Raw genomic sequence first — 56,340 nt, 5'->3', positions numbered from 1 at the left:
GGCCGATCAGCATGCGGCGGATTTCGCTGGTGCCGGCGCCGATCTCGTAGAGCTTGGCGTCACGCAGCAGGCGGCCGGCCGGGTACTCGTTGGTGTAGCCGTTGCCGCCGAGCAGCTGGATGGTGTCCAGCGCCATCCTGGTGGCCATCTCGGCGGTGTAGAGGATCACCGCGGCGGCGTCCTTGCGTGATTCCTCGCCACGGTCACAGGCGCGGGCGACGTTGTACAGGTAGGACTTGGAGGCGTTCATGCCGGCGTACATGTCGGCCAGCTTGCCCTGCACCAGCTGGAATTCGCCGATCGACTGCTTGAACTGCTGGCGCTCGTGCACGTAGGGCAGCACCACGTCCATGCAGGCGCTCATGATCCCGGTCGGCCCGCCGGAGAGCACGGTACGTTCGTAGTCCAGGCCGCTCATCAGCACGCGCACGCCACCGCCCTCGGCACCGAGCACGTTCTCCTCCGGCACTTCGCAGTCCTCGAACAGCAGCTCGCAGGTGTTGGAACCGCGCATGCCCAGCTTGTCGAGTTTCTGGTGACGGGAGAAGCCCTTGAAGTCGCGCTCGACGATGAACGCGGTCATGCCGCGCGAGCCGGCGTTGACGTCGGTCTTGGCGTAGATCACGTAAGTGTGGGCATCCGGACCGTTGGTGATCCACATCTTGTTGCCGTTGAGCACGTAGCGGTCGCCGCGCTTCTCGGCGCGCAGTTTCATCGACACCACGTCGGAGCCGGCATTGGGCTCGCTCATGGCCAGGGCGCCGACATGTTCGCCGGAGCACAGGCCAGGCAAGTACTTGAGCTTCTGCTCGTGGCTGCCGTTCTTGTGGATCTGGTTGACGCACAGGTTGGAGTGCGCGCCGTAGGACAGGCCGACGGAGGCCGATGCGCGGCTGATCTCTTCCATCGCCACGACGTGGGCCAGGTAACCCATGTTGGTGCCGCCGTACTGCTCGTCGACGGTCATGCCGAGCAGGCCCATGTCGCCGAACTTGCGCCACATGTCCATGGGGAACTCGTTGTCGCGGTCGATCTGTGCGGCGCGCGGGGCCAGCTCCACCTGGGCGAAGTGGTGCACGGCATCGCGCAGCATGTCGATGGTCTCGCCGAGGCCGAAATTCAGGGTTGGGTAGCTCATGGTTCCACCTGTGTCTTGTATTTGTTGAAAGGGGATCAGCTGTTCGTCTCGGCGAGTGCCGCCAGACAGCGTTCCTCCGCGGTATCCAGTTCGAGCTGCATCTGCTGGATGTCGAGCAGCTGCTGCTCGAGCTGGGCGCGGCGGGCGGCGATCTTGTTCATGAAGGTTTCCAGCTGCTTGCGGTTGCCGCCGCTGGGGTCGTAGAGGTCGATCAGTTCCTTGCACTCGGCCAGCGAGAAACCGATGCGCTTGCCCCGCAGGATCAGCTTCAGGGCGACCAGGTCCTTGGGCGAGTAGATGCGCTCCTGGCCACGCCGCTCGGGACTGAGCATGCCTTGCTCTTCATAAAAGCGGATGGCGCGGGTGGTGACGTCCAGCTCGCGGGCCAGATCGGAGATCGAAAAAGTCGTGGGCATGGGGTTTTCTCGTTTACCTTTACGTTAACGTAAGCTTGTGCGAATCTTCCTGTCAACACCCCCGAGGGGCCCGAGAGTGGCATCACTTGTGCTTGCCAGGGCAGGCACCCTTTACGGGCTCGAGTCCTGGGTGTAGACCTTTACCGGTGCACGAGGCTGCCGAGTTGGAGCGAGATATGGCGCAGAGCTTCCAGACAGACCCACTCAAGGATTCACGACAGGCTCGCCTGCGCCTGGTCGCCGACGGCCAGCTTCCGCCAGGCGTACTGCGCGAAGAGATCGACGCGTCGTGGCGGCGCAGCCTGGGCCATGGGCTCGATTGCCTGGAGGGCGAGCGCAGCGATTTCTTCCACGACCTGCGCTTGCTGCTCGACGACAATCGCATGCTCATCGATGCCGCGACTCCGGAGATGGAGTACCTGGTGACGCAGCAGGGGCGCGGTGGCCTGGTGATACTGGGTGATGCCCAGGCCAATGTCCTGGCCATCGAAGGCCCTGACGACTACCTCAAGCAACCGGGGCTGCGTGACCTGCGTCCCGGCAGTTGCTGGAGCGAAACCCTGTGTGGCACCAACGCCATCGGCACGGCCGTCGTCGAGGGCCGGCCGACGCTGATCAACTGCGGCGAGCATTACCTCGATCGCCTGAGCCCTTTCTCCTGCACCTCGGTGCCGTTGCGTGACCCCCAGGGACGGATCGTCGGCGTTCTTGACGTGACCCGCGAAGGCATCATGGCGCAACCCCAGGACAGCCTGACCATGCTGATGCTGGCGGCTGGCAACATCGAAAGCCGGCTGTTCGGCCTGTGCTATCCGGACCATCTGGTACTGGCCTTCCACAGCCGCCCGCAATACCTCGGCAGCGCCTGGCATGGACTGTTGGCACTGAGCCTGGATGGCGAGGTCCTCGCTGCCAACGAGCGGGCGTGCGAGTTGCTCCAGCTGTCGCGTGAGACGCTCACCGGGCGTCGCGCCAGCGAGCTGATCGGCGAGCGCTCGCCGCAGTTCATCGCGCGCCTGCTCCAGGGTGGCATCAGCAGCGTGCAGACCGCCAAGGGCGAGTTCTTCTTTCGCACGTTGCAGGTTCCCCGACCTGCCAGCCCGGGTACGGGAGTACCGCCGCGTACCCGCCCGGGTGCCGTTGCCCGAGCGCTGGAAGACCTGGCCGGGCAGGACACCCGTTACGCACGAGCCTTGCGCATGGCGCGCCAGGGCCTGGCCAGCGACTTGCCCGTGCTGTTGCTGGGCGAGACCGGTACCGGCAAGGAGGTGGTGGCCCGTGCCCTGCACCAGTCGGGGCGGCGGGCGGACAAACCCTTCGTCGCGGTGAACTGCGCCGCGATCCCCGAGGGGCTGATCGAATCCGAACTGTTCGGTTACCGCGAGGGCGCCTTCACCGGCTCGCGCCGTGGCGGCATGGTCGGGCGCCTGATGCAGGCCCAGGGCGGCACGCTGTTTCTCGATGAGATCGGTGACATGCCGCTGGCCTTGCAGGCGCGTCTGCTGCGCGTCCTGCAGGAACGCAAGGTCGCGCCGCTGGGCGCAGCCGAAGAACAGGACATCGACGTGGCGCTGATCTGCGCGACCCACCATGACCTCAAACGCCTGGTGCTGGAAAAACACTTCCGCGAAGACCTCTACTACCGTATCAACGGTGTCAGCCTGCGCCTGCCGGCCCTGCGCGAGCGAAGCGACCTGGAACAGATGGTGGCGAGCGTGCTGCACAGGCATGGAGCCGCTCATGTGACCCTGGACAGGCCGCTGGCCGAGCTGCTCGGCAGCTACGACTGGCCGGGCAACATCCGCCAGCTGGAAATGGTCCTGCGCGCGGCGCTGGCGATGCGCGAGGAGGGCGAAACGGTCATCGGCCTGGATCACCTCACGGACAGCCTGCTTGATGAACTGACCGGCAGTTGCCGGCAGAGTGGCAGCATCCGCGAGAACGAGATGGAGCTGATCCGCACCAGCCTGGAGCGCCACCAGGGCAATGTCTCCGCCGCGGCCGATGCCCTGGGCATCAGCCGGGCGACCCTGTATCGCAAGCTCAAGCAGATGGGCAAATGATGGCTCACCCCCTTGCTGCGGGTGCTGTAGCGGGGCGGCCATGTCCAGATTGCTGACCCGGCTGGTCGATACCCACGACCCCGAACTGTTGCGCCGATCGCTGGCCTGGCTGTTCGGCTTCGTCAGGCCGCACCGGCGTGCCATCGCGGCCTTGCTCGGGCTGTCGCTGTGCGCCTCGCTGCTGGTGCTGGCGCAGCCGTGGCTGACCAAGAGCCTGATCGACGACGGCTTGCTGGCCAGGGATTTCCCGCGCCTGCTGCAGGTGGCGCTGGCCATGGTAGCGGTCGGCATCCTCGGTACCCTGTTGTCCGGTATCAATCGTTACCTGCATACAGGTTTGTCCGGGCGCATCCTGTTCGCTCTGCGCGATGACCTGTATCGCCACCTGCAGCAGCTGTCGCCGGCCTTCTACGGGCGCAAGCGGCTGGGCGACATCCTTTCGCGGCTCGATGGCGACGTGGCGGAAATCCAGCGTTTTGCCGTGGACTCGCTGTTCTCCGCCGTCTCCAGCGTCATCGGCCTGCTCGGCGCGGTGGCGTTGATGCTGGTCCTGTCCTGGCAGCTGTCGTTGCTGCTGGCGCTGCTGATCCCCCTCGAGGTTCTCTGGTTGCGCTGGATGCGGCGCAAGGTCGAGCGCGAGGTGCGCAGCCTGCGCGAGCGCTCGGCGGATGTCTCGTCGTTCCTGGTCGAGACCCTGCCGGCGATGAAGTTCATCCAGGCCAGCGCTGCCCAGCAGCGTGAGTCCGCGCGCCTGGAGGGGCTGGGCCAGGGCTACATGCGCCAGTTGCTCAAGGTGCAGGTGACGGAGTTCTTCACCCACGCGTTGCCCGGCACCCTGACCTCGTTGTCACGCGCCTGCGCCTTTCTGATCGGTGGCTACTGGGTCATCCAGGGCACCTGGCAGGTGGGCGCGCTGATTGCGTTCTCCACCTACCTGGGGATGGCCGTCGGGCCGGTGCAGAGCCTGCTGGGCCTGTATGTGGCCTTGCAGCGCATGACCGTCAGCCTCGGCCGGGTCATGGAACTGCAGCAGGAGCCGGTCAGCGTGCGCCAGCCCGCTGCGCCGTCACCCCTTGCCGAGGGGGGCGGGGAACTGCGCCTGGAGGACGTGCACTTCAGCCATGAGCAGCGCAGCGGTGCAGTGTTGAGGGGCGTCGACCTGGTGATCCCGGCGGGGCTCAAGGTGGCGATCAGCGGCGCGTCCGGGGTGGGCAAGTCGACCCTGATCGATCTGCTGCAGCGTTTCTATGATCCTGACCAGGGCCGGGTGCTGCTCGATGGTATCGACCTGCGCGAGTTGGACCTGTTCGCCCTGCGCCGCAGTATCGCGGTGGTCAGCCAGGATATCGTGCTGTTTCGCGGCACCCTGGCAGAAAACCTTTCCTACAGCGCACCGAGCGCCAGCCGCGAAGCGCTGCAACGGGTCGCCCGGCTGGCGCGCCTGGACGAGCTGATCGCCAGCCTGCCACAGGGCCTGGACAGTCCGCTGGGCGAGCGTGGCCAGCAGCTCTCCGGCGGCCAGCGGCAGCGCATCGCCATTGCCCGTGCGCTGCTGCAGGAGCCGCGCATCCTGGTGCTCGACGAGGCCACCTCGGCGGTGGACGAGGCCACCGAGCGCGAGGTGATCGCCGCCATCGATCAGCTCTTCGCCGGGCGCACGCGCATCCTGATCAGCCACCGGCCATCGACGCTGCGCGAGGCCGACCTCAGCCTGTGTCTGCAGCAGGGCCGGTTGCAGCGCCTGGAACCGGCATGAGCATGGACAGCACGCTGCGCATCGGCTTCGTCGACAGTGGATTCGCCCCGCACCAGGCCACCCGCGTCAGCCATGCCCGGCGCTTCTGGCTGCAGCACGAGGTGCTGGAGCAGGGCGAGCCCCTGCCCGATGCCCTGGGGCATGGCACTGCGGTGCTCGATGCGCTGTCCTCACCGGCAGAGCGGGCTTGCATCTATAGCGCTCAGGTGTTCGCCGGGCATTGGCAGACCAGTCCGCTGCAGATCGCGGCGGCCCTGTACTGGCTGCTGGAGCAGGACGTGCGCCTGATCAACCTGAGCCTGGGTCTGCGCAGTGACCGCCCGGTGCTGCGCGAGACCTGTGCCGAACTGCAGGCCGCCGGCGTGATCCTCTGCGCCGCCAGCCCGGCGCAGGGCAAGCCGGTCTACCCGGCCAGCTATCCCGGGGTCATCCGTATCAGTGGCGACGCCCGTTGTCAGGCCGGACAGTGGTCCTGGCTGAACAGCGCCCAGGCCGATTTCGGCGCCCAGGTCCGCGGTCCTTCGGGACTGGCCGGTGCCAGCCTGGCCTGCGCGGCGCTCAGCGGGCAGATCGCCGGCTACCTGGCGCAGCATCGCCGCGCCGATCGGCAGGCGGTGTACGACTGGCTGCGCCATGAGGCGGCGCATGTCGGCCCGGAGCGGCGCCGGTGAACGCGCCACGGATCGCGGTGCTCGGCGCAGGGCCCGCCGGCTGCGCGGTGGCGCTGGGCTTGCAGCGCCTGGGCTACCGGGTCTGGGTGATCAGCGAGTGGCGTCGTTTCGCTGCGGTGGAAGGGGTGTCCGCACGGGTACTGGAGGGGTTGCGTCAGGTCGGCCTGCACCAGGCGCTGGCCAGTGCGGCGCCGCCGACGCCGCGTCGGGTAAGCTGGAGCGGTGTGGACCAGCTGCTCAACGACGAGCGCCTGCTGGATCGCCGGCTGTTCGACGCGGCCCTGCGCCGCGACCTGGCGGACGCCGGTGTCGAGCTGCTGCAGGGGCGGATACGCCAGCTCGGGCAACAGGGCGAGCAGCAACGGATCGTGCTGGAGGATGGCCGGTCGCTGCTGGCGGACTTCCTGGTGGAAGCCCGGGGACGTCAGGCACCGCTGGGCGAAGGGCGCCTGCGTGGGCCGGAGACCCTCAGTCTGCTCAGCAGCTGGCAGGCTGAGCCGGGCCGTGCAGGCTCGGCCGTCGAGAGCCTGGCAGATGGCTGGTCCTGGATGGCGGCGCTGGCCGATGGCCGTTGCTACTGGCAGATCACCCTGGACGCCGCTGCCGCCGAACTGCCCCCGCGCGACGAACTGCCAGCCTATTGTGCGGCGCGGCGCCAGGCATCGGCGCTGGTCCAGGCCTTGTTCGGCGATTCGGCCAACGCCGCTGCGCCGGTGCATGCGCGCAGCAGCACGGCGATTCTGCCCCGGCAGGTGGTGGGACCGGGCTGGATTCGCGTTGGCGATGCGGCGATGGCGGTCGATCCGTTATCGGGCAACGGCGTGTTCCAGTCGCTGTCCTCGGCGTTGCAGGCCCCGGCGGTGATCAACACCCTGCTGCAGCACCCCGAACGCACGCAACTGGCCTGCCGCTTTCACCAGCAGCGCATCGAGCATCTGTTCATGCGTTTCGCCCGGACCGGGCGTGACTTCTATACGGCGGAGCCGCGCTGGGCCGATGCTGCGTTCTGGCGCGCGCGGCGTGGCTGGCCGGACGCACAGCCACTGCATGTCGACGCCGATATCGCCCGGCTGCAGGTGGCGAGCATGCCGGTGCTCAACGATGGCCTGATCGATGAGGCCGAGGTGGTGCTGACGGCCGATCAGCCGCTGGGGATCTGGCACATCGACGGCGTGGCACTGGCGCCCATCGTGCGCAGCCTGCAGGAGGGGCGCCTGGAGGCTGCGCTGGCCGCTCTGGCACCCGCATCGCGGCGGGCTGTCCAGGGCTGGCTGCTGCAGCAGGGCTACCGGCCCTGATCGGGCCGGACCATGTCACAGCTTGATCAGCACCGACTTCAGCTCGGTGTAGTGGTCGATGGCGGCTGCGCCCATTTCCCGGCCAACGCCGGAGAGCTTGTAGCCGCCGAACGGAAGGGCCGGATCGAGCGCGCTGTGGCAGTTGACCCAGACCGAGCCGGACTGGATGCGCGGAATCATCCGGTGCACCGAGGCCAGGTCGTTGGACCAGATGCTGGCGCCGAGGCCGTAGGGGTTGTCGTTGGCCAGGCGCACGACCTCGTCGATGTCCTCGAACGGCATGGCGACCAGCACCGGGCCGAAGATCTCCTCCTGCACCAGGCGATGCTGCTGGTCGACGTCGACGATCACCGTCGGCTTGACGAAGTAGCCTGGGCCGAAGCCCTCGCCACCACAGGCGATGGTGGCACCCAGTTCGCGGCCGAGGTCGATGTAGCCGGTGACGCGCTCCTGCTGCCTGGCGGAGATAAGCGGGCCCATCTGCACGCTGGGGTCGAGGCCGTTGCCCAGTTTCATGCCGTTGGCGATGCCGGCGATGTCGGCAACCACATTGTCGAAGTGCTTGCGGTGCACGTACAGGCGCGAGCCGGCGCAGCACACCTGGCCCTGGTTGAAGAAGATCGCGCTGGCAGCGCCGGCCGCGGCCTCGGCGAGGTTGGCGTCGGGCATGACGATGGTCGGTGACTTGCCGCCCAGTTCCAGGGTCACGCGGGTCATGTTGTCCATGGCGGCCTTGCCGATCTGCTTGCCCACTTCGGTCGAACCGGTGAAGGTCAGCTTGTCCACACCCGGATGGCGGGTGAGGGCGACGCCGGCATTGAGGCCGGTGCCGGTGACCACGTTGAACACCCCGGCCGGGTAGCCGGCCTCCAGCACCAGCTCGGCCAGCTTGAGAGCGGTCAGCGGCGTTTCATCGGCAGGCTTGAGCACCAGGGTGCAGCCGGTGGCCAGTGCCGGGCCGAGCTTCCAGCAGGCCAGCAGCAAGGGGAAGTTCCAGGCGACGATGGCGCCCACCACGCCGACGGCTTCGCGGCGGATGAAACCATGGAAGTCCTCGCCCGGCATCAGCGGCAGCGAGGGCTCGACCGTGCTGCCTTCGATCTTGGTGGCCCAGCCGGCCATGTAGCGGAGGAAGTCGATGGCCAGTTGCACGTCCATGACCTGAGCCACGGCGGCGCTCTTGCCGTTATTCAGGCACTCCAGCTCGGCCAGCTGCTGCGCATCGCGCTCCATCAGCTCGGCCAGGCGCCACAGCAGGTTCTGGCGGTCGCGCGGGCGCATGCGGCTCCAGGCCGAGTCATCGAAAGCCTGGCGGGCGGCGCGGACGGCGCGGTCGACGTCGTCGGCACTGGCCGAGGGCACCTGACCGATGACCTCGCCGCTGGCCGGGTTGCGAAAGTCCAGGGTGGCCCCGCTGATGGCGTCGCACCATTCGGCGCCGATCAGCATCTGCAGCTTGCGGTTGAGGAAGGCGTGGGTCTGGGGCAGGACGGGCAGGTCGGCAAACATTGGGGGTACCTCTGCTTATTGGAGTCGCGATGACCTTTCGCAACCCTCGTGCCAATGCTCGATCTGCGAGGTAAGAGATTGATATGGACAGAAAAGATTCGGAGATTCGTGCTCTGTCGCAGCAGCCCGCTGTTGCAGATTGAGACGGCCTGAGACGGGCCTGGGACGGCCTCGGCGTCCCGCATCGGAGAAGCCTGGGTGCGTTCGTCTCAAGCTGGAACAGCCTGTCGCGAATTTAGACGCCGCAGGCTCGATCCCGTCGGCCAGAAAACCCTCGTTTTACCGCTAAGTCCTTGCTGCGAATGCATTTGTCCCTGTGTGGCACGCAATGTGTATTTGCTCTGGCCAGGCGCACCTGCTCGGGGTGCGGATCATAAGAACAACACCGTGGAGGTCTGACCTTGAAGACGACTCGACTCCGGCAGCATGCGGGCATCCTGGCTCTGGCCATGACCTCGCTGATGCTCGCCCAGGCCCAGGCAGCGCAGGAGGGGCAAGCCCTCCTCGAGTCCAAATGCGTGGGCTGCCATATTCCCGAAGGCGGCGACGCCATCAGTCGTATCAGTCACCAGCGCAAGACCCCCGAGGGCTGGCTGATGAGCATCGCGCGCATGCAGCTGATGCATGGCCTGAACATCGCCGATGACGAGCGCCGCACCCTGGTCAAGTACCTGGCCGACAAGCAGGGCCTGGCCCCGGATGAAACCGAGGGGGTGCGCTACGCCATGGAGCGTCGCCTGAACACGGTCGAGACGTTCGACGAGCAGTTGAGCCAGACCTGTGGCCGTTGCCACTCCGGGGCCCGCGTCGCCCTGCAGCGCCGGCCGGCCAAGGAGTGGGAGCATCTCGTCCACTTCCATCTGGGGCAGTGGCCGTCTCTCGAGTACCAGGCACAGGCCCGTGACCGCGACTGGCTCGATCTCGCCCTCGCGGAGATGGTGCCGGAGCTGGCCAAGCGCTACCCGCTGGATAGCCAGGCCTGGTCCGAATGGCAGAAGGCCAGACCCGAGGCCAAGGTGTTGCTGGGCCAATGGGCGTTCAGTGGGCACATGCTGGCCAAGGGTGATGTGCGGGGCGTAATGACGGTGAGCGCCGACACGGGTGACACCTTCAAGGTCGAGGTCAACGGCCAGTACGCCGATGGCACGCCCTTCGTCGGTGGCGGTTCGGCCATTCTCTACAACGGCTACGAATGGCGCGGCAACGTGAAGATCGGTGACACCCGCATGCGCCAGGTCTTCGCGGCCCTGAATGGCGAAATGAAAGGGCGCATGTTCGATGCCGAGCATGACGAGCGTGGTCTGGACTTCAGTGCCGCCCAGCAAGGCCAGGCCAGGTTGCTGGCCGTGCAGCCGGCGTATGTCAGGGCCGGTAGCGAAGTCGAGCTGACCCTGGTGGGCAGCGGCTTGCAGGGCCGCGCGCAGCTCGGTGCGGGCCTCGAGGTGGTGAAGGTGCTCGAGGCTACCCCGACGCAGGTGCGGTTGCGGGTCAAGGCCGCAGCCACGGCTGCGCCGGGCCGTCGCAGCGTCGTGCTGGGCGATCTCGGGGGCGTCGACCTGGCGGTGTACAAGGACATCGCCGAAGTGAAAGTGGTACCCGCGTTCTCCATCGCCCGTGTGGGCGAGAACGGTGGTTCGACGCCCAAGGTGCAGGGCCGCTTCGAGGCCGAGGCCTGGGGCAGGGATGACGAAGGTCAGCCCTACCGGATCGGCTACCTGCCGGCCAAGTGGTCGGTACAGCCCTTCGATGAGCGCGCCAGGGAAGACGAGGACGTGAAGTTCGCCGGGCAGATGCAGAAGGACGGCGTGTTCGTCCCTGGCGCTGCTGGTCCCAACCCGCAGCGCAAGATGATGACCAACAACGCCGGCAACCTGAAGGTGATCGCCGAGCTGGAGGAGGGTGGCCAGAAGGGTGAAGGCCAGCTGATCGTTACCGTACAGCGTTGGAACAACCCGCCGCTGCCCTGAGGGGCAACGGCCCGGGCGGGGTCACGCCCTGCCCGGATTCGCAACGACGATTGGGAAAACTTCCGGGAGGTCGCCATGGGCGCAATCTTGAATCTGGTCGAGCGCAACCTGCACGAAGTGCGAGTGGATGCCGACCGCATGCTGTTCCACATTCCGAGCAGTTCGCTGTTCGCCGCCGATGACGTGACGGGCGGCATCATCGACGCGCTGCGTCAGCAGAGCTGCTCGTCCGAAGACCTGGTGCGGCGTCTGGCCGACCGTTTCGCCGGGCAGGCCATCGATGAAACGCTGCGCGAGCTGATCGCGCTGGAAGTGGTCAGCGACGGCTCGCCACTGACGCCGGAAATCGGCATCGCCAGGGTCGAACGCACGGCGCTGAACACGGTGGTGCTGAACGTCAACACCGGCTGCAACCTGAGCTGCACCTATTGCTACAAGGAAGACCTGGACAAACCCTCGGCCGGCAAGAAGATGCAGGCGCAGACCGCCGAGGCCTCGGTGGAGATGCTGCTCAAGGAGTCGCCGGACGAGCAGCGCTACAGTGTGGTGTTCTTCGGCGGCGAGCCGCTCTCCAACCGGGCACTGATCGAGCACATGGTGGACTACTGCGAGCGGCGCTTCGCCGAAGCGGGCAAGCAGGTGGAGTTCATCATGACCACCAATGCCACGTTGCTCACCGAAGAGATCATCGACTACCTCAATGCCCACCGCTTCGGGTTGTCGATCAGCATCGACGGGCCGAAGACGGTGCACGATCGCAACCGCATCACCGTGGGCGGGCAGGGCACCTACGATGTGGTGCGGCGCAAGGTCGACCTGCTGCTGTCGCGCTATCGCAGCCGTCCGGTTGGGGCGCGGGTGACCCTGACGCGCGGCATTACCGATGTCGAGACCATCTGGAATCACCTGTTCAACGAACTGGGTTTCGCCGAAGTCGGCTTCGCGCCGGTCACCTCGGGAGACATGGCCGACTACAACCTGACCGCTGAGGAACTGGTCGAGGTCTTCGCCAACATGAAGGCCCTCGGCCGGCGCTACCTGGACGCGGCGCTGGAACACCGCAACATCGGCTTCTCCAACCTGCACCAGCTGATCACCGACATCCATGAAGGGCACAAGAAGGCGCTGCCCTGCGGCGCCGGCCTGAAGATGCTGGCGGTGGACCACAAGGGCGAGCTGAACCTCTGCCACCGTTTCACCGGTTCGAGCATGCCGACCTTCGGCAATGTGCACAGCGGCGTGAAGCAGGTCGAGCTAAACGACTTCCTGTCCCAGCGCCTGGATCGCTCGGGCACCGGCTGCGACAGCTGCCGCATTCGCAACCTGTGCTCCGGGGGCTGTTATCACGAGAGCTACGCCCGCTACGGCGACCCGACTCACCCGACCTATCACTACTGCGAGCTGATGCGCGACTGGGTGGACTTCGGCATCGAGGTCTACAGCCGCATCATGGCCGTCAACCCGGCCTTCATCAGCAGCTACATCTCTCCGCGGAAGGCGCACTGACATGAAACATCTGAAGCCGCTCAACAACAAAGCACAACTGCTCGAACAAGCTGCAGCCGAAGATCGTATCGAAGAGGTCGTGGCCATGAGCGCCGTCGCCGGCTGCACCGCCACCACCGATCCGGGCTGGGAGGTGGACGCCTTCGGCGGTGTGAGCTCCCTCTGTCAGCCGATGGAGGCCGACCTCTACGGATGCTCCGACCCTTGCTGGTGGCCGGCCCAGGTGCCCGACATGATGAGCACCTATCAGGACTGGAACGCCACTGCCCAGGATTCGTCGCAGGACTGGCGCAACCTCAACACCGTATTCCCGAAAGACAAATGACCGGCGCGCAGAACAAGAGGGGACAGCGTATGAAACTCCAAACCATCGCCAGCCTGGCGACCGTCGTCGCCGGGCTCGCCCTGGGCAGTCATGCCAATGCTGCGGCGCAGGCCGGCCCGGCGCTGAAGGTCGGTCAGGAATACCTGATCGCCACCAACTATCCGAACAACCTGCATGTGGTCGATCTGGCCAGCGACAGCCTGTACAAGACCTGCCAGCTACCCGATGCGTTCGGCCCCGGTACCGCGATGATGGCGCCGGACAACAGGACGGCGTACTTGCTCAACAACCACTACGGTGACCTCTACGGCATCGATCTGGACGATTGTCGCACGGTGTTCCACGCCCGGCTGTCGCGCAGTCCGGGGGAAAAGGTGCGCTCGATGTTCTCCTTCGCCCTCAGCCCGGATGGCAAGGAGCTGTACACCACGGTCAACCCGACGCAGATGATGAGCGATCACTATGTGGTCAAGCCGCCGCGTCTGGAGGTGTTCGATACCGCCGCCGGGCTCGATGCCCAGCCGCTGCGCAGCTTCCCGATGCCGCGCCAGGTGTACCTGATGCGCGCCGCCGATGACGGTTCGCTGTTCGTCGCCGGGCCGGACATCTACAAGATGGACGTGCACACCGGCCAGTACGAGGTGGCGGTGCCCCTGCGCAACTGGCAGCGGCCGCTCTACAGTGCACCGGACGTGCTGTACTTCTGGCCGCACCAGACCGCGATGCACGATTTCTCGATGCTCTACACGGCAGCCCGCTTCCAGGATGACACGCAGGACCTGGCGAGCGCCGACTACCGCTACGGCTATCTGAGCATCGACCTGAAGACCGGCAAGGCGGTCGTGGAGGATTTCGCCTCGTTGACCGAGCTGTACTTCACCGGCCTGCGCTCGCCCAAGGATGCCAACCAGATGTTCGGCGTACTCAACCGCCTGGCCAAGTACGACATCAAGGAACAGAAGCTGATCAAGGCTGCCAACCTGGAGCACACCTACTACTGCATCGCCTTCAACACCGAGGGTAGCAAGCTGTACCTGGCCGGCACCTTCAACGACATCGCGGTGTTCGACCCGGATACGCTGGAGAAGATCAAGAACATCAAGCTGCCAGGTGGCGATATGGCGATCACCACCACTCAGGTATTTACTCGATAAGGTTGCTCGCAGTGGCGAAGGTCGCATACCCATGCGACCTTCCGCTGTGATAATCGACAGGTTCCGCGGCCCGTGCCCCAATGGCTGGCCGCCTGTTCAGCGACGATCCCATTACAAAGACAAGAAGGGAAAGCCATGAATCACCCGAGTTACACCCGCGGGCGGCAGGACAAGGACTTGCTCGCCATGACCATCGGCGCGGCGTTCGACGCCACGGTCGCCCGGTTCCCCGAGCGTGAGGCGCTGGTCGTGCGCCATCAGGGCCTGCGTTACAGCTGGCGAGAGCTGGCCGAGGTGGTCGAACGCCATGCCCGCGCCTTGCTCGCCCTCGGCATCGAGAGCGGCGACCGCCTGGGAATCTGGGCACCGAACTGCGCCGAGTGGTGCATCACCCAGTTCGCCAGCGCCAAGATCGGCGCCATCCTGGTCAACATCAATCCCGCCTATCGCAGCAGCGAGCTGGAGTACGCGCTGAAGCAGTCCGGCTGCCGCTGGGTGATCTGCGCCGATGCCTTCAAGACCTCCGACTACCATGCGATGTTGCTCGGCCTGGTGCCGGAGCTGGCGGACGCCGAGCCGGGCCGGCTGCAGTGCGAGCGCCTGCCGGAACTGCGTGGCGTGGTCAGCCTGGCGGCCAATCCGCCGGCTGCGTTCCTGTCCTGGGTCAGCCTGCAGGCAAGCGCTGCTTCGGTCCCTGTCGAGGCGCTGGCCGAGCGCCAGGCCAGCCTGCAGTTCGATGACCCGATCAACATCCAGTACACCTCCGGCACCACCGGCTTCCCCAAGGGGGCCACGCTGAGTCACTACAACATCCTCAACAACGGCTACATGGTGGGCGAGAGCCTCGGCCTCACCGAGCACGACCGCCTGGTGATCCCGGTGCCGCTGTACCACTGCTTCGGCATGGTGATGGGCAACCTGGGCTGCGTGACCCATGGCTCGACCATGATCTACCCGAGCGATGCCTTCGATCCGCTGACCACCCTGCAGACCGTGGCCGAGGAAAAGGCCACTGCCCTGTATGGCGTGCCGACCATGTTCATCGCCGAACTGGACCATCCGCGACGCGGCGAATTCGACCTGTCCAGCCTGCGCACCGGCATCATGGCCGGCGCGACCTGTCCGATCGAGGTGATGCGCCGGGTCATCAGGGAAATGCACATGAGCGAGGTGCAGATCGCCTACGGCATGACCGAGACCAGCCCGGTATCGCTGCAGACGGGCCCCGAGGACGAGCTGGAGCTGCGCGTGACCACCGTCGGCCGCACCCAGCCCTTGCTGGAGAGCAAGATCGTCGACAGCGACGGCAGGATAGTGCCGCGCGGCACCATCGGCGAGCTGTGCACGCGTGGCTACAGCGTGATGCTCGGTTACTGGAGCAACCCGCAGGCCACGGCCGATGCCATCGACCCCGGGCGCTGGATGCACACCGGTGACCTGGCGTCGATGGACGACAATGGCTACGTCTGCATCGTCGGGCGCAGCAAGGACATGATCATCCGTGGTGGCGAGAACATCTATCCGCGTGAGCTCGAGGAGTTCTTCTTCACCCACCCGGCGGTGGCCGACGTGCAGGTGATCGGCATTCCCTGCGAGCGCTACGGCGAGGAGATCGTCGCCTGGGTCATGCTGCACCCCGGCCATGAACTCGGCGAAGAACAGCTGCGTGCCTGGGCCCGGGAGCGCATCGCGCACTTCAAGGTCCCGCGTCACTTCCACTTCGTGGACGGCTTCCCGATGACGGTCACCGGCAAGATCCAGAAATTCCGCATGCGCGAGATCAGCATCGAGCGCCTGGCCCAGGTACAGAGCGGCTGAGTGACGGTGGCGATTGCCAGCGTGGTGTTGCCCTGCGACAGTGGCGGCTCGTCAGGCGTTGCAGGGAAAGACATGACGGCCATCGTCGCCGAGAAAGGCACCATCTCCGTCCAACTGGTGGCCGAGGCACTGCTCGAGTGGCGCCGCCGCGGCCTGCCGGAGGCGCCGTTGCTGGCGCAAGCCGGCATCACACCGGGGCAGCTGCTGCGACCCTATGCGCGGGTCTCGGCATCGGCCTATGCCCAGCTGTGGCGGGCCATCGCCCTGGCCATGGACGACGAGTTCTTCGGCATGAATGCACGGCGCATGAAGTCTGGCAGCTTTGCCTTCATGGCCCGCACGGCGCTGCGCGAGGCCGACCTGGGCAGCGCGCTGGAGAGCATGCTGGGCTTTCTCGGCCTGATCTTCGATGGCCTGCGGCCGCGCCTGGAGCGTCAGGGCAGCCTGGCGCAGATCGTCCTCGACGACTCTGGCGGAGTGCCGGGGCGGGCATTCTCCAGCTTCACCCTGTGGCTGATGCTGCACGGCCTGGCCTGCTGGCTGGTGGGGCGGCGCATCGCCATTCTCAGCGTCGAGCTGCGCTGCGCCATGCCGGATTACTGCGGCGATTACCGAGTGATGTTCAGCGACAACCTGCGCTTCGGGCGCGCCAGCAATCGCCTGCTGTTCAACGCCGACTGCCTGGACTTGCCGCTGCGTCGCAGCGAGCGCGAGCTGCGCCGCTTTCTCGCCGGTGCACCGGGCAACATCCTGGTGCGCTATCGCGACCCGCAGAGCCTCGGCGCGCGCATCAAGGCCTACCTGCGCAGCCTCAACGCCGGGCGCTGGCCCGATCTCGACGCCCTGTCCGGGCACTTCTACATGGCGCCTTCGACCCTGCGCCGCAAGCTGGCCCAGGAAGGCCAGTCCTACCAGGGGCTCAAGGACCAGGTGCGTCGCGACCTGGCCATCGCGCGCCTGGACGAGGGCGCCAGCCACTTCGCCGAGCTGGCCTACGAGCTGGGGTTCGCCGACACCAGCGCCTTCTACAAGGCCTTCAAGAAGTGGACCGGCACCACTCCGGGACAGTACCGCGCCCTGGAGGGCGTGGACTGAGCGGCGCTGTCAAAAACGCTCGCTTCGATCGACCTGTTTCGACATTGCCGCCTCGCGGCCCCTGGCGCGACCATCGTGGCACTCCAACAACAAGAACACCGGAGGCTACCCGATGCGCGACTACTTCACCGCTGCCCGCGAGTTCGATTACGCCAGTGCCGCTTCCAGCACCCTGGCCGGCGACCTCGACGCCCTGAATGCCTGTGTCGAATGCTGCGACCGCCATGCCCAGCCAGGGCGCGTCGCGCTGCTCTGGGAGGGGCGCAACGGCGAGCGTGCCGAGTGGACCTTCGCCGCCCTCAAGGACGCCGCATCGCGTTTTGCCAACCTGCTCCAGGCCCGTGGCGTGGGCCCCGGCGATTGCGTTTCGGGCATGCTGCCGCGCACGCCGGAACTGCTGATCACCATCCTCGGGACCTGGCGCGCGGGCGCGGTGTACCAGCCGCTGTTCACCGCCTTCGGGCCCAAGGCTATCGAACACCGCGTGCGCAGCGCCGGCAGCAAGCTGGTCGTCACCGACCTGGCCAATCGCGCCAAGTTCGACGAGGTGCCGGACGCGCCGCCGGTGCTGACGGTGGGTGACGATTTCCAGGCCGAGCTGGAGCGCCAGCCGGAACACTTCGAAGCGGTCATGCGCAAGGCGTCCGATCCCTTCCTGCTGATGTTCACCTCCGGCACCACCGGCCTGGCGAAACCGCTGGCGGTGCCGCTGAAGGCCATCGTCGCCTTCGTCAGTTACATGCGCGAGGCGGTCGACCTGCGCGCCGAGGACCGCTTCTGGAACCTGGCCGACCCAGGCTGGGCCTACGGCCTTTACTACGCGGTGACCGGACCGTTGGCGATGGGCCATGCCACGCTCTTCTACGAAGGCGGTTTCAGCGTCGAAAGCACCTGCCGGATCATCCGCGACTACGGCATCAGCAACCTGGCCGGCTCGCCCACCGCCTACCGCCTGCTGCTGGCGGGCAAGGGTGAGGTGGAAGCTGCGATCAAGGGGCAGCTACGCGCCGTCAGCAGCGCTGGCGAGCCGCTGACCCCGGAGGTGATCCGCTGGTTCGCCGAGGGGCTCGGCTGCGTCATCCACGACCACTACGGGCAGACCGAGCTGGGCATGGTGCTGTGCAACCACCACGCGCTGCAGCACCCGGTGCGCCTGGGCGCCGCCGGGTTCGCCATGCCCGGCCACCGTGTCGTGGTGCTGGACGAGCAGCAGCGCGAACTGGCGGTCGGCCAGCCCGGCATCCTCGCCCTGGATATGCCGCGTTCGCCGCTGTTCTGGTTCCCCGGTTATCAGGGCCTGGAAACCCGCGCCTTCGTCGGCGACTACTATCTGAGTGGTGACACCGTCGAGCTCAATGCGGATGGCAGCATCAGTTTCGTCGGCCGCGCCGATGACGTGATCACCACCTCCGGTTACCGCGTCGGCCCCTTCGATGTGGAGAGCGCGCTGATCGAACACCCGGCGGTGATAGAGGCCGCCGTGGTCGGCAAGCCCGACCCGGAACGCACCGAGCTGGTCAAGGCCTTCGTCGTGCTGCATGCCGGCCATGCCGCCGACGCCGCGCTGGCCGAGGGGTTGCAGCAGTACGTGCGCCAGCGCCTGTCCGCCCATGCCTATCCGCGCGAGATCGAGTTCGTCGCGGAGCTACCCAAGACCCCGAGCGGCAAGATCCAGCGCTTCCTGTTGCGCAACCAGGAGATCGCCAAGGCCCAGGAGGCCGCCGCTCATTGATTCGAAGGAGTAAAGAACGTGCGTATCGAGAATTCCGTTTTCCTGGTGACCGGCGGCAGCTCCGGTCTGGGCCTGGCCACCGCCCGCGAACTGCTGGAGCAGGGCGGCAAGGTGGTGCTGGTGGACATCAACGCCGAGGCCGGCGCCGCGCGTGCCGAGGAACTGGGCAGCAACGCCCGCTTCGTGAAAGCGGACATCACCCGCGAGGAGGATGCCCGCGCTGCGGTGAATGCCGCTGCGGAAGCCTTCGGTGGCCTGCAGGGCCTGGTCAACTGCGCCGGGGTCGCGCCGGCGGAGAAGGTCATCGGCCGCAATGGCGTGCATGGTCTGGAGAGCTTCGCCCGCACGGTCAACGTCAACCTGGTCGGCAGCTTCAACATGCTGCGCCTGGCCGCCGAGTGCATGGCCCAGGGCCAGGCCAATGCCGATGGTGAGCGTGGCGTGATCATCAACACGGCCTCGGTCGCAGCGTTCGATGGGCAGATCGGCCAGGCTGCGTATGCGGCCTCGAAGGGCGGCGTGGTCGGCATGACCCTGCCGATTGCCCGCGAACTGGCTCGCCACGGCATCCGCGTGATGTGCATCGCGCCCGGCATCTTCGAGACCCCGATGATGGCCGGCATGCCCCAGGAGGTCCGTGATGCCCTCGGCGCCGCCGTGCCGTTCCCGCCGCGCCTTGGCCGGCCGGCAGAGTACGCGGCACTGGTGCGCCATATCGTCGAGAACGCCATGCTCAACGGCGAGGTGATTCGCCTCGACGGCGCCATACGCATGGCCGCGAAGTGAGGAGACCGTCATGAACAAGGATTCCATCGTCATCGTCAGTGCCGCCCGTACCGCCATGGGTGGCTTCCTGGGGGACTTCAGGGAGATGAGCGCGGCCCAGCTCGGCGCCGCTGCCAACCTCGCGGCTCTGGAGCGGGCCGGTATCGCCGGCGACACCGTCGACGAGGTGATCATGGGCTGCGTGCTGCAGGCCGGCCAGGGCCAGGCGCCGGCGCGTCAGGCCGCACTGGGGGCCGGGCTGCCACAGTCGGTGGTCTGCTCGACGGTGAACAAGATGTGCGGCTCGGGGATGAAGGCCGTGATGCTGGGCCACGACCTGCTGCGGGCTGGCAGCGCCGACGTGGTACTGGCCGGTGGCATGGAGAGCATGTCCAACGCGCCCTACCTGTTGGAGCGCGCGCGTGGCGGCTATCGCATGGGGCACGGCAAGGTGCTCGACCACATGTTCCTCGATGGCCTGGAGGATGCCTACGACAAGGGGCGTCTGATGGGCACCTTCGCCGAAGACTGCGCCCAGGCCTATGGCTTCACCCGTGAGCAGCAGGATGCCTTCGCCATCGCCTCGCTGACCCGTGCGCAGAAGGCCATGCGCGAGGGCTGCTTCGCCGCCGAGATCGTCCCGGTACAGGCCCGCTGCGGTCGCGAGTGGATGAGCGTCAGCGAGGACGAGCAGCCGCCCAAGGCGCGCATGGACAAGATTCCCGGCCTCAAGCCGGCGTTCCGCGAGGGCGGCACGGTGACGGCGGCCAACGCCAGCTCCATCTCCGATGGCGCCGCGGCGCTGCTGCTGATGCGCCTGGAAGAGGCGGAGAAGCGTGGCCTGCAACCGCTGGCGCGGATCGCCGGGCATGCGTCCTTCGCCCATGCGCCGAACCTGTTCACCACCGCGCCCGTCGGCTCGATCCAGCGCCTGCTGGCGCGCACGGGCTGGAACCTGGGTGAGGTGGACCTGTTCGAGGTCAACGAAGCCTTCGCCGTGGTGCCCATGGTGGCGATGCGCGACCTCGACATCCCCCACGACAAACTCAACGTCCACGGTGGCGCCTGCGCCCTGGGTCACCCCATCGGCGCTTCCGGTGCGCGCGTGCTGGTGACGTTACTCAATGCGCTGGGGCAATACGACCTCAAGCGCGGTGTGGCTTCCCTGTGCATCGGCGGCGGCGAGGCCACGGCGGTGGCGGTCGAGCGCCTGTAAGGAGAACGAGATGATTCCGAACGAAGATGAAATCCTCATCCGCGACATGGCCCGCCAGTTCTCCCAGGAGCGCCTGAAGCCCTTTGCCGCCGACTGGGACCGCGAGCATCGCTTCCCCGCGGAGGCCATCGCCGAGATGGGGCAGCTCGGCTTCATGGGCATGCTGGTGCCGCAGCAGTGGGGTGGCGCCGAGACCGGCCACCTGGCCTACGCCATGGCGCTGGAGGAAGTTGCCGCCGGTGACGGCGCCTGCTCGACCATCATGAGCGTGCACAACTCGGTGGGCTGCATGCCGATTCTCAAGTACGGCAGCGAGGAGCAGAAGCAGCGCTTTCTCCGTCCACTGGCCGAAGGCAGCATGCTCGGCGCCTTCGCCCTGACCGAGCCTCAGGCCGGGTCCGATGCCAGCGACCTGCGCACCCGCGCGCGGCGCGACGGCGATCATTACCTGCTCAGCGGCGCCAAGCAGTTCATCACCTCCGGCAACCAGGCCGGCATGGTCATCGTCTTCGCCGTCACCGATGCCCAGGCCGGCAAGCGGGGCATCAGCGCCTTCATCGTGCCGACCGACACCCCGGGGTTCTCGGTGGTGCGGGTGGAGGACAAGCTTGGCCAGCATGCCTCCGACACTTGCCAGATCCAGCTCGACGAAGTGCGCATTCCAGCGAGCCTGCGCCTGGGCGAGGAGGGCGAGGGCTACCGTATCGCCCTGGCCAATCTGGAAGGCGGGCGCATCGGTATCGCCGCGCAGTCGGTGGGCATGGCCCGTGCCGCATTCGAGGCGGCGCGGGACTACGCTCACGAGCGGGTGACCTTCGGCAAGCCGATCATCGAGCACCAGGCGGTGGCCTTCCGCCTCGCCGACATGGCCACGCAGATCGCCGTGGCGCGGCAGATGGTGCATCACGCCGCCAGCCTGCGCGAGGCGGGTCAGCCATGCCTGACCGAGGCGTCGATGGCCAAGCTGTTCGCCTCGGAAATGGCCGAGAAGGTCTGCTCGGCGGCGATCCAGACGCTGGGCGGCTATGGCTACCTGAAGGACTTCCCGGTCGAGCGCATCTACCGCGACGTGCGCGTCTGCCAGATCTACGAAGGCACCAGCGACGTGCAGCGAATGGTCATCGCGCGCAGCCTCTGACTGATGGTTTGTTCATTGTAGGAGCCGGCTTGCCGGCGATCATTACTTAAAAAGCATCGCCGGCAAGCCGGCTCCTACGAAGGCAGCGTTCAATCGAGCTGGTACTGCACCCCCGCGCCGACGTACCAGGCGCGCTCCGGGCCGGGCTCGTAGTAGCGACCGTTGCCGTCACCGACGATCACCGAGCCGATGTAGTCGCGGTCCAGCAGGTTGTCGATGCGCAGGACCTGGTTGAAGGTCAGTGCGCCGACCCTCTGCTCGAAGCGCGCCTGCCAGTTGAGCAGCGCGTAGCTCGGCGCGCTCCTGTCGCTGTTGCTGTCTTCGACGTACCGCTCGCTGCGGTACATCGCCTCGATGGCCGTGCTGACGCCTGACGCCGGTTGCCAGTTCAGCTCGCCATACAGGCTGTGCGCGGGAATGCCCGGCAGGTGGTTGCCCGCCTCGATCATCCGGCCGTTGCTGCTGAACGCCTGGCTGTAGGTGGCGTCGATCCGGGTATAGGCGAGGTGAGCGCGCAGGGCCTCGCTCAGACGGCTCTCCAGCGCCAGCTCGATGCCGCGCCGGCGGGTCTGCGCCGCGTTCTGGAAGCGCGAGCGACCACCGCTGGCCGACGCCACCAGTTCGTCGTCGGTATCGATCTGGAACAGCGCCAGTTGCAGGCGGGTGCCGGCGGCCAGGCGCGCCTTCAGGCCGACTTCGATCTGCTCGCTGGTGGCCGGTTTCAGGTCGAAGCCGAAACCGCCGTTGGCGCCGGAATAGGACAGCTCGTTGAGCGTCGGTGTCTCCAGTCCCTGGCCCCAGCTGGCATAGACACTCAGTGCCGGCAGCAGGGCGTAGCTGGCGCCCAGGCTCGGCGTCAGCTCGCGGTAGGTGACCGAGCCGCTGTCGTCGCCGTTGCCGAGGAAGCGGTCTTCCACCTCGAACTCGACCTGGTTGTGGCGCAGGCCCGCCTGCAGATCCAGCTTGCCCAGCTGCCAGGCGGCCTGGACGTAGGGCGACAGACTGGTCACCCGGTTGCGCTCGTCGCGGCGCAAGGCGCCTTTGACGCCGAGCGTGCTGCCGCTGAAGTTCTCGTAGCCCTGGCGCTCGTCGCGGGATTGGTCGTAGTCCAACCCGGCGGTGAGGGTGAGCAGACTGCCGCCCAGGTCGAAGGGCTGAATCCAGCGGTTGCCGATGCCGTGAAAGCGCCGCTCGAAGTCGATCACGCCGCCGGAGTGGGTGGGGTTGCCCTGTACCGCAGGCGGAATCGACTGGTACTGAATCACCCGGCGCGTACCGCTGTACAGCGTGCTCTGCCAGGTACCGGCGGCGAAGCCGCGCTCATAGTTGAGGGCCAGCTGGCGGTGGTCGACGCTCTTGCGCGTATCGAACAGCAGGGCACTGGGCGCTGCCGCGCGGCGGTCGCTCTGCACCTGCGCCCAGGTCAGGCCTTGCGGGTCCTGGGTGTCGTTCTGGTCCAGCTCGCTGACACTCAGGCTGAGCGTGCTGAGGTCGTCGGGGTGGAGGGTCAGTTTGGCGAAGGTCTTGTCGAGGATGGCGCCGCTGTGGTCGCGGTAGCCGTCGGTCTCGAAGTGCGAGCGGTTGATGATGAAACCGGCCTGTGCGTTGCCGCCTTCGGCACTCAGGCGCGTGCGGCGGGTGCCGTAGGCGGCCTGGGAGGTGTCGGCGGAGACCCTGGGCGCACCCTGGCCGTCACGCGAGAACAGCTGGATCACCCCGCCGGAGTTGCTGCCGTAGACACTGGCGAAGGGCCCGCGCAGGACCTCGATGCGCTCCAGGGTGTCGAGGTCGAAGGTGGCCGCCTGGCCCTGGCCATCGGGGTTGGACAGCGGCACGCCGTCGGCCAGCAGCTTGATGCCACGGATGCCGAACGCGGCGCGGGCGCCGAAGCCGCGCGAGGAAATCTGCAGGTCCTGCGCATGGTTCTGGCGGTTCTGCACCACCAGGCCGGGCACGCTGCCCAGTGCCTCCGAGAGATTGACGCCGGGCTTGCCCAGCGTGGCCTGCTCGGCGTCGATGCGGTTGACGGAGAAGGGCAGCCGCCAGCCGCTGGCCTGGTAGCGGCTACCGGTGACGACCAGGGGCTCGGCCTGGTAGCGGGTGTCTTCGGCCTGCGCGGCCAGTGGCAGGAACAGCGTGGGCAGCCACAGGCGAGGGCTTGGCCGGTGCATGAGCGAAAGGTCTCCCAGGAAGCAGGTGGATGATCTTGGCTTGGTCGATCAGTGGCGACCAGTGACAAGCCGCAGGCGGCGGCAGAAATGCTCTACGAAATGTTGCCGGGGAGGGTTGTCGGATGTTTTGGATAGCGCTAACATCCGGCGCAAACAATGAGCGGCCCACATCGATGGTGCCCTGGAGTTTCCATGCAACAGCAGCCTTCCGTACGGCCTGCCCACACCGCCCTGGTGGTCATGGGCGTCAGTGGCTCCGGCAAGAGCGATATCAGCCAGGCGGTCGCTACCGCGCTGGGCTGGCGCCATATCGAGGCCGATCATTTCCATCCTGCCGAGAACGTCGCGCGCATGCGCGCCGGTATCCCGCTGAGCGATGCTGACCGCCGCCAGTGGCTGGATGCCCTGTGCGAGCAGATGCAGGCGGCGCAGGCCGCAGGCGAGGGCTTCGTGCTGGCCTGCTCGGCGCTCAAGGGCGCCTATCGCGAGCGTCTGCGCGGCGCGGTGGCGGGTTTGCAGTTCGCGCACCTGCATATCGATCACGCCACCGCCTTGCAGCGCGTGGGCGCACGGCCCGGGCATTTCATGCCGACATCGCTGGTCGACAGCCAGTTCGCCACCCTCGAATCGCCCGCTGACGAGCCGCTGGTGCGGGTGCTGGATGCCCGGCAGTCGCGGCAGGCGCTGGTCGAACAGATCGCCGCCTGGGTGCGGAACGACCTGCCGGAGGCTGACGCAGGTGACGCCGCCGGCATTCTCGAGGCTGAGATTGATAGCGCTAACCAAGAGGCGCAGCTGGGCGCCGAACCCATCTATGAAGGACATGTGGCACGCCTCTTCGATCGTCTGACCGACGGCCTGATGGCCGCACTGATGGCGTTCATGGTGGTGGCGGTGTTCGCCAACGTGGTGTTGCGCTACGTGTTCGGCACCGGTTGGCCGGGTGCGGAAGAACTGTCGCGTCTGGCGTTCGTCTGGCTGGTTTTCGTCGGCGTGGCCTCGAGCATGCGCCGCGGCGAGCTGATGACCTTCCGCATGATTCGCGACCGCTTCCCCGTACTGGCGCAGCGCCTGCTGGACTCGCTCAGCTGGATCCTGGTGGCCGGCGCCAGCCTGCTCTCGGCCTGGGGCGCCTGGAACCAGGTGCAGTTCGGCTGGGGCAACGTCAGTACGGTGGTCGGCTATCCGGTGGTGCTGGCCATGTTCCCGGTGCTGGCGAGCATGCTGGTGCTGGCAATCCTGGCGTTCGTGCAGCTGATCAACCTCTGGCGCCGCATCCCCGAGCGCTCGCTGAACCGGGCGCTGGCCGAATGATGCCGGGCCCACTCCAACAAGACGGGCAGTGCCCAACGAGGATGCGCCGATGACTGTCGCAGTGTTTCTTTCCTCCCTGCTCGGGTTCATGGCGTTCGGCATGCCCATTGCCTTCGCCCTGATCCTCACGGCGGCAGTGCTGATGTGGTACCTGGATTTCTGGGACGTGCAGCTGCTGGCGCAGAACCTGCTGGCGGGTGCCGACAGCTTCCCGCTGCTGGCCGTGCCGTTCTTCATCCTGGCCGGCGAGCTGATGAACGCGGGCGGCATCTCGCGGCGCATCATCGCCATGGCCCAGGCCTATTTCGGGCACCTGCGCGGTGGCCTCGGCTATGTCGCCATCGCCGCAGCGGTACTGCTGGCCAGCATGTCCGGTTCGGCGCTGGCCGACACCGCCGCGCTGGCGACGCTGCTGCTGCCGATGATGCGCCAGCGTGGCTATCCGCTGCATTCGTCGGCGGGCCTGGTCGCGGCGGGTGGCATCATCGCGCCGATCATTCCGCCGTCGATGCCGTTCGTGATCTATGGCGTGGTCACCAACACCTCCATCAGCCAGCTGTTCATGGCCGGCCTGGTGCCGGGGCTGATCATGGGCGGCGGCCTGATCATCGCCTGGACCCTGATCGCCCGCGGTTTCACCGAGCCGACACCGGAGAAGGCCAGTGCGGCCGAGCGTCGGCGCGTGCTGGTCGACGGCGCCGCTGCGCTGATGCTGCCGGTGATCATCGTTGGCGGCCTGCGCTTCGGCATCTTCACACCCACCGAGGCGGCGGTGGTCGCGGCGGTCTATGCGTTGGCGGTTTCCACCTTGCTGTACCGCGAGCTGGACTGGGCAGGGCTGATGGAAACCCTGACGCGCGCCAGTCGCACCACGGCGTCGGTGATGTTCCTCTGCGCTGCGGCAACGGTATCGGCCTACATGATCACCCTGGCGCAGCTGCCTGACGAGATCGGCGCCATGCTCGGGCCGCTGGCCGAACACCCGCGTCTGCTGATGCTGGCGATCATGCTGCTGATGATCGCGGTGGGCATGGTCCTCGACCTGACGCCGACCATCCTGATCCTGGCACCGGTGCTGGCGCCGATCGCGATCAAGGCCGGGGTCGATCCGGTGTACTTCGGCGTGATGTTCGTGCTGATCGGCTCGATTGGCCTGATCACCCCGCCGGTCGGCACCGTGCTCAACGTGGTCGGCGGCATCGGCAAGTTGCGCATGGAGATCCTGGTGCGCGGCGTGCTGCCGTTCTTCCTGATCTACCTGGGCATCGTCGCCTTGCTGGTGGCGTTCCCGGCGGTCGTCACCGTGCCGCTGGCCTGGTTGCGCTGAGTTGACCCACCGGCACTGGCACGCCGGTTTCATTCACAACAATAAGAGGTAGTCCCGATGAAACGTCCACTGCTCGCCGTCCTCACCGCTGCCATGCTGTGCAGCCCGCTGGCCAGCCTGAGCGCGCATGCCGATGACGTGCGCTCGCGCATGATCCGCTTCGGCTATGGCCTCAACGAGAACAGCAACCAGGGCCGCGCGGCCAAGCTGTTCGCCGAGGAGGTGGCCAAGGCCTCCGAGGGCAAGCTCAAGGTGCGCACCTTCGGTGCCGCCAGCCTGGGTTCCGATGACCAGATGCAGAGTGCGCTGATCGGTGGCGCGCAGGAGATGATGGTCGGCTCCACCGCGACCCTGGTGGGCATCACCCGGGAAATGGCGGTCTGGGATACGCCGTTCCTGTTCAGCAGCGCCGAGCAGGCCGATGCCGTGCTCGACGGGCCGGTCGGCCGCCAGGTGATGGACAAGCTGGAGGAAAAGGGGCTGGTCGGCCTGGTCTACTGGGAGAACGGCTTCCGCAACCTGACCAACAACACCCGGGCGATCAACCGGCTGGAAGACTTCTCCGGCGTCAAGCTGCGGGTCATGCCCAATCCGGTGTTCCTCGAAACCTTCAAGCTGATGGGCGCCAATGCCGTGCCGCTGCCGTTCTCCGAGCTGTTCACCGCCCTAGAGACCAAGGCCGTCGACGGTCAGGAAAACCCGTTCAATACCATTCTCTCCTCGAAGTTCTATGAGGTGCAGAAGTACCTGACCGTGACCAATCACGTGTACAGCCCGTGGATCGTCACCGTGTCCAAGCGCTGGTGGGACGGCCTGTCGCAGACCGAGCAGCAGATCCTCCTGGAGGCGGCGCAGAAAGCCCGCGATTTCGAGCGCCAGGACACCCGTGAGGAGGCCGCCCGCGCGCTGGCGCAGCTGAAGGACAAGGGCATGCAGATCAACGAAGTGGCCCCCGCCGAGGTGCAGCGCATGCGTGAGCAGGCTGCCCCGGCGATCGCCAAGGTGGTCGATACGGTGGGTCAGCAGCTGTTCGATCAGGTCCAGGCCGAGGTCGACAAGGCTGCACGGTAAGAGCCGGCCCGTGCACGACTGACGGGCCGACTCGAGGTTTCGCGGGGCACGCAGGTGGCAACGCTCCTTGCATGGTGGCGTTGCCCCGGGCGGCGTGTCCCGCGCTTTATTCATCGGCAGGGCTGGTAGAATTGCCCGCTGATCATCAATGGAGGCGCTATGAGCCAACGCCGTCGCCGCTCTGCAGAGCGTGTCACCCTGTCCGATGTCGCCAAGGCCGCGGGGTGTTCGCTGATGTCCGCGTCGCGCGCGCTCTCGCAGCCAGGGCGGGTGTCCGATGCGTTGCGCGAGCAGGTGATGCGTGCGGCCCAGGCGCTCGGGTACGTGCCCAACCCGGCGGCGCGGGCATTGGCCAGTTCGCGGTCGAACCTGGTGGCGGTGGTGATTCCCTCGCTGTCGAACTCGGTGTTCGTCGATACCGTCGAGGCGATCCAGCGGGTGCTGATGCCCGCCGGCTTCGAGATGATGATCGGCGTCAGCCATTACCGGGTCGAGGAGGACGAACGCCTGCTGCGCTCCTACCTGGCGCACCAGCCGGCCGGCCTGCTGGTGACCGGATTCGAGCGCAGTGACGCGGCCCGCGAGATTCTCGGTGCCAGTACCTGTCCGCTGGTGACGCTGATGGAACTGAGCGAGGAGCCGGAGGACTACTGCGTCGGCTTCTCCCAGATCGAGGCCGGCGCGGCGATGACCCGTGCCCTGGTGCAGCGCGGCTATCGACACATTGCCTTCGCCGCCGCGCAGCTCGACCCGCGCACCTTGCAGCGGGCCGAAGGGTACCGCCAGGTGATGCGCTATCTGCAGCGCCACGACCCGGCACTGGAGCTGCTGACGCCGGAGCTGTCGTCCATCGGCCTGGGCGCCGAGCTGCTCGACCGCCTGCTGGCGCAACAGCCGCAGATCGATGCGGTGTTCTTCAACAACGACGACCTGGCCATGGGGGCCTTGTTCCGTGCGCGTCAGCTGGGCCTGGATGTGCCGGGACGGTTGGCCATCGCCGGTTTCAACGACCTGCCGGCAGCGGCCTGGATGCACCCGGCGCTGAGCACCGTGCGCACCACCCGTGGGCAGATCGGCGAGCTGGCGGCGAACATGCTGCTGGCGCTGATGCGTGGCGAGACGCCCGAGCAGCACTGCGTCGACGTCGGCTTCGAGCTGGTCATGCGCGACAGCGCCTGACGCGATTACTGGCCCTTGTTCGCGGTGGCCAGTTGCTCGGCCGCTTCCAGGCGCAGGCGCTCACGTTCGTCGAAGCGTTCCGTTGCCAGCGCGTCGATGGCGGCGCGCTTGTCAGCGCTGCTGAGGCCCGGGTTGGCTTCGATCTGCGCCTTGGCGGCAAGATAGGCCTCCAGGCGCCTTTGCCAGTTCTGTCTCTGACCGTCCAGCGTCTCCAGGCGGGCAGTGGCCTCGGCGCCGACCAGTTGCTGGCGCATCTGGCGAATCTGCGCCGCGCTGGCGCCCTGCGCCTGCAGGCGCGCGGTGTTCTGGCGCAGCTCCTGTTGCAGTTGCGGCAGCACGGCGTCCTGCAGCGCTTCGGGCAACGATGCCCGCAGTCTGTCGATGGCGGCGCCTTTCTCATCGGCGCTCATGCCGGCGTCGTGCTGGATGGCCAGGCGTTCCAGGGTGAAACGGTTGTAGCCTTCCTCGCGACCGAAGAAGGCCTGATGGGTTTCGTCATCGAAAAGCCGCGCCCGCAGGGCCTGTACCGCGCTTTCGCGTTGGCGCAGCGCATCGAGGCTGGCCATCTGCGGCAGGTCACGCTCCAGCAGCACCAGTTCGCGCTTGTAGTTCAGGTACTGGTCCAGCAATGCCTGGGCACGGGCGCGCGCAGGCTCCTGCAGCTGTGCGTCGATGTAGCCGCGCAGGCGTGACACGCTGGCGTCCAGGCTCTCTTCGCCGATGCTGGCGAGAAAGTAGTCGAAGATGCGGCGGATATCCTCGCTGATGATCAGGTTGCCGGCGGCGTCGACACGAAAGCTGCCGTCGACCTCGGTGCCGACGAAGGAGCCGGGCAGGGCCAGGCTCGTGGTTTTTTCGGGTGCGGGTGGGGACACGGCGAGGGTGTCCGCCGACGTCGCAGGCGCAGCGATCTGCGGCGCGGCAGGCGCTGTGCTGGCTGCGCTGGGCGAGGGGCCCTGGTGTGCGGGTTGCAGGTAGAACATCAGCGCCAGGCTGGCGCCAATCAGCAGCGGCAGGGCATAGAGGATTTTCTTCACATGTGACTCGACGCGTCAGGGAGGGGGTGTGCCATGGGCATCGATGTCTCGATGCCCATGGCTCGGGTGGAACACTCGGTCAGCCTAGAGCCCGGCGTTCTTCAGACGGTTCGCATGCTGGCGGTAGACGGTGACCGGGTCGGTCTCGAACAGGCTGGTCAGTCCCAGGGTCTGGTTGACCTCGTCGAGATGGTTCATCCGGTAGTTGTCGCGGATCACCTGGCCCATGCGGGAGCTGCAACGGCCCACCAGGCCATCGTTAGCTTCGCTGCCGAAGGTCAACGAGGAGGCGCCCATCAGCAGGTCGCTGGGGTCGAGCAGGTTGGTCAGCGGGCTGGTGCCGCTCCAGGAGTAGTAGCGCACGCCATTGACGCTGTAGGCGCCTTCGCCACAGGCGCTGGTGGGCAGGCCCTGCGGGAACTTGGCGTTGAAGCGCGCGGCGCCTTCGCTGTTGAGCGACTCCAGCGAGCCGAGTGCATTCTGCGGCGTGGTGCTGGAGCTGCCGGAAAGGAAGTTGATCAGCGTGCCCAGGCCGTTGACGATACCGGCCAGCAGAGGGGTGGCCACCGGCCCGGCAGGCCCGTCGCTGATGCCCTTGAGGAAGTCTGCGGCGGCGGAGCCCTTGTGTGGCGCGCCGACGCTGGTGACCGAGGCAACCAGGTCCGGACGCACTGCGGCGACGTAGCGAGTGGTCGGCCCGCCGTGGCTGTGGCCGATCAGGTTGACCTTGCCTTTGCCGCTGATGGCGACGATCTCCTCGACCTGCTGCAGCAGCTGTTCGCCGCGCGCTTCGGACGTGTCGAGCTGGCTGACCTCGGTGACGTACACACTGGCACCGTCACGCCGCAGGGCAGCCGGGATGCCGTACCAGTAGTCGATGCCGAGGATGCTGTCGAAGCCGAGCATGCCGTGGCCGAGGACGATGGGGTACTTGGTCTGGGTATAGCCGGAGGAACCGAACCAGAATGCCTGGGTCTGGCCGCTGGCGAGCAGGCCGGCACTGAGGCAGAGGGCGAGCAGGGTTTTATTGTTCTTCATGGGCGCTCTCGTGGTTTGTTGGGCAGTCAAGTGCTTCCTGCAAGCGGATCGCGCCCATCCCGTGGCGCGTACGGCGCAAGAAAGATGGCAGGAAACATGCCAGTGCCGTCGATTGGCGCGGGACGCCTCTATTCCGGTCGTTCGCTGCAGATCGCCACATACCTCGGGTGCATTTCGCTGTTACGGGTCGACACGTCCAGGCGAGGAAATGCTGTGGGCTGGCAGCGTGCGGAGGGCTGCAACGGCGCCGCGAAGACGGGTGGAGGCGCTGTCGAACGCCGGGATGCCCTCTCAGCCAATCGAAGGTTGGGGTTGGGCTCAGAAGCGCCTTGACAGTTTGTCGTGGGCTTCTCTAGGATTCGCCCTGCGCCGATTTAAACAGCTACTTGCGGGGCGCCTCAGGGTGTTGTCATCGACACCTGAAATTCCGCTAAAGCGCTGGTTCGGTGTCGCCTCTCACCGCTGCCCAGCGGGATTCTCGAGGCGGAGACTCGACCATGATCTGTCCCCAACCCCTTATTCGCCTGGCGCCCATCACTTCGGGCCTGCTGCTGCGCAATCCGCGCGTGCTGCTTGGCGGCAGCCATCAACCCACCTTGTTGCGTTATCTCGAAGGCTGGCCCAAGCGCTGGTCGGGGTCGCGTGCGTTTCGCATCCAGTTCGTGCAGAACGGTGAGTCGCTGAGCCGTTTCGCCCGCGACAGCTTCGATCTGGCCGTGATCCAGGCACCCAGCGCCGAGCAGCTCGAACAGACCGTTGGCGAACTGGTGCGGGTGGCGCGTCAGGGTCTGATCACCCGGCGCTAGCAACGACTCTTCGTTATCCGAGGCCGCCGATGGCCCCTGCGGCAGGGGCGCTGGTCGCGCCCCGTCGATTCACGGATAGGCGATCTCGACGATGTAGCAGGTCTTCTCGCCGCCCGGGCTGTGTACCCGGACCTCGGCATCCAGCGGTTTGCCCACCAGGGCGCGCGCCAGTGGCGAGTCGATGCTGATCTGGCCCTGCTTGAGGTCGAACTCGTCCGGGCCGACGATGCGGTAGCGCGACTGTTCGCCGTCCTCGTCCTCGATGGTGACCCAGGCGCCGAAGTACACCTTGTTCGGGTTCGAGGGCCTGTCGCTGACGACCTTGAGCTTCTCCAGACGCTTGGTGAGAAAGCGCACGCGGCTGTCGATCTCGCGCAGCATCTTCTTGCCGTAGGTGTACTCGGCGTTCTCCGAGCGGTCGCCCTGCGCGGCCGCCTCGCTGACCGACTGGGTCACCTGTGGCCTGCGCACATGCCACAGCTCGTGCAGTTCGGCGCGCATGCGCGCTTCGCCTTCCGGGGTGATCAGGGGCGTACCGGCGGGGCGAGGGGGGCGATAGCGGCTCATGGTGGCTCTGTTGGCTGGAGGGGGCGCCAGTCTAGCAAACCCCTCCGGCGCTGCTCAGCCTTCGTGCAGCACGCTGAGCGGGCTGGCGTTGAGGGCGCGGCGGGTTCCCAGTACTCCGGCCAGGCCGATCAGCAGGGCGCCGATCAGCGGCAGCAGAAGCAGCCACGGATGCGGTTGCCAACTCATGTCGAAGGCATAGCGATAGAGCAGGAAGCTCACCAGCTCGCAGCCCAGCGCGGCAAGCAGGCCGGCGGCGGCGCCGAGCAGGCCGAACTCCGCGCGGCGGGCGCTGACCAGCAGGCGGCGCTCGGCGCCCAGCGCCCGCAGCAGGGCGCCCTGGCGGATGCGCTCGTCCAGCGTCGCCTGCAGCCCCGCCAGCAGCACGGTGAGGCCGGCAGCGAGAACGAACAGCAGCACGTATTCGATGGCCAGGGTGACCTGCGCCAGGATGCTGCGCAGCTGCGCCAGCAGGGCGTCCACCTGCAGCAGGGTGACGCTGGGGAAGGCGCGGCTCAGGGCGATCAGCTCGGCATCGTGGCCGGGCGGCAGGTAGAAGCTGGTCAGGTAGGTGGCGGGCAGGTCTTGCAGGGTCTGTGGCTCGAAGATCATGTAGAAGTTGGGCTGGAAGCTGTCCCAGTCCACCTGGCGCAGGCTGCTTACCTGGGCCTCGCGTTCGATGCCGCCGACGTTGAAGCGCAGGCGGTCGCCCAGCTTCAGCTGCAGGCTTTCGGCCAGTTCGGCCTCGACGGATACGCCGGGCAGTTCGCTGGCATGGGCGGCGCCCCACCAGCTGCCGGCGGAGATCAGGTTGTCGGCGGGCAACTGCTCGGCCCAAGTCAGGCTCAGGTCGCGCTGGATGGCGCGCTCGCCGCGGCTCTCCTTGGTCACCAGTTGCCGCACCGGCTCATCGTTGATCATGATCAGTCGGCCCGGCACCACGGGGTACAGCGGGGCCGGGTGCGGCGACAACTCGGCCAGGCGGGCGGCGAAGGCATCGCGCTCGGCGGGCAGCACGTTGAGGGCGAAGTGATTGGGCGCATCCTCGGGCAGCTGATCCTGCCAGGTATCGAGCAACTCGCCACGCAGCAGGGCGATCAGCGCCATGGCCAGCAGGATCAGGCCGAAGGCCAGCGACTGACCGGCGGCGGCCAGCGGGTGGCGCAACAGCTGGCCCAGGCCCAGGCGCCAGGGCAGGGCGGCTTTCTGCAGGAGCCGACGCAGGCTCTGCAAGCCCAGCAGAAGCAGGCCGCCGAGCAGCGCGGCAGCGAGCATGCCACCGCCCAGCAGGGCGAGGGTCAGGCGCAGGTCCAGGCTCAGTCGCCACATGATCAGGCCCAGCGCCACCAGTGCCGCGCCATACACCAGCCAGGAGCTGGCCGGTACCGGCAGCATGTCGCGGCGCAGCACGCGCAGCGGCGGCACGCGACCCAGTGCTGCTAGTGGCGGCAGGGCGAAGCCGGCCAGCGCCACCAGACCGGTGGCCATGCCGGCCAGTGCCGGCCAGATGTCGGCGGGTGGCAGGTCGGCGGGAATCAGCCCGCGCAGCAGGTGGAACAGAATGTACTGGCCGGCCCAGCCGAGCAGGGCGCCCAGCACGCAGGCGATCAGGCCGAGCAAGGCGAGCTGCAGGGTGAAGAGGGTCAGCGCTTCGCGTCGCGACAGGCCGAGGCAACGCAGCAGCGCACTGGCATCGAAACGCCGCGCGGCAAAGCGTGCTGCCGACAGTGCCACGGCCACGCCTGCAAGCAGCACAGCGGCGAGGCTGGCCAGGTTCAGGTAGCGCTCGGCGCGGCCCAGCGCACCGCCAACCTGGCGGTTGCCGTCGCGCGGGTCGTCCAGGCGCTGGTTCGGTTGCAGGCCCGCTTCGATGGCCTGGCGGTAGGCGGCCAGGGCCTCGGCATCGCCGCGCCAGAGCTCGCGAAAGCGCACGCGGCTGCCCGGTTGAACCACCTCGGTGGCGGCGAGATCGTCGAGATTGATCAGCACGCGCGGCGTCAGGCTGTAGAAATCGCCAGCGGTGTCCGGGTCGTAGGTGAGCACGCGGCTCAGGCGCAGGCTCTTGGCGCCGATCTCGATCTCGTCGCCGACCTTCAGGTTCAGCGCCACCATCAGCCGTGCCTCGGCCCAGGCCTCTCCAGGTCCTGGCCCGGAACCCACTTCTTCCGCTGCATAAGGCTCGGGCGCACTGCGCAGCTCGCCGCGCAACGGGTAGCCCGCGCTGGCCGCCTTGACGCTGGCCAGCTGGATGCCGTCCTGAGCGGCGACCACGCTGGAGAACTCCACCGCACGCGCATGCTCGAGACCCAGTTCGAGGCCAGCATCGATCTGCGCCTGATCCGCTGGTGTGCTTCCGCTCAGGCGCAGGTCGGCGGCGAGGAACTCGCTGGCGCGCAGCAGCATGGCGTCGTTCAGGCGTGCACTGAAGTAGCCGATGGCGCTGCTGGCGGCCACCGCGACGAGCAGGGCGAAGAACAGCACGCGCAACTCGCCGGCACGGGCGTCACGCAGCAGCTGGCGGGCAGCGAGCGAAAGCAGGCGGACAGCGGGGACGCGATTCATCAGGGCTCCACGCGGTCGATCAGGTGCCCGGCCTCCAGGCGGATCAGGCGCTGGCAGCGATGCGCCAGGCGCTCGTCATGGGTGACCAGCACCAGCGTGGTGCCACGCTCCTGGTTGAGCTGGAACAGCAGGTCGCTGATGCGTTCACCCGTGTGGCTGTCGAGGTTGCCGGTCGGCTCGTCGGCGAACAGCACGTCCGGATCGGCGGCAAAGGCGCGGGCAATGGCGACGCGCTGCTGTTCACCGCCGGACAGCTGCCGCGGGTAGTGGGTCAGGCGTTGCCCCAGACCGACACGTTCGAGCAGGGCGCGTGCGCGCGAGCGGGCATCGGCGTGGCCTTCGAGCTCCAGCGGCAACATCACGTTTTCCAGGGCGTTGAGGCTGTCGAGCAACTGAAAGGACTGGAAGACGAAACCGACATGCTCGGCGCGCAGGCGGGCGCGCTGGTCTTCGTCGAGTTCGCCGAGGTTCTTGCCGGCCAGCAGCACGGCGCCGCCGCTGGGCAGATCGAGACCGGCCAGCAGGCCGAGCAGGGTGGATTTCCCTGAGCCGGAGCTGCCGACGATGGCCAGGCTGTCACCCTTTGCCAGGTCGAGATCGAGGTCGTGGAGGATCGTCAGCTCGCCTTCCGTGCTGCTGACCACTTTGCTAAGGTTCCGCGCAGCGAGAATGCTCGAAGTCATGGAGATTCCAAATGCGTGCATGGTGGCTCAGTGGTGCCTTGGCCCTGATGTTCTGGGCTCAGGGAGCGGTTGCAGGCACCCTGCTTGTGGTCGGCGATAGTATCAGCGCCGCTTTTGGCCTGGATAGCCGCCAGGGATGGGTCGCCCTGCTGGAAAAACGCCTCGAACAGGAGGGCTTCGAGCACTCGGTGGTCAATGCCTCGATCAGTGGCGACACCAGTGCAGGCGGCGCCGCACGGCTCTCTGCGCTGCTTGCGGAGCATCAGCCGGCGCTGGTCATCATCGAGCTGGGTGGCAACGATGGCCTACGCGGCCAGCCGCCTGCGCAATTGCAACAGAATCTTGCGTCGATGGTCGAGAAGTCGCGGCAGGCCGGGGCCAAGGTGCTGCTTTTGGGCATGCGCCTGCCGCCGAATTACGGGGTGCGCTATACCACGGCCTTCGCCCAGGTCTATGCCGATGTGGCGGCGCAGGAGCAGGTCGACCTGGTGCCGTTCTTTCTCGAGGGTGTCGGTGGCGTGCCGGGGATGATGCAGGCCGATGGCATCCACCCGGGCGAGCCTGCGCAGGCGCTGTTGCTGGACAACGTCTGGCCCCGTCTCGAGCCACTGCTGTGAGCCTGGCCCACGCCTGAACTGAGTGCGGGCCGAGGCTTTTCCGGCTCGTGCCTTTCGGCTAATGTGGCCGACCTTCCACGGAGCTCCAGATGCCGCGTCCCGCCTGGTCCTTGTATGCCTACCACCTGATCGAGCCAGACGAACAGCTGGACCTGTTCGCCTGCCGCGAGGTGCGCGTGCATCTGGTGGCCCGGCAACTGCGCCTGGGCGGCCATGCCGATCGCACGCTCTGTGGTGGGCTGCTTCCGGCGCAGCCGCGCTGGCACCAGCTGGACAAGGCCTGGCTGCGTGATCGGCGTCTGTGCCCGGATTGCCGTGCGACCTTCGAGGCGCAGCGGCAGGGGCTGTGCTCCAACTGGGCGGATGGCTGACGTCTGCCCGGCTGTCGAATGGCGGTGTACAATCGCCGCAACATCACTCAACTCTTCAAGGACATCCCGGATGTTGTCGCGCTTCTCTGCGGTCAACCGCTGTCTGACTCTGCTCGCGCTGTGCTCCAGTGCAACCGTTCAGGCGCTCGAATTTCCCTTGCCAGCGCCTGGTGAGGACGTGGTCGGCCAGGTGCAGGTGATCAAGGCCAAGTACGAAGACACCTTTGCAGATCTGGGAACCGCCAACGACCTGGGCTATCTGGAAATGGTCGCGGCCAACCCGGGCGTCGACCCCTGGTTGCCGGGTGAGGGCGCCGAAGTCATTCTGCCGACCCGTTACGTGCTGCCGTCCGGGCCGCGCGAAGGCATCGTGATCAACCTGGCCGAATACCGCCTGTACTACTTCCCGAAGGGGCAGGACGTCGTGCACACCTTCCCCCTGGGTATCGGTCGTGAAGGCTGGGGCTCGCCGCTGGGGGCCGGTCGCGTGACCGTGAAGACGCCGAACCCGGCCTGGTACCCGCCCAAGTCGATTCGCGAGGAGCACGCCGCCGAAGGCGACTACCTGCCGACCGTGGTACCGCCAGGTCCGGACAACCCGCTGGGCCCGTACAAGCTGACGCTGTCGTTCCCCGGTTACCTGATCCATGGCTCGAACAAGAAGTTCGGCATCGGCATGCGTGTCAGCCATGGCTGCTTCCGCATGCTCAACCACAATGTCCTGGAGCTTGCCGCGATGGTGCCGGTGGGCACGCCGGTGCGCATCGTCAACGAGCCCTACAAGTTCGGCGTGAGCGACGGCAAGGTGTACCTGGAGGCGCATGCGCCCCTGGACGACGAGGGCAACGCCTCCGTCGTCGACAAGCACACGGCAGTGATCAACGCGCTGCTCAAGCGGGACGAACTCAGTGGCTTGCGCCTGGACTGGGAGATGGTGCGCGAAGTGGTCGCCGCCGAAGATGGCATGCCGGTGCCCATCGCCGCGCAGGTCGACAACGCGGTAGCCAGCAATTCGACGTCACTCTGATTCGTTGCTGACCGAGCCCGCCCGCATTCGTGCCGGCGGGCTTTTCATTGCCTGCGGGGCGGGGGTCGCGGCAATAAAAAAGCCGGCCCAGTGAACTGGGCCGGCTTTCGAAAAACCGAGTCGCGAATTACTTGCGGCTGGCTTTTTCCAGCATGCGCAGAGCGCGCTCGTTGGCTTCGTCAGCGGTCTGCTGAGCTTTCTGAGCGGCAGCCATGGCTTCATCAGCCTTGCGGTAGGCTTCGTCGGCACGGGCTTGGGCGCGAGCAGCTGCGTCTTCGGTAGCAGTCAGACGAGCTTCGGTTTCTTTGGACATGCTGCTGCAACCGGTAGCCAGAACTGCGGCCAGAGCCAGAGCAGAGAATTTCAGAACGTTGTTCATCGTGTTCCCCTTGAGGTGGAGTTTTCCATAAAAAGCAATTTCCCAACTGCGGGAAATTAGCCGGCCTACATACTACCTATTACTTTTAGTAAGTAAACGGAGCTGGAGCAAGAGTTGCACTTTTTTTTTCCGGTATGTGAGGCTGAAAGCTAGAAAGTATGGGGGTTGCTTAAAAAACAGCCAGTTTTGCCGCAGTGGCGGCACAGGGCCTGTACGAACTGTTATAACTGTCTCGGCTTCAGAACTAAAACAATAAAGTGGGGTATGCAGATGCTGGGGAATTTGGGGCTGTTACTGGGCTTGGCGCTACTTATCTTCATGGCGCTGCGCGGGGTGAACATCTTTATCGCGGCGCTGTCGTGTTCGATCCTGGTCGCGCTGAGCAACGACGTGGCGGTGCCCAAGGCCCTGCTCGAGCATTTCCCGTTCGGCCCACTGGGGGCGTTCACCTTCGCCGGCAAGTTCTTCGTGCTGTTTCTCTGCGGCGCTATCTTCGGCAAGGTGATGGCAGCGAGTCAGGCGGCCAGCAGCATCGCCCAGGCGATCACTCAGGGACTGGGCACGCAGCGCACGCTCTGGGTAGCGATGCTGGTGTGTGCGGTGCTGACCTACGGCGGCGTCGTCGTGTTCGTGGTGATCTTCACCATGTATCCGCTGGGCATCACCCTGATGCGCGAGGCCAACCTGCCCAAGCGTCTGTTCTGCGCGGCCATCGCCCTGGGGGCCGGGACCTTCACCATGACGGCGCTGCCCGGTTCGCCGTCCATCCATAACGTGATCGCCGCCAGTGCCCTGGGCACCGACCTGTTCGCGGGAGCGTGGATCGGCCTGTTCGCCTCGCTGGTGATGATCGGCCTGGGGATGGCCTATCTGCAGCGCGAGTGGCGCCTGGCCCGTGAACGCGGCGAGGGCTTCGAGGCCAATGCCCAGGACGAGCGTATGCAGCAGTTGGCGGGCGTGCCGGGCAGCGGGCCGCATTGGGCTGTCGCGCTGGTGCCGATCGTCGTGGTGCTGGGGGTGATTCTGCTGCCGCGCCTGCTCGCGCTCTCCGGCCTGGCGACTGCCGGCGAGGGCACGTTCGCCCGGCTGCTGGCATTCAGTCTGTCGCAGCCGATCCTCTGGCCGAGCCTGGCCCTGGTGATCGCCACGGGCGTGGCGGTGCTGCTGTTTCCCGCGTTGCGTCGCAATACCCTGGGCCTGCTGGGACAGGGCGCCGACGACGCGATCATGCCGTTGCTCAATACGGCGGCGGTGATCGGCTTTGGCGGTGTGGTCACGCAGACGGCGGGCTTCGCGCAGTTCGCCCAGTGGGTGCTGGCGGTGCAACTGCCGCCGCTGTTGTCCGTGTTCGCCTCCGTCAGCGTGGTCTCGGGCATCGTCGGTTCGTCTTCCGGCGGCCTGCAGATATTCATGCAGACGCTGGCGCCGCGCTACCTGGAAATGGGGTTGGAGCCGGAAGTGCTGCACCGTATCGCCACTATCACCGCCGGTGGGCTGGACTCGCTGCCGCACTGTGGCGCGGTGATCGCCATGCTGATGATCATGGGCCTGACTCACAAGCAGGCCTACAAGGACATCTTCGTGATCACGGTGCTGATTCCGGTGCTGGCTGCGCTGCTCTGCATCGGGCTGCTGAGCCTCTGATTGGCGGGTTTGGCCTGTGTTAGACTTGTCAGCTTGCAGTCGTTCAGGCAGGAATCGCATTTGCGCTTTTGCCGAAGCGCCGGTATGAAGTAAAGATGTGTCGCGAGTGTTTCGCGGCTAGAGGAGAGAAGATGAGCGAAGGGTTGTCCATTCACCATGACCAGGCGAGTCATCAGTTCGTGACCACCGTCGAAGGTGATCGTGCCTATCTGGCCTATATGGATCTGGGCAAGCAGACGCTGGACATCTATCGAACCTTCGTACCCAACGCACTGCGCGGCCGAGGCATCGCTGCGGCACTGACCGAACATGCCCTGCGCTACGCCGAAGGCAAGGGTTACACGGTGATTCCGTCCTGCTCCTACGTCGAGCGCTACATGGAGCGTCGTCAACGCCACCAGGCCAGTTGAGCGCGCAGCGTCGATAGCAAAACGCCGGGCATTGCCCGGCGTTTTCGTTACTGCTGTGGCGATCAGCCGCGCTGACGCTTGGGCAGCACATCCTTGAGCTTGGCGTGCATGCTGCGCAGGGTCTTCTCGGTGGTGTCCCAGTCGATGCAGGCATCGGTGATGGAAACCCCGTACTTGAGATCGTCCAGGTTCTTCGGAATCGACTGGTTGCCCCAGCCCAGGTGACTTTCCACCATCAGGCCGACGATGGACTGGTTGCCTTCGAGAATCTGGTTGGCCACGTTCTCCAGCACCAGCGGTTGCAGAGCCGGGTCCTTGTTGGAGTTGGCATGGCTGCAGTCGACCATGATGTTCGGGCGGATGCCGGCTTTTGTCAGTTCCTGCTCACAAATGGCGACGCTGACCGAGTCGTAGTTCGGCTTGCCGTTGCCGCCACGCAGCACGACGTGACCGTAGGCGTTGCCCTTGGTGGTGACGATGGATACGCCGCCTTCCTGGTTGATGCCGAGGAAACGGTGCGGACTGGAGACCGACTGCAGGGCGTTGATCGCCACGGTCAGGCCGCCGTCGGTACCGTTCTTGAAACCGACTGCCGAGGACAGGCCCGAAGCCATTTCCCGGTGCGTCTGCGATTCGGTGGTGCGGGCGCCGATGGCCGACCAGCTGATCAGGTCCTGCAGGTACTGCGGCGAGATCGGGTCGAGCGCTTCGGTGGCGGTGGGCAGGCCCATCTCGGCCAGGTCACGCAGCAGCTGGCGGCCGATGTGCAGGCCGTCCTGAATCTTGAACGAGTCGTCCAGGTAGGGGTCGTTGATCAGGCCTTTCCAGCCGACCGTGGTGCGTGGCTTCTCGAAGTACACGCGCATGACCAGGAACAGGCTGTCGGACAGCTCGGCGGCCAGTACCTTGAGGCGCTCGGCATATTCGTGAGCTGCCTTGATATCGTGGATGGAGCAGGGGCCGACTACCACGAACAGGCGATGATCCTTGCCATCGAGAATGTCGCGTACCACCTGGCGACCATGGGATACGGTCTGCAGGGCGGCATCGGTCAGGGGAATCTCGCGTTTCAGCTGATCGGGGGTGATCAGCGTTTCGTTGGAAGCGACGTTGAGGTCGTCGATCGGTAAATCAGCCATCGTGCTACTCATCGGGTCAGGTCGTCGGGTCACGGGTGCCGGCCGCCAGGGGTCCCCTGAGGCGGTGCACAGCTAGTTTGTGCAGGGGGAGCCGAACCTTAGCGCGTACGCGGCTGCGCGACAATGGGCGATGAGTCCAATGAGCGTCATAGAGGCGGCGTATCGCTGCGAGAGGGTGTTGCGCTTCCTGCGTGTCCGGGAGGGCGGAACACTGTCAGGCGAGGTAGGGGAATTCGGCGGCGTGCTTGGCGATCCAGTCCTGGGCGCACTGCTCGATGGCGACGGCGTGGCCCGATTCCTGTTCCAGTTGCTGTCGGTAGTGCTGGATATGGCACACCTGTTCGACCATGCGTGCGCGAAACAGGGTGTCTTCGTCGATGAAGGCGATGCCCACCAGGTAGCCGTTCTCCAGGCGCCGGCACCAGGCCACGACGCCGGGGTAGCGCGCCAGCTCGCCCAGCAGCGGAATGCGCAGCTCGACCGATGTCCCGCGACGAAAGCCGCGCGTCGAGTTGCATGCCACCCCGCCCAGGCTGATATTGTTCAACCGCTGCCTGGGTATACAGGCCTTCTTGCGCAACACCAGTTCCACCGGCATGTCGCTTGGATGACGCAGAAACTTACGCATGAACACCGACCTCGAATGCAGGCAAACTGATATCAGTGAATTCAGTATAGCGACGCAACTGGAACTGACCGACCTGGATGCCGACCGCCGCCTGCTCGATCTTTCCGGTACGTCGCTTGTCGTGTTCACAAGCACGGGCTGTGCCAGTTGCCGCTGGGCGCGTCAGGTGCTGCCTGGCCTGGGCTTGCCGATCGAGCGTCTGTGCTGGATCGATGCGGGGCATAACGCCGGATTGGTGACGCGCTACGAGGTTTTTCACCTGCCGGCGCTGTTTCTGGTTCGCGATGGCCATTTCTTTGGCGCGTTGCGCGCCCGTCTCACTCATTCCGATCTGATCACCGCCATGGACGAGGCTCTGCGTCGTCCGGCTGAGGAGCTACCTTGATGTCTCAAACCCCTGCACCGCGCATCGGCGTCATCGGCACGGGGGCCATCGGCGGCTTCTACGGGCTGCTGCTGGCCAAGGCCGGACATGACGTGCATTTCCTGCTGCGCAGCGAATATGCCGCGGTGGTCGAACAGGGCCTGCGCCTGAACAGCAGCGTGCATGGCGCGCTGACGCTGGCGCCGGCGCAGGCCTACCGGCGAATCGAGGACATGCCGCCCTGCGACTGGCTGCTGGTGGGGGCGAAGACCACGGCCAACGCCGAGCTGGCTCCGCTCATTGCCAGGGCTGCCGCTCCCGGCGCCAGGGTCGTGCTGTTGCAGAACGGCCTGGCGGTGGAGGACGAGTTGCGTCCACTGCTGCCGGACGGCCTGCATCTGCTCGGCGGCCTCTGCTACATCTGTGTCCATCGCAGTGCGCCTGGCGTGATCGAGCACCAGGCGCTGGGCGCGATCAACCTGGCGTACCACTCCGGGCCGGCAGGTGACGAGGCGTCGCGTCTGGAGCTGGTGGAAGAGGGCGCGAACCTGCTGCGCAGCGCCGGGCTGGACTCGACGCCGATGCGTGACCTGACCCAGACGCGCTGGCAGAAGCTGGTGTGGAACGTGCCCTACAACGGTCTTTCCGTGCTGCTCGATGCCGACACGCGGCGCCTGATGGGTAACCCCGACAGCCGCGCCTTGATCGGCGACATCATGCAGGAGGTGGTGCAGGCCGCACAGGCACTCGGCCACGGCATGCCGGAGCAGTACGCGAGCAAGCTGCTGGCCGCTACCGAGCGGATGCCCGACTACCTGCCGAGCATGTACCACGACTTCGCCCAGGGCCGCCCGGCAGAGCTGCATGCCATCTATGAAGCACCCCTGGCGGCGGCCGACGCCGCTGGCTTCGACATGCCCAAGGTGCGCGCGCTGTATCAGGCGCTGCGTTTCATCCAGGCGCGCGGGGAGGCCTGAGCATATGGGCAAGGGGTTGGGCGACAAGCTGGTGCTGGCGATTTCCTCGCGGGCATTGTTCGATCTGAGCGAGAGCCACCAGATCTATGAAAGCGAGGGGGTGGAAGCCTACCGCCGTTATCAGATCGAGCACGAGGACGAGGTCCTGATGCCGGGTGACGCCTTCCCCCTGGTGGAGAAGCTGCTGGGCCTCAATCAGCGCCTCAGCGAGCAGCGCGTCGAGGTGATCCTGGTGTCGCGCAACAGCGCCGACACGGGGCTGCGCGCCTTCAACTCGATCCAGCACTACGGCCTCGGCATCTCGCGCGCCGCGTTCGTCGGCGGACGCAGCCCCGACCCTTACCTGGCAGCCTTCGGCTGCCATCTGTTTCTCTCCACCCATGCCGATGACGTGCGCAATGCGCTCAAGGCCGGCTTCGGTGCCGCCACGCTGCTCTCGGGTGGCACGCGGCGGGCGAACAGCAACGAGCTGCGCATCGCCTTCGACGGCGACGCCGTGCTGTTTTCCGATGACTCCGAGCGCGTCTACCAGAGCGGTGGCCTGCATGCGTTCCAGAGCCACGAGCGCGAGGCGGCGCGGCAGGCGCTGCCTGGCGGGCCGTTCAAGCCGTTTCTCGCGGCGTTGCACAGCCTGCAGCAGGAGTTTCCCGAGACGGACTGCCCGATTCGCACCGCACTGGTGACCGCACGCTCGGCGCCAGCGCATGAGCGGGTGATCCGCACCTTGCGCGAATGGAACATCCGCCTGGACGAGTCCTTCTTCCTCGGCGGGCTGGACAAGTCGGCGGTGCTCGAGGCGTTCGCGGCCGACGTGTTCTTCGATGACCAGACCGGGCACTGCGAGAAGGCCCGCCAGGTAGTGGCCACGGGGCACGTACCGCACGGGGTGAGCAACGAGTCGCAGCCTTGAATCTGGTGGCCGCTGCCACCTTGCATATAGCCATTCGTCCTAAATAACGCCGCCGACCTTGCTTTGTCTGATGCGCTGCTAAGCTCAAACAAGGGCCTGCGTCTGCAGTCAAGGAGGCCGCGTGATTCGCTCGATACTCTATGCCACCGATCTGGGGCTTTATGCCTCCTACGTCTTGCAGCACGCCCTGGCGGTGAGCCGCAGTTTCAAGGCCGATCTCTATGTCGTCCATGCCGTCGAACCCATGGGGCTGTTCGCCGAGTCCGTGCTGCAGACCTATCTGGATGAAGACACCCTGGACGAGTTGCGCCGCAACGGCCTGGGCACGGTCATGGCCAGCATCGAGCAGCGTGTGCTGGAAGGCTTTCGGGATGAGCTGGGGGACGGGCTTCAGGATCTGCATCTGATTCGCGCGGTGCGAGTGCTGCAGGGCGATCCGCCGACGGTGATTCTCGAGGAGGCGCAGAAACTTGGGGTGGATCTGCTGGTCGTAGGCAGTCACAGCCATGGCGCGGATCTCGCGGTGCCGCTGGGGCGTACGGCCGCGCGCATCGTGCAGCTGTCGGAGGCACCGGTGTACCTGGTGCCCATGTTGCAGCATCGCGGACATGGTGACTTGTAGGAGGGTGTAACTAATAAAACGATCTATGCTGATGTATTAGACCAATAATATGGTTATATAAGGCGTTGACAGGCTGCTGGCCTGCCTTACTGCTCTGAGGGAAATCTATGAAGCTTCAGCAACTGCGCTACATCTGGGAAGTCGCGCACCACGACCTCAACGTATCGGCTACCGCTCAAAGCCTTTACACCTCGCAACCAGGGATCAGCAAGCAGATTCGCTTGCTCGAGGATGAGCTGGGCGTGGAAGTCTTCGCCCGCAGTGGCAAGCACCTGACCCGTGTCACCCCCGCCGGAGAGCGGATCATCACCACCGCAGGAGAGATTCTGCGCAAGGTCGAAAGCATCAAGCAGATCGCCCAGGAATTCTCCAACGAGAAGAAGGGCACCCTGTCCATCGCCACCACGCACACCCAGGCGCGCTACGCCTTGCCGCCGGTGATCAGCGCCTTCATCAAGCAGTACCCGGACGTCTCGTTACACATGCACCAGGGCACGCCGACCCAGATCGCCGAGATGGCCGCCGATGGCAGCGTCGACTTCGCCATCGCCACCGAGGGCCTGGAGCTGTTCAACGACCTGATCATGATGCCGTGCTACCGCTGGAATCGCTGCGTGGTGGTGCCGCAGGGGCATCCGCTGGCCAAGCTGCCGAAGCTGACGCTCGAAGCGCTCGCCGAGCATCCCATCGTGACCTATGTGTTCGGTTTCACCGGGCGCTCGAAGCTGGACGAGGCCTTCAGTCACCGTGGGCTGACGCCCAAGGTGGTGTTCACCGCAGCCGACGCCGACGTGATCAAGACCTATGTACGCCTCAACCTGGGCGTGGGCATCGTGGCCAAGATGGCCGTCGACAGCAAACTCGATCAGGACCTGGTGGTGCTGGACGCCGACGAACTGTTCGAGCCCAGCGTGACCAAGATCGGTTTTCGCCGGGGCACCTTCCTGCGTGGCTTCATGTGCGATTTCATCGAGAAGTTCGCCCCGCACCTCAGCCGTGAGATGCTGGCCAAGGCGGTGCAGTGCCACAACAAGTCCGAACTCGAAGAGCTGTTCGAGGGCGTGAAGCTACCGGTGCACTGAGCCTGCGATTCAAACGAAACATGGCGCCCTGGGGCGCCATGTTTCGTTTCAGCTACCTGCTACTCAGTGACTGAGGTGCAGGCCGCACTCGCGGTTGTCCTCGCCCTTGGTCGGGTCGAAGTAGTCGAACTCGTTCGGCAGGTCATGGGCGACCAGGTACTGGTACAGGTCCTTGGAGGTCCAGTGCAGCAGCGGTGCGACCTTGATCAGACCGTCCGGGTTGATGCTCACCGGGTCCATCTGCGCGCGGACGGCGGTGTCGGTGGCACGCAGAGCGGTGAACCAGACGCTGGGCGCCGTTTCGCGCAGGGCGCGGGCGAAGGGCTCGAGCTTCACCTCTTCGGTGAACGCCGCGTGACGCGGGTCATCCAGCGCCGGGACCGGGCCGTCGATGGCCTCGCGGTGAGCGCGCGAGCGCTTGGGCAGGTAGGTGATCAGGTTGAGGTTGAGCTTGCGGGTCACCTCGTCAGCGAAGCGGTAGGTCGCTTCGGTGTTGTAGCCGCTGTCCATCCAGACCACCGGAATGTCCGGCTTGACCTGGCTGACCATGTGCAGGATCACCGCTTCGAACGGGCGGAAGTTGGTGGTGCAGATGGCGGGTTTGCCCAGCCCGATGGCCCACTGAACCAGCTTTTCAGGCTGGTTGCCGAATTCGGCATTGAGCGCGTCCAGGTCGAGTTCCATGCTGAGGACTCCAGATCGTGTGCGTGAGGGCGCGATCTTAACAAAGGCTGGTTATGCTTCTAAATAACAAGCTACTTCTATGACCTTTCATGCAGTTATAAGTCGGGCGGATTGCGTGACCACCGCCCACTCGTTAGAGTGCCGGCTCCTTTTGTGGCTCAACCGAGGAGTGTCCTGTGGAAATCGCGTGTCTCGACCTGGAAGGTGTACTGGTCCCGGAAATCTGGATCGCCTTTGCGGAAAAAACCGGCATCGAGTCGCTCAAGGCGACCACCCGCGACATTCCCGACTACGACGTGCTGATGCAGCAGCGCCTGCGCATCCTCGACGAGCATGGCCTGAAACTGAAGGACATCCAGGACGTGATCGCCACGCTCGAGCCGCTGGAAGGCGCCGTGGAGTTCGTCGACTGGCTGCGTGAGCGTTTCCAGGTGGTGATTCTCTCCGACACCTTCTACGAGTTCTCTCAGCCGCTGATGCGTCAGCTCGGCTTTCCGACCCTGCTGTGCCATCGCCTGATCACCGACGAGCATGATCGCGTGGTCAGCTACCAGCTGCGCCAGAAGGATCCCAAGCGCCAGTCGGTCATCGCCTTCAAGAGCCTGTACTACCGCGTGATCGCCGCGGGCGACTCGTACAACGACACCACCATGCTCAGCGAAGCCCACGCCGGTATCCTGTTCCATGCCCCGGACAACGTGATCCGCGAGTTCCCGCAGTTCCCGGCGGTGCACAGCTATGCCGACCTCAAGCAGGAATTCCTCAAGGCGTCGAATCGCACGCTGAGCCTGTGACCGCCCAACTGCTGTCGTGAAAACGCCGCGATTTCCCTGAGGAATCGCGGCGTTTTTCTTGCTGCTCGCGTTGGGCTACAGGCGTTCCAGCGTTTCCAGCAGGACCTTCACCTTGGTCACCGACTCCTGGTACTCGGCCTGCCAGGCCGAGTCGGCGACGATGCCGCCACCGCCCCAGCAACTGACCTTGCCATCCTTGACCAGCAGGCTGCGGATGGCGATGGAGCTGTCCATTTCGCCACGCACGTCCAGGTACAGCAATGAGCCGCAGTAGAGGCCGCGCCGGCTGGGCTCCAGTTCGTCGATGATCTGCATGGCGCGGATCTTCGGGGCCCCGGTGATCGAACCGCCGGGAAAGCTGCCGGCGATCAGGTCCAGTGCGTCCTTGCCGGGCGCCAGCTCGGCGGTCACGCAACTGACCAGGTGGTGCACGTTGGGGTAGCTCTCCAGGGCGAACAGTTCAGGCACCTTCACCGAGCCGATACGGCAACTGCGGCCAAGGTCATTGCGCAGCAGGTCGACGATCATCAGGTTCTCGGCGCGATCCTTGCGGCTGGCCAGCAGCTCCTCGGCCTGGGCCAGGTCGTCCACGGCATCGACGCCGCGACGGCGGGTGCCCTTGATCGGACGGGTTTCCACCTGGCCCTCGCTGACCTTGAGGAAGCGCTCCGGCGAGAGGCTGAGGATGGCGTTGCCATCGCCCAGGTTCTGGAAGCCCGAGAACGGCGTCGGGCAGGCCTGGCGCAGCGCCAGGTAGGCCGCCCATGGGTCGCCTTCGCAGGGGGCCTGAAAGCGCTGGGCGAAGTTCACCTGGTAGCAGTCGCCAGCCAAGATGTACTGCTGGATGCGCTCGATCGCCTGGCGGTAATGGTCCTCGTCGATGTCGGCCTGGAACGGCTGGGACAGCCGGAAGCTCGCCTGGTCCTCGCGGCTCGGGGCCTCGAACAGTGCCAGCAGACGCTGCCGTTCGGCCTGCGGCAGTGCGGGGTGGAACAGCAGCTGGCTGGTGCCGAGCTGGTGATCGCTGATCAGTGCCCAGGCATACAGGCCGAAGCGCGCATCCTGCAGGGCGAGGTCATCGACGCTGTGTGCGGGCAGCGCTTCCAGGCGCCGGCCGAAGTCGTAGGACAGGTAGCCGATCAAGCCGCCGACGAATGGCAGCTCCATTGCGCTCGGCGCCTCGGCGTTGCCGAGGCTGTGCAACGCGCCACGCAGGCGTTGCAGAAAAGCGTTGGCCGATTCGTCGTGCGCGGGCGCCAGTTCTGCCAATGGCCATGCGCTCATAAGGTCATAGCGTCCTCGCTTGGCACTCGGGCGTCCGGCGTCCAGCAATACGGCGCCGGGGGCCTGGCGGATGCGCTGGAAATAGTCGCCAGGGTCCGTCCGGTAGGGAAGAGGGTGCAGAGAACAGCTGGGCATGCGGGCAGTCGGGAATTGGCTGAAAGGGCGATTGTAGTCTGCCGCTAACATTCATCCTAGAGCTTCTGCCGGGTTTACTCCGGCGCACAGGGCTGATTAGTATTGAGCGCTTGCAGAACGTTGAACCGTTGTACCAGAACAATAATTAATGAAGGGATCCTGGCTATGGATGAAGTCATAGGTCCAGCCGCTGGAAGCCTGCAGCGTTCGAAACTTTCGCCGCCCCAGGCATCCACCGAGTATCTGCTAAGACCCCAGGTGGAGGCTGCGCTGTCAGCCCATCCCCATGCCCGCCTCGTGCTTTTTTCCGCGCCTGCCGGCTTCGGCAAGACCACTGCCCTGATGGTGCTGGCCGAGCGACACCGCGAGGCTGGTGGTGCCGTGGCCTGGGTATCGCTGAGCGCCGATGATGACGACCCCGTGCGCTTCTTCCAGCAACTGATCGACGCGCTGGGGCGTGCCTTGCCGGGCCTGGGCGAGGATGCGCTGGGCTATCTGCGCAATACCATGCGCGTGCCGGTCGAGGCCGTGATGGAGAGCCTGCTGGCGGAAATGGCGCAGCGCAGCGAGCCGCTGCTGCTGGTGCTCGATGACCTGCACCTGCTCCAGGACCCGGAGCTGCTCGCCGCTCTCAACCGCCTGGCCAAGCTGGCGCCGGCGAGCTTCACCCTGGCCATCGGCAGTCGTTCGCAGCCGGCCCTGAGCCTGGCCACTCTGCGTGCCAAGGGCATGTTGCTGGAGTTCGGTGCCGACGAGCTGCGCCTCAACCCCGAGGAGGTGCGCAGCTATCTCGAGCGCAGCGGCCTACAGCTGGAGCCTGACGCACTCAAGGCCCTGTACAGCCACACCGAGGGCTGGATGGTGGGCGTGCACCTGGCCAGCCTGTGGCTCAGGCACCATCCGCAGCCCGCGCAGCGGATGGCGGAGCTGGGCGCCGACCAGACGGCGGTAGGCGACTACCTGCTGCGCTCGGTGTTCGAACAGTTGCCGCAGGCGCGGCAGGAGCAATTGCTGGCGCTGGGTATCGCTCAGCAGCTCAGCGGTGATCTGGCCAACGCCTTGTGCGGGCGTCAGGATGGCCAGCAGCTGCTGGAGGAACTGGAAGCCATGCAGCTGTTCCTCCTGCCGCTGGACCGTGAGCGGCAGTGGTACCGCTTCCACAACCTGTTCGCCGAATTTCTCCGCGCGCGTCTCAAGGAGCGCGATCCCGAACGCTTCAAACAGCTGCATTTCAACGCCAGCCTGTGGTTCACCAACCACCACATGCAGAACCTGGCCATCGAGCACGCCTGCCTCGCCGAGGATGCCGAGATGCTCGCGGCGTTGCTCGACGGCTGCGGCCTGGAGCTGATCAACCGTGGGCAGTTGAACCTGATCTACAAATGGCGCCAGCACGTACCGGACGACATCGCCCTGCGTTTCCCGGTGCTGGTGCTCGCGGATGTCTGGGTGCGGGCTGCCGAGCTGGGCTTGAACGAAGCCAATCGCATGCTCGACGAGCTGCTCGAGCGCTGGGGCGAGTCGCGCAGCAGCGGGCCGCTCAGCGACAAGTTGCTCGCGACCCTGGCGATCAAGGCGGTGATTGCCCTGCAGAAGGACGACCTGGATACCTGCGTCAGCCTGGCGCGTCGCATCGAGGCGCAGCTTGGTCAGCACACCGCCTTCCTCGAGGTGGCGATACTCACCGTCGGCGCGCTGGCCAACGTCATGCTTGGCCAGGCGGAGCAGGCGCGCAAGCTGCTGGCGCTGGCGCAGCAGCGCAACCACTTCCTCGAAGGCCGCTACCTGGACATGCAGCTGGCCAACGTGGAAATCCTGCTGTGTCTGGAACAGGGGCGGGTCAAGCAGGCGCAGCTGCTGTTCGACCAGTTGCGGGCGCGGATGATGCCCTGGTTCGGCGAGCGCTCGCGTGCGCTGGTTTTGCCGACCATCAGCGAATGCCTGATCGCCTACCAGCAGGGGCGCCTGGACGGCCTGCAGGATCGACTGCGCTGGGCGCTGGCGACCGTCGACGTGATCAATCCCATCGATCTCTACGCCCAGGCCATGCTCTGCCTGGCGCGGGTGCAACGTCTGCAGGATGCGCCCAAGGAAGCCAGCGCGACGCTGGTGCTGATGCAGAACCTCGCTGCGCGCAACAATTCCTGGCGCTTCTACGTGCAGGCGGTCGCCGACGAGATCGCGCTGACCCTGCAGGAGCCGACGGCCGACCGCAGCAAGCGCGCCGAGCAGCGCCTGAAGTCGGTCGACTGGAACAAGCTGGCCGCGCACTACACCCAGCGCAGTTTCAATCCGGTGCTCTGGGCGCTCGGCCTCAGCCGCATTCGTCTGCAGCAGGCACGCGGACACTTCAGCGAGGCCCTGCACGAGATCACCCAGTTGCGCAGCCAGTTGCAGAACGGTTGGCACGGTCTGCACCGCCTGCGCCTGGATCTGCTGGCGGCCCTGAGTTACCAGCGGCTCGGCTATCAGGAGCGTGCGCAGAGCCTGCTGGTGCAGTGCCTGATCGGCGCCGAGCGAGAAGAGGCGCGCAGCCTGTTCATCGAGGAGGGCGAGGCGATTCGCCAACTGCTCCAGCAGCTGGAGTCGGCCGAGCGCCAGCCAGCGCTGCAGGCTTTTATTCGCAGCCTGCTGTCCGCCTGGCCCGGGCAGGCGTCACGCCAGGCGCAGGACACGCTGGAGGAGGGACTGACCGAGCGTGAACGCGAGGTGGTCTGTCTGGCGGCCAAGGGCATGTCCAACGAGGAGATAGGTCAGCAGCTGTCCCTGGCCCTGGGGACGGTCAAATGGCACCTGCACAACATCTACGAAAAACTCAAGGTGCGTAACCGCACTCAAGCCATCCGTCGTGCTCGCGAGCTGAGTCTACTGGAATCATGAACAGCCATAATCCCGTGTGCCAGGTCAGTGTGCCGTTGCTGCGCACCAAGCTTTATCCGGTTCATGCCGAGGGTGCGCTGCTGCTGGAGCGCTCGGCATTGCTCGAGCGTCTGCTGGAGGCGCGCGAGCAGCGTCTGATCGTCCTCAGCGCTCCTGCCGGGTTCGGCAAGAGCACCGTGCTGAGCCAGCTGCGCGGTCGTCTGCAGCAGAATGGCGCGAAGGTCGCGTGGCTGTCCTGCGATGAAAGCGACAGTGAACCGGCGAGGTTCCTGCAGTATCTCGTGGCCGCCGTGCAGGCCGCCTGTCCCGGATTCGGCGGCAGCGCCTCTGCGTTGTTGCAGGGCGAGATCAGCTGGCCGTTGGAAGCGGTGATCGATGCCTTTCTCGATGACCTGAAGGCGCTGCGGGAAGACCTCTACCTGATGCTCGACGACTTCCACCGCATTCGTCATCCATCCCTTGGCCAGGGCTCGCGCTACCTGATCGAGCGCCTGCCCAGGCATGTGCGGCTGGTGGTCAGCACGCGCTATCAACCCCGTTTTCTCGAAGAGCCGCCATCGCTTGGCGCCTGGGCGTTTTGGCTCAAGGCGGAAGACCTGCGCCTGACCCGTGCGGAAACCGCCGCGTATTTCCGTGACATCAAGCGCCTTGCCCTGGAAGAGAGCGAGCTCAACCAGCTGTACGCCCGCACCGAAGGCTGGATCACCGCGCTGCATCTGGCGGCACTGGCCTTGCCACGGCAGCGTGATCGGGCAGCCTTTCTTGCCGGACTGTCGGGCGCCGAGCGCAACATCGCCGATTACCTGGCCGAGGACGTCGTCGCCAGCCTGCCGGAGCCCGTGCAGTTGTTTCTCGACCAGACCTCGGTGCTCGACGAGTTCAACGCGCCACTGTGCAATGCCCTGACGGGCCGCCAGGACGGCGCCGAGATGCTCCGTCGCCTGCAGGGCGAGCAGCTGTTCGTGATCCCGCTGGACGAGCAGGGCGAATGGTTCCGCTATCACCACCTGTTCGCCGAGTTCCTGCAGGGGCGCCTGGCCAAGCGCGGCGATCCCGCGCACCTGCTGCATGCGGCTGCGCGCTGGTGCGAAGGGCGTGACCTGGCCGACAAGTCGATCAAGTACGCCCTGCGCGCCCGTGACTACGGCTTTGCCGCCGAGCTGCTGGAGCGCCAGGGTGCGCGCCTGATCGCCGGCAACCGGGTCTACGGCATCCTCGCCATTCTCAAGGACATCCCTCCGGTGGTGATCGCCGAGCAGCCGGTGTTCCAGATCTTCTATGCCTGGCAGCTGGCCTTCGAGCAGAAGTTCGCCGAATCCGAGGCGTTGATCGAGGAGGTCAGCACGCGCCTGACCCAGGGCCGCGGCAAGGGCATGCACTTCGGCCTGATCGAGCTGCTGGCGGCTGCCCAGGTGCTCAAGGCGCTGGTGTTGCTGTATCAGGACAAGCTCGAAGCCTGCCTCAAGGTCGCCGGCCACTGGCTGGCCCTGGTGCCGCAGAACCAGCCGGTGTTCCGCGCCAGCCTGGCCTGCGTGCAGGCGGCGGCATTCGCGCTGCTGGGCGAGTTCGGCGAGGCGGCCAAGGCGATTGCCGTGGCCCGCGAGAATCTGCGTCAGTGCGAGAGCGAGTACCTGCACGTGATGGCCAGCCTGATCGAGGCGCTGATCTGCAAGGAATATGGCGAGCTGGAGCGCGGCAGGGCCCTCGCTGAAACCGCACGTGCCCGCGTGGAGCAGGTGTTCGGCCGCCGCAGTCGGGTCGGTGGTCCGCTGGGACTGGCCTATGCCGATCTGCTGTACGAGCAGGACCGGCATGGCGCGATCCTCGCCGAATTGCCGCTGGCCACGACCTGGCGCGACGTGGCGACACCGGTGGAGCTGATCAGTCGCGGCAAGCTGGTCATGGCGCGGGCACGCTTCTTCGCCGGGGCTGCCGAGCAGGGCCTGGAAGAGCTGGACGAATGGCTGGCGGGCTTGCAGGGGCCGGGCTATGAACGGGTGTTCGCCATCGGCATGGGCTGCAAGGTGCAGTTTCTCCTGTGGCTGCGCCGGCCCAACGAGGCGCAGCGCATCTATCTGCAGCTGGAGCGCCACCTGGCGGCGCTGCCCATCGAGCGTTACGGCGACGCGCACACCGCGCTGGCACTGAGTCAGGCGCGCCTGGCATTGAGCGACCGGCGCGTGGACAAGGCACAAGCCAGCCTGGAGGCCTGCCTGGCCAAACAGGGGGCCGAGCATCAGCGTGACCGGCGCTTGCGCCTGAGCCTGTTACTTTCTGTGGCGTACTGGCGCAAAGGTAACAGCGACAAGGCCTTCACCCTGCTGCGCGCGACCCTGGAAGAAGCCTGGCAATGCGGCTACCGCCGCCTGTTCCAGGACGACGCCATCTGGTTGCTGCCGCTCTGGGAAGCCTGGCACGAGGCCGAGCCGAAGCCGGCGGCGGCCTGGCAGGGCGTGGCCGAGATGCTTCGCGAGCAGTGTCGCCGGCTGTCTATCGACCCTGAAAGTTTCGAGGAAAATCAGGATGTTAGCCACCGCGAGCGGGAGATCTTGCGGCTCGTGGCCGCCGGCCTCTCCAACCGCGACATCGCCCAGGCGGTGCACCTGTCCGAGGCCACTATCAAATGGCATCTGCACAACCTGTTTTCCAAGTTGGGGGTACGCAGTCGTACCCAGGCCGTGCTCAAGGGCAAGAGCCTGGGATTGCTCAGTGAGGCATGAAGGGAATTAAGGATCGTCCTGCCTGCTCCATCCCTTGGATGGGCTGGCAGGGGCGGGGTGGGTTAGTAGCTTGTAGCCATCTCGGAGCGCCATGCGCTGCGTGAATCCAAACCTGGCGTACCTAGGGAAGCCGCGACAGGTCTGGTGATCGGCATGAGCCGATCAGGCTGCTCGTGACAGGACGTCACCGGCAGAGCCCGGGGACCCCCCATTTGAACTGTGGAGATAACAACAATGATGACCCTGAAAAAACTCGCTCTTGCCGCCGCCGTCATGGCTGTTCCGTTCATGGCCCAGGCCGACCTGAAAGCGCTGGATGACTCCGACCTGGCCGGCGTCACCGGTCAGGCTGGTATCAGCATCGCCGGTAACTTCGATGCCACCATCGGCTCGATCGTCTACACCGATACCGAAACCGGTGTCAGCGACGGCAGCAACAGCCTGAGCCTGAACACCGTCACCCTGTCCGGCTTCAACATCGACGAAGCCAACCCGCTGACCGTCGACGTGGTCGACAACAAGCTGGAAATCGGCCTGCCGGGCATCAACGGCGGTGTCGCCGTGGACGCCGTGAAGATCGGCAACGGCACCATTGGTGGCGTCGCCATCAACGGTCTCGACATGGCCGGCTCCACCGTCAAGATCTGGGGTCATTGATCCTCGCTTGAGCTGATCCGCAGGAGCTCTGCCGCTGTTCGCGGCCGGGCTCCTGTCTCGTTGTATGCAGTCGCGGATTGACCAATGATCGAAATTCTCGTGGGCAGCCTGATCGGTTTGTACGGTTTCACCGAGGCTGTCGACACCAAGCCGCAGCCAGCCGGGACGGTGAACATCACCCAGCCGCTGCTGCCCAATGGCCCGCTGCGCGAGTCGGTGGTGCTGGAGCCGATGAGTCAGTTGCAGTTTCGCAACGTGATTCGCCAGGCCTACGACTACAGCTGCGGCTCCGCGGCCCTGACCACGCTGCTCGACTACTTCCTGGGGCGCAACCTGGAAGAGCGCCAGGTGATGGAGGGGCTGCTGCATTTCGGCGAGGCGGAAAAGATCGTCGAGCGTCGCGGTTTTTCGTTGCTCGACATGAAGCGCTTCGTCACCGCCCTGGGCTACAAGAGCGGCGGTTTCCGGGCAGCGTTCGATGACCTTGCGCAGCTCGAACACCCGGCCATCGTGCCGATCGAGTACGCCGGCTTCAAACATTTCGTGGTGGTGCGTGATGTCTACAACGACCACGTGTTCATCGCCGACCCGGCGCTGGGCAACATCAGCTTCACCCGCGTGCGTTTCGAGGAGATATGGGATCAGAACGTCCTGTTCGTGATCTTTCCCAGTGGCAACGAGCCGGCCAACGCCATGGCGCTGACCGACCGTGACCTGCGCATCATCGATGACCGCACCATCAGCATGCTGGCTTTCCGCGAGTTTCCGCAGATGGCCAAGTTCACCACGAATCAGGCCGACCGCTTAGGGTCGGGAGGCGACATCCAGTACATTCGCCGCAAGTGATTCACCCGGCATAACAACAACGATCTGGGGATAGCGTCATGGGAGTTTGGGGGTACGCATGGCTGGCCATGCTGGCGCTTGCTGCTGCACAACCGGTCCTGGCCGAGGAGGCCACGGTCGACGATGCGCGTGATGCGCTGACCAAGAAGGATGATGACGCCGACAGCGCCAAGGCGCTGGAAGAGGTGTTCCAGGCCGCCGAGAAGAGCTACACGCTGCTCAAGAAGGGCGAGCGTACGCTGACCTACGGCTTCGACTACTCGTTGCTGCGCGATACGCAGATCCAGACCGTGCGCACCGGACAGAACGTCTACAGCGTGATCGGCCAGAGCGAGGCGCAGCACACCTTCACCAACTCCTTCACCTTCGACTACGGCGTCTGGGACAACCTCACCTTCAGCATGCGTGTGCCGTTCCTGGCCAAGTACGACACCGAACGCGATCTCAGCACCTACAGCCTTGGCGACGTCTCCGCCAGCCTGCGCTGGCAACCCTGGTCGTCCGAGCGCGGCCGGCCGGTCACCACCCTGTTCGCCACCCTCGGCCTGCCGACCGGGGACAGCCCCTACGACGTCAGCCTCGACGATGGCCTGGCCACCGGCAACGGTTACTACAGCCTGGGCGTCGGCGCCAACATGTCCTACGTGATCGACCCGGTGGTGCTGTTCGGGTCGCTGGGTTACACCTACAACCTGCCGATCCGCGATGCCGACCAGGTGCGTGGCGGCCGCCTGCTGGAAGAGGTCGAGCCCGGCTCCAGCCTGTCGCTGAGCATGGGCTTCGCCTACGCGCTGTCCTACGACGTCTCGCTGGCAACATCACTGCAGATGGCGCACAACCTGGCGCCGACG

Annotated in this window: 49 protein-coding genes (2 of these 49 running past the window's edge); 35 read left to right on the top strand and 14 right to left on the bottom strand. The window is 65.9% G+C overall.

The features are described 5' to 3' along the window. A protein-coding gene (locus EWH21_RS13680; protein ID WP_037047830.1) for an isovaleryl-CoA dehydrogenase crosses the window boundary here: on the bottom strand, nt 1-1,138 show its 5' portion. Its footprint begins 26 nt before the window's first position; 1,138 of the gene's 1,164 nt are visible here — the first part of the coding sequence; the start codon lies at nt 1,136-1,138; its stop codon lies beyond the left edge, outside the window. 35 nt (nt 1,139-1,173) lie between these two features. Then, nucleotides 1,174-1,554, bottom strand: coding sequence for a MerR family DNA-binding transcriptional regulator (locus EWH21_RS13675; RefSeq protein WP_037047828.1), 381 nt, complete (start codon nt 1,552-1,554; stop codon nt 1,174-1,176). A gap of 176 nt (nt 1,555-1,730) precedes the next feature. On the opposite strand from EWH21_RS13675, the gene EWH21_RS13670 reads away from it, so the two are divergent. From EWH21_RS13670 to EWH21_RS13655, 4 genes are read left to right on the top strand one after another with little or no spacing between them, the layout of a single operon-like run. After that, nucleotides 1,731-3,617 (top strand): sigma-54-dependent Fis family transcriptional regulator, encoded by a 1,887-nt coding sequence (locus EWH21_RS13670; RefSeq protein ID WP_152488823.1) that lies wholly within the window; start codon nt 1,731-1,733, stop codon nt 3,615-3,617. A 40-nt stretch (nt 3,618-3,657) separates the two neighbouring features. After that, nucleotides 3,658-5,373, top strand: coding sequence for an ABC transporter ATP-binding protein (locus EWH21_RS13665; protein WP_277698569.1), 1,716 nt, complete (start codon nt 3,658-3,660; stop codon nt 5,371-5,373). 2 nt (nt 5,374-5,375) lie between these two features. After that, complete coding sequence (locus tag EWH21_RS13660) at nt 5,376-6,044, top strand: S8 family serine peptidase (protein WP_277700617.1); 669 nt, start codon at nt 5,376-5,378, stop codon at nt 6,042-6,044. Then, nucleotides 6,041-7,342 (top strand): lycopene cyclase family protein, encoded by a 1,302-nt coding sequence (locus EWH21_RS13655; protein ID WP_277698568.1) that lies wholly within the window; start codon nt 6,041-6,043, stop codon nt 7,340-7,342. Before EWH21_RS13660 ends, EWH21_RS13655 begins: the two co-directional genes overlap by 4 nt. Before the next feature lie 15 nt (nt 7,343-7,357). Here the strand turns inward: EWH21_RS13655 and EWH21_RS13650 are convergent, their stop codons facing one another. Beyond that, nucleotides 7,358-8,851: an aldehyde dehydrogenase family protein gene (locus EWH21_RS13650; protein WP_277698567.1), complete on the bottom strand. Its 1,494-nt coding sequence runs from the start codon at nt 8,849-8,851 to the stop codon at nt 7,358-7,360. Between the two features lie 401 nt (nt 8,852-9,252). On the opposite strand from EWH21_RS13650, the gene peaA reads away from it, so the two are divergent. The 10 genes from peaA (at nt 9,253) to EWH21_RS13600 (ending at nt 21,567) form a co-directional block, all read left to right on the top strand. After that, complete coding sequence (peaA, locus tag EWH21_RS13645) at nt 9,253-10,818, top strand: quinohemoprotein amine dehydrogenase subunit alpha (protein WP_152488819.1); 1,566 nt, start codon at nt 9,253-9,255, stop codon at nt 10,816-10,818. Nucleotides 10,819-10,893: 75 nt separating this feature from the next. Further along, nucleotides 10,894-12,324 carry a quinohemoprotein amine dehydrogenase maturation protein gene (gene peaB, locus EWH21_RS13640; RefSeq protein WP_047590837.1) on the top strand — a complete coding sequence of 477 codons (1,431 nt, stop codon included), beginning with the start codon at nt 10,894-10,896 and terminating at the stop codon, nt 12,322-12,324. Nucleotide 12,325: 1 nt separating this feature from the next. After that, nucleotides 12,326-12,649 (top strand): quinohemoprotein amine dehydrogenase subunit gamma, encoded by a 324-nt coding sequence (gene qhpC / locus EWH21_RS13635; RefSeq protein ID WP_037047810.1) that lies wholly within the window; start codon nt 12,326-12,328, stop codon nt 12,647-12,649. Nucleotides 12,650-12,678: 29 nt separating this feature from the next. Then, entirely contained in the window at nt 12,679-13,803 is a 1,125-nt protein-coding gene (peaD, locus tag EWH21_RS13630; RefSeq protein ID WP_175253984.1) for a quinohemoprotein amine dehydrogenase subunit beta, read from the top strand. A 135-nt stretch (nt 13,804-13,938) separates the two neighbouring features. Then, the gene (locus EWH21_RS13625) at nt 13,939-15,621 is read left to right on the top strand and encodes an AMP-binding protein (protein WP_277698566.1); all 1,683 of its coding nucleotides are present in this window, start codon (nt 13,939-13,941) and stop codon (nt 15,619-15,621) included. Nucleotides 15,622-15,693: 72 nt separating this feature from the next. Then, nucleotides 15,694-16,716: an AraC family transcriptional regulator gene (locus EWH21_RS13620; protein WP_277700616.1), complete on the top strand. Its 1,023-nt coding sequence runs from the start codon at nt 15,694-15,696 to the stop codon at nt 16,714-16,716. A 112-nt stretch (nt 16,717-16,828) separates the two neighbouring features. Continuing rightward, the gene (locus EWH21_RS13615; RefSeq protein ID WP_179554250.1) at nt 16,829-18,448 is read left to right on the top strand and encodes an AMP-binding protein; all 1,620 of its coding nucleotides are present in this window, start codon (nt 16,829-16,831) and stop codon (nt 18,446-18,448) included. A gap of 18 nt (nt 18,449-18,466) precedes the next feature. Then, nucleotides 18,467-19,234 carry a 3-hydroxyacyl-CoA dehydrogenase gene (locus EWH21_RS13610; protein WP_277698565.1) on the top strand — a complete coding sequence of 256 codons (768 nt, stop codon included), beginning with the start codon at nt 18,467-18,469 and terminating at the stop codon, nt 19,232-19,234. A 10-nt stretch (nt 19,235-19,244) separates the two neighbouring features. Beyond that, nucleotides 19,245-20,429: an acetyl-CoA C-acyltransferase gene (locus EWH21_RS13605; protein WP_277698564.1), complete on the top strand. Its 1,185-nt coding sequence runs from the start codon at nt 19,245-19,247 to the stop codon at nt 20,427-20,429. A gap of 10 nt (nt 20,430-20,439) precedes the next feature. Next, on the top strand, nt 20,440-21,567 hold the full coding sequence (locus tag EWH21_RS13600) for an acyl-CoA dehydrogenase family protein (protein ID WP_037047784.1): 1,128 nt from the start codon (nt 20,440-20,442) through the stop codon (nt 21,565-21,567). A gap of 89 nt (nt 21,568-21,656) precedes the next feature. Here EWH21_RS13600 and EWH21_RS13595 read toward each other — a convergent pair whose 3' ends face one another. Continuing rightward, nucleotides 21,657-23,738 (bottom strand): TonB-dependent receptor, encoded by a 2,082-nt coding sequence (locus EWH21_RS13595; RefSeq protein WP_277698563.1) that lies wholly within the window; start codon nt 23,736-23,738, stop codon nt 21,657-21,659. Nucleotides 23,739-23,930: 192 nt separating this feature from the next. On the opposite strand from EWH21_RS13595, the gene EWH21_RS13590 reads away from it, so the two are divergent. The 4 genes from EWH21_RS13590 to EWH21_RS13575 all read left to right on the top strand — a co-directional run bounded on the left by EWH21_RS13590 (nt 23,931) and on the right by EWH21_RS13575 (nt 28,629). Next, a complete protein-coding gene (locus EWH21_RS13590) occupies nt 23,931-25,052 on the top strand; it encodes a gluconokinase, GntK/IdnK-type (protein ID WP_277698562.1) in 1,122 nt (373 codons plus the stop codon). A gap of 49 nt (nt 25,053-25,101) precedes the next feature. Then, nucleotides 25,102-26,379 (top strand): TRAP transporter large permease subunit, encoded by a 1,278-nt coding sequence (locus tag EWH21_RS13585; protein ID WP_277698561.1) that lies wholly within the window; start codon nt 25,102-25,104, stop codon nt 26,377-26,379. Between the two features lie 57 nt (nt 26,380-26,436). Continuing rightward, nucleotides 26,437-27,450, top strand: coding sequence for a TRAP transporter substrate-binding protein (locus EWH21_RS13580; protein WP_037047775.1), 1,014 nt, complete (start codon nt 26,437-26,439; stop codon nt 27,448-27,450). Nucleotides 27,451-27,609: 159 nt separating this feature from the next. Further along, nucleotides 27,610-28,629, top strand: coding sequence for a LacI family DNA-binding transcriptional regulator (locus EWH21_RS13575; protein WP_037047772.1), 1,020 nt, complete (start codon nt 27,610-27,612; stop codon nt 28,627-28,629). Nucleotides 28,630-28,634: 5 nt separating this feature from the next. Here the strand turns inward: EWH21_RS13575 and EWH21_RS13570 are convergent, their stop codons facing one another. Further along, complete coding sequence (locus tag EWH21_RS13570) at nt 28,635-29,666, bottom strand: lipase secretion chaperone (protein WP_277698560.1); 1,032 nt, start codon at nt 29,664-29,666, stop codon at nt 28,635-28,637. An 84-nt stretch (nt 29,667-29,750) separates the two neighbouring features. Beyond that, the gene (locus tag EWH21_RS13565) at nt 29,751-30,704 is read right to left on the bottom strand and encodes a triacylglycerol lipase (RefSeq protein WP_277698559.1); all 954 of its coding nucleotides are present in this window, start codon (nt 30,702-30,704) and stop codon (nt 29,751-29,753) included. 497 nt (nt 30,705-31,201) lie between these two features. Between EWH21_RS13565 and EWH21_RS13560 the strand changes: the two genes are divergently transcribed. Beyond that, nucleotides 31,202-31,510, top strand: coding sequence for a hypothetical protein (locus EWH21_RS13560; protein ID WP_037047763.1), 309 nt, complete (start codon nt 31,202-31,204; stop codon nt 31,508-31,510). A gap of 69 nt (nt 31,511-31,579) precedes the next feature. On the opposite strand, the gene greB is transcribed toward EWH21_RS13560, so the two are convergent. From greB to EWH21_RS13545, 3 genes are read right to left on the bottom strand one after another with little or no spacing between them, the layout of a single operon-like run. Next, nucleotides 31,580-32,077 (bottom strand): transcription elongation factor GreB, encoded by a 498-nt coding sequence (greB, locus tag EWH21_RS13555; protein WP_277698558.1) that lies wholly within the window; start codon nt 32,075-32,077, stop codon nt 31,580-31,582. Between the two features lie 54 nt (nt 32,078-32,131). Next, nucleotides 32,132-34,636, bottom strand: a complete 2,505-nt coding sequence (locus EWH21_RS13550) for an FtsX-like permease family protein (RefSeq protein WP_277698557.1) — start codon at nt 34,634-34,636, stop codon at nt 32,132-32,134. After that, nucleotides 34,636-35,319: an ABC transporter ATP-binding protein gene (locus EWH21_RS13545; RefSeq protein WP_152488805.1), complete on the bottom strand. Its 684-nt coding sequence runs from the start codon at nt 35,317-35,319 to the stop codon at nt 34,636-34,638. The genes EWH21_RS13550 and EWH21_RS13545 overlap by 1 nt, the downstream gene beginning before the upstream one ends. Nucleotides 35,320-35,330: 11 nt before the next feature. Here EWH21_RS13545 and EWH21_RS13540 point away from each other — a divergent pair, with 11 nt between their 5' ends. The 3 genes from EWH21_RS13540 (at nt 35,331) to EWH21_RS13530 (ending at nt 37,334) form a co-directional block, all read left to right on the top strand. After that, a complete protein-coding gene (locus EWH21_RS13540) occupies nt 35,331-35,936 on the top strand; it encodes an arylesterase (protein ID WP_277698556.1) in 606 nt (201 codons plus the stop codon). 89 nt (nt 35,937-36,025) lie between these two features. After that, the gene (locus EWH21_RS13535) at nt 36,026-36,307 is read left to right on the top strand and encodes a hypothetical protein (protein ID WP_037047753.1); all 282 of its coding nucleotides are present in this window, start codon (nt 36,026-36,028) and stop codon (nt 36,305-36,307) included. 70 nt (nt 36,308-36,377) lie between these two features. Continuing rightward, on the top strand, nt 36,378-37,334 hold the full coding sequence (locus tag EWH21_RS13530; RefSeq protein ID WP_152488804.1) for a L,D-transpeptidase family protein: 957 nt from the start codon (nt 36,378-36,380) through the stop codon (nt 37,332-37,334). Between the two features lie 127 nt (nt 37,335-37,461). Here EWH21_RS13530 and oprI read toward each other — a convergent pair whose 3' ends face one another. Further along, nucleotides 37,462-37,713 (bottom strand): outer membrane lipoprotei OprI, encoded by a 252-nt coding sequence (oprI, locus tag EWH21_RS13525; protein ID WP_037003984.1) that lies wholly within the window; start codon nt 37,711-37,713, stop codon nt 37,462-37,464. Between the two features lie 270 nt (nt 37,714-37,983). Here oprI and EWH21_RS13520 point away from each other — a divergent pair, with 270 nt between their 5' ends. After that, nucleotides 37,984-39,357: a GntP family permease gene (locus EWH21_RS13520; RefSeq protein ID WP_277698555.1), complete on the top strand. Its 1,374-nt coding sequence runs from the start codon at nt 37,984-37,986 to the stop codon at nt 39,355-39,357. A 131-nt stretch (nt 39,358-39,488) separates the two neighbouring features. Then, entirely contained in the window at nt 39,489-39,767 is a 279-nt protein-coding gene (locus EWH21_RS13515) for a GNAT family N-acetyltransferase (protein WP_277698554.1), read from the top strand. Nucleotides 39,768-39,829: 62 nt separating this feature from the next. Here the strand turns inward: EWH21_RS13515 and EWH21_RS13510 are convergent, their stop codons facing one another. Together EWH21_RS13510 and EWH21_RS13505 are read right to left on the bottom strand one after the other, a co-directional pair. Beyond that, nucleotides 39,830-40,906: a 3-deoxy-7-phosphoheptulonate synthase gene (locus tag EWH21_RS13510; RefSeq protein WP_037047749.1), complete on the bottom strand. Its 1,077-nt coding sequence runs from the start codon at nt 40,904-40,906 to the stop codon at nt 39,830-39,832. Nucleotides 40,907-41,120: 214 nt separating this feature from the next. Then, a complete protein-coding gene (locus EWH21_RS13505; RefSeq protein ID WP_037047747.1) occupies nt 41,121-41,534 on the bottom strand; it encodes a PilZ domain-containing protein in 414 nt (137 codons plus the stop codon). On the opposite strand from EWH21_RS13505, the gene EWH21_RS13500 reads away from it, so the two are divergent. From EWH21_RS13500 to cysB, 5 genes are all read left to right on the top strand, one after another. Then, nucleotides 41,533-41,919 carry a thioredoxin gene (locus EWH21_RS13500; protein WP_037047746.1) on the top strand — a complete coding sequence of 129 codons (387 nt, stop codon included), beginning with the start codon at nt 41,533-41,535 and terminating at the stop codon, nt 41,917-41,919. The genes EWH21_RS13505 and EWH21_RS13500 overlap by 2 nt on opposite strands. Beyond that, nucleotides 41,919-42,875, top strand: a complete 957-nt coding sequence (locus EWH21_RS13495) for a putative 2-dehydropantoate 2-reductase (protein ID WP_277698553.1) — start codon at nt 41,919-41,921, stop codon at nt 42,873-42,875. The genes EWH21_RS13500 and EWH21_RS13495 overlap by 1 nt, the downstream gene beginning before the upstream one ends. Nucleotides 42,876-42,879: 4 nt before the next feature. Next, the gene (locus tag EWH21_RS13490) at nt 42,880-43,785 is read left to right on the top strand and encodes a 5'-nucleotidase (RefSeq protein WP_134677883.1); all 906 of its coding nucleotides are present in this window, start codon (nt 42,880-42,882) and stop codon (nt 43,783-43,785) included. A gap of 121 nt (nt 43,786-43,906) precedes the next feature. Continuing rightward, nucleotides 43,907-44,407 carry a universal stress protein gene (locus tag EWH21_RS13485; protein WP_037047740.1) on the top strand — a complete coding sequence of 167 codons (501 nt, stop codon included), beginning with the start codon at nt 43,907-43,909 and terminating at the stop codon, nt 44,405-44,407. A 107-nt stretch (nt 44,408-44,514) separates the two neighbouring features. Next, a complete protein-coding gene (cysB, locus tag EWH21_RS13480) occupies nt 44,515-45,489 on the top strand; it encodes an HTH-type transcriptional regulator CysB (RefSeq protein ID WP_037047738.1) in 975 nt (324 codons plus the stop codon). A 63-nt stretch (nt 45,490-45,552) separates the two neighbouring features. On the opposite strand, the gene EWH21_RS13475 is transcribed toward cysB, so the two are convergent. Further along, the gene (locus EWH21_RS13475) at nt 45,553-46,173 is read right to left on the bottom strand and encodes a phosphoadenosine phosphosulfate reductase family protein (protein ID WP_277698552.1); all 621 of its coding nucleotides are present in this window, start codon (nt 46,171-46,173) and stop codon (nt 45,553-45,555) included. Nucleotides 46,174-46,349: 176 nt separating this feature from the next. Here EWH21_RS13475 and thrH point away from each other — a divergent pair, with 176 nt between their 5' ends. Then, nucleotides 46,350-46,967, top strand: a complete 618-nt coding sequence (gene thrH / locus EWH21_RS13470; protein ID WP_047593108.1) for a bifunctional phosphoserine phosphatase/homoserine phosphotransferase ThrH — start codon at nt 46,350-46,352, stop codon at nt 46,965-46,967. Nucleotides 46,968-47,042: 75 nt separating this feature from the next. Here the strand turns inward: thrH and pabB are convergent, their stop codons facing one another. After that, the gene (gene pabB, locus EWH21_RS13465; RefSeq protein WP_152488802.1) at nt 47,043-48,386 is read right to left on the bottom strand and encodes an aminodeoxychorismate synthase component I; all 1,344 of its coding nucleotides are present in this window, start codon (nt 48,384-48,386) and stop codon (nt 47,043-47,045) included. 165 nt (nt 48,387-48,551) lie between these two features. Between pabB and EWH21_RS13460 the strand changes: the two genes are divergently transcribed. From EWH21_RS13460 to EWH21_RS13440, 5 genes are all read left to right on the top strand, one after another. Further along, entirely contained in the window at nt 48,552-51,266 is a 2,715-nt protein-coding gene (locus tag EWH21_RS13460; RefSeq protein ID WP_277698551.1) for a LuxR C-terminal-related transcriptional regulator, read from the top strand. Then, on the top strand, nt 51,263-53,986 hold the full coding sequence (locus EWH21_RS13455) for a LuxR C-terminal-related transcriptional regulator (protein WP_277698550.1): 2,724 nt from the start codon (nt 51,263-51,265) through the stop codon (nt 53,984-53,986). Before EWH21_RS13460 ends, EWH21_RS13455 begins: the two co-directional genes overlap by 4 nt. Nucleotides 53,987-54,220: 234 nt before the next feature. After that, the gene (locus tag EWH21_RS13450) at nt 54,221-54,643 is read left to right on the top strand and encodes a DUF6160 family protein (RefSeq protein WP_277698549.1); all 423 of its coding nucleotides are present in this window, start codon (nt 54,221-54,223) and stop codon (nt 54,641-54,643) included. A gap of 84 nt (nt 54,644-54,727) precedes the next feature. Further along, a complete protein-coding gene (locus EWH21_RS13445; protein WP_037047722.1) occupies nt 54,728-55,489 on the top strand; it encodes a C39 family peptidase in 762 nt (253 codons plus the stop codon). A 68-nt stretch (nt 55,490-55,557) separates the two neighbouring features. Beyond that, a protein-coding gene (locus EWH21_RS13440; protein WP_256662951.1) for a transporter crosses the window boundary here: on the top strand, nt 55,558-56,340 show its 5' portion. Its footprint extends 192 nt past the window's final position; the window shows 783 of its 975 coding nt (coding positions 1-783); the start codon lies at nt 55,558-55,560; the stop codon falls past the right edge of the window.

This window comes from Pseudomonas sp. REST10, assembly GCF_029542605.1.
Classification (GTDB): domain Bacteria; phylum Pseudomonadota; class Gammaproteobacteria; order Pseudomonadales; family Pseudomonadaceae; genus Aquipseudomonas; species Aquipseudomonas khazarica.
The sequence above is the reverse complement of the archived record's forward strand: the minus strand, read 5'-3'. Positions and strand labels throughout refer to the sequence as shown.

Excerpts from the sequence above, each read along its gene's own strand:
- EWH21_RS13515 (WP_277698554.1), top strand. The coding sequence starts at position 39,489 with ATGAGCGAAGGGTTGTCCATTCACCATGACCAGGCGAGTCATCAGTTC.
- EWH21_RS13560 (WP_037047763.1), top strand. The coding sequence starts at position 31,202 with ATGATCTGTCCCCAACCCCTTATTCGCCTGGCGCCCATCACTTCGGGC.
- EWH21_RS13460 (WP_277698551.1), top strand. The coding sequence starts at position 48,552 with ATGGATGAAGTCATAGGTCCAGCCGCTGGAAGCCTGCAGCGTTCGAAA.
- EWH21_RS13660 (WP_277700617.1), top strand. The coding sequence starts at position 5,376 with ATGGACAGCACGCTGCGCATCGGCTTCGTCGACAGTGGATTCGCCCCG.
- EWH21_RS13550 (WP_277698557.1), bottom strand. The coding sequence starts at position 34,636 with ATGAATCGCGTCCCCGCTGTCCGCCTGCTTTCGCTCGCTGCCCGCCAG.
- peaD (WP_175253984.1), top strand. The coding sequence starts at position 12,679 with ATGAAACTCCAAACCATCGCCAGCCTGGCGACCGTCGTCGCCGGGCTC.
- EWH21_RS13575 (WP_037047772.1), top strand. The coding sequence starts at position 27,610 with ATGAGCCAACGCCGTCGCCGCTCTGCAGAGCGTGTCACCCTGTCCGAT.
- EWH21_RS13445 (WP_037047722.1), top strand. The coding sequence starts at position 54,728 with ATGATCGAAATTCTCGTGGGCAGCCTGATCGGTTTGTACGGTTTCACC.
- EWH21_RS13580 (WP_037047775.1), top strand. The coding sequence starts at position 26,437 with ATGAAACGTCCACTGCTCGCCGTCCTCACCGCTGCCATGCTGTGCAGC.
- EWH21_RS13675 (WP_037047828.1), bottom strand. The coding sequence starts at position 1,554 with ATGCCCACGACTTTTTCGATCTCCGATCTGGCCCGCGAGCTGGACGTC.
- EWH21_RS13490 (WP_134677883.1), top strand. The coding sequence starts at position 42,880 with ATGGGCAAGGGGTTGGGCGACAAGCTGGTGCTGGCGATTTCCTCGCGG.
- EWH21_RS13455 (WP_277698550.1), top strand. The coding sequence starts at position 51,263 with ATGAACAGCCATAATCCCGTGTGCCAGGTCAGTGTGCCGTTGCTGCGC.
- EWH21_RS13520 (WP_277698555.1), top strand. The coding sequence starts at position 37,984 with ATGCTGGGGAATTTGGGGCTGTTACTGGGCTTGGCGCTACTTATCTTC.
- cysB (WP_037047738.1), top strand. The coding sequence starts at position 44,515 with ATGAAGCTTCAGCAACTGCGCTACATCTGGGAAGTCGCGCACCACGAC.
- EWH21_RS13650 (WP_277698567.1), bottom strand. The coding sequence starts at position 8,851 with ATGTTTGCCGACCTGCCCGTCCTGCCCCAGACCCACGCCTTCCTCAAC.
- EWH21_RS13500 (WP_037047746.1), top strand. The coding sequence starts at position 41,533 with ATGAACACCGACCTCGAATGCAGGCAAACTGATATCAGTGAATTCAGT.
- EWH21_RS13605 (WP_277698564.1), top strand. The coding sequence starts at position 19,245 with ATGAACAAGGATTCCATCGTCATCGTCAGTGCCGCCCGTACCGCCATG.
- EWH21_RS13590 (WP_277698562.1), top strand. The coding sequence starts at position 23,931 with ATGCAACAGCAGCCTTCCGTACGGCCTGCCCACACCGCCCTGGTGGTC.
- EWH21_RS13450 (WP_277698549.1), top strand. The coding sequence starts at position 54,221 with ATGATGACCCTGAAAAAACTCGCTCTTGCCGCCGCCGTCATGGCTGTT.
- EWH21_RS13620 (WP_277700616.1), top strand. The coding sequence starts at position 15,694 with ATGACGGCCATCGTCGCCGAGAAAGGCACCATCTCCGTCCAACTGGTG.
- EWH21_RS13530 (WP_152488804.1), top strand. The coding sequence starts at position 36,378 with ATGTTGTCGCGCTTCTCTGCGGTCAACCGCTGTCTGACTCTGCTCGCG.
- pabB (WP_152488802.1), bottom strand. The coding sequence starts at position 48,386 with ATGCCCAGCTGTTCTCTGCACCCTCTTCCCTACCGGACGGACCCTGGC.
- EWH21_RS13510 (WP_037047749.1), bottom strand. The coding sequence starts at position 40,906 with ATGGCTGATTTACCGATCGACGACCTCAACGTCGCTTCCAACGAAACG.
- greB (WP_277698558.1), bottom strand. The coding sequence starts at position 32,077 with ATGAGCCGCTATCGCCCCCCTCGCCCCGCCGGTACGCCCCTGATCACC.
- EWH21_RS13565 (WP_277698559.1), bottom strand. The coding sequence starts at position 30,704 with ATGAAGAACAATAAAACCCTGCTCGCCCTCTGCCTCAGTGCCGGCCTG.
- oprI (WP_037003984.1), bottom strand. The coding sequence starts at position 37,713 with ATGAACAACGTTCTGAAATTCTCTGCTCTGGCTCTGGCCGCAGTTCTG.
- EWH21_RS13595 (WP_277698563.1), bottom strand. The coding sequence starts at position 23,738 with ATGCACCGGCCAAGCCCTCGCCTGTGGCTGCCCACGCTGTTCCTGCCA.
- qhpC (WP_037047810.1), top strand. The coding sequence starts at position 12,326 with ATGAAACATCTGAAGCCGCTCAACAACAAAGCACAACTGCTCGAACAA.
- EWH21_RS13505 (WP_037047747.1), bottom strand. The coding sequence starts at position 41,534 with ATGCGTAAGTTTCTGCGTCATCCAAGCGACATGCCGGTGGAACTGGTG.
- peaB (WP_047590837.1), top strand. The coding sequence starts at position 10,894 with ATGGGCGCAATCTTGAATCTGGTCGAGCGCAACCTGCACGAAGTGCGA.
- EWH21_RS13475 (WP_277698552.1), bottom strand. The coding sequence starts at position 46,173 with ATGGAACTCGACCTGGACGCGCTCAATGCCGAATTCGGCAACCAGCCT.
- EWH21_RS13545 (WP_152488805.1), bottom strand. The coding sequence starts at position 35,319 with ATGACTTCGAGCATTCTCGCTGCGCGGAACCTTAGCAAAGTGGTCAGC.
- EWH21_RS13615 (WP_179554250.1), top strand. The coding sequence starts at position 16,829 with ATGCGCGACTACTTCACCGCTGCCCGCGAGTTCGATTACGCCAGTGCC.
- EWH21_RS13625 (WP_277698566.1), top strand. The coding sequence starts at position 13,939 with ATGAATCACCCGAGTTACACCCGCGGGCGGCAGGACAAGGACTTGCTC.
- EWH21_RS13540 (WP_277698556.1), top strand. The coding sequence starts at position 35,331 with ATGCGTGCATGGTGGCTCAGTGGTGCCTTGGCCCTGATGTTCTGGGCT.
- EWH21_RS13600 (WP_037047784.1), top strand. The coding sequence starts at position 20,440 with ATGATTCCGAACGAAGATGAAATCCTCATCCGCGACATGGCCCGCCAG.
- EWH21_RS13535 (WP_037047753.1), top strand. The coding sequence starts at position 36,026 with ATGCCGCGTCCCGCCTGGTCCTTGTATGCCTACCACCTGATCGAGCCA.
- EWH21_RS13665 (WP_277698569.1), top strand. The coding sequence starts at position 3,658 with ATGTCCAGATTGCTGACCCGGCTGGTCGATACCCACGACCCCGAACTG.
- EWH21_RS13585 (WP_277698561.1), top strand. The coding sequence starts at position 25,102 with ATGACTGTCGCAGTGTTTCTTTCCTCCCTGCTCGGGTTCATGGCGTTC.
- EWH21_RS13495 (WP_277698553.1), top strand. The coding sequence starts at position 41,919 with ATGTCTCAAACCCCTGCACCGCGCATCGGCGTCATCGGCACGGGGGCC.
- EWH21_RS13670 (WP_152488823.1), top strand. The coding sequence starts at position 1,731 with ATGGCGCAGAGCTTCCAGACAGACCCACTCAAGGATTCACGACAGGCT.